The sequence below is a fragment of the Streptomyces sp. MCA2 genome (genome assembly GCF_023544705.1).
Taxonomy (GTDB): Bacteria; Actinomycetota; Actinomycetes; order Streptomycetales; family Streptomycetaceae; genus Streptomyces; species Streptomyces decoyicus.
On the sequence record NZ_JAMJFM010000003.1, the window covers coordinates 230,524 to 274,864 of the forward strand.

The 44,341-nt window shown below is 71.2% G+C and carries 39 protein-coding genes and 3 pseudogenes (1 of these 42 cut by a window edge); 14 read left to right on the top strand and 28 right to left on the bottom strand.

From position 1 onward, the window contains the following. Positions 1–700, top strand: partial view of a glycosyltransferase gene (locus M8I34_RS04200; RefSeq protein ID WP_250047935.1) — the 3' portion only. It extends 389 nt beyond the left edge of the window; the window shows 700 of its 1,089 coding nt (coding positions 390–1,089); its start codon lies off the left edge, out of view; it ends in the stop codon at positions 698–700. Between the two features lie 1,093 nt (positions 701–1,793). Here M8I34_RS04200 and M8I34_RS04205 read toward each other — a convergent pair. After that, positions 1,794–2,909: a hypothetical protein gene (locus M8I34_RS04205; protein ID WP_250047936.1), complete on the bottom strand. Its 1,116-nt coding sequence runs from the start codon at positions 2,907–2,909 to the stop codon at positions 1,794–1,796. An 853-nt stretch (positions 2,910–3,762) separates the two neighbouring features. On the opposite strand from M8I34_RS04205, the gene M8I34_RS04210 reads away from it, so the two are divergent. From M8I34_RS04210 to M8I34_RS04220, 3 genes are all read left to right on the top strand, one after another. Beyond that, positions 3,763–4,083 (top strand): hypothetical protein, encoded by a 321-nt coding sequence (locus M8I34_RS04210; protein WP_250047937.1) that lies wholly within the window; start codon positions 3,763–3,765, stop codon positions 4,081–4,083. Positions 4,084–4,658: 575 nt separating this feature from the next. After that, positions 4,659–5,354, top strand: coding sequence for a DUF4232 domain-containing protein (locus M8I34_RS04215; RefSeq protein ID WP_250047938.1), 696 nt, complete (start codon positions 4,659–4,661; stop codon positions 5,352–5,354). 14 nt (positions 5,355–5,368) lie between these two features. Then, a complete protein-coding gene (locus M8I34_RS04220; RefSeq protein ID WP_250047939.1) occupies positions 5,369–5,614 on the top strand; it encodes an SDR family oxidoreductase in 246 nt (81 codons plus the stop codon). 535 nt (positions 5,615–6,149) lie between these two features. On the opposite strand, the gene M8I34_RS04225 is transcribed toward M8I34_RS04220, so the two are convergent. Next, the gene (locus M8I34_RS04225) at positions 6,150–6,596 is read right to left on the bottom strand and encodes a cupin domain-containing protein (protein ID WP_250047940.1); all 447 of its coding nucleotides are present in this window, start codon (positions 6,594–6,596) and stop codon (positions 6,150–6,152) included. A 30-nt stretch (positions 6,597–6,626) separates the two neighbouring features. Further along, on the bottom strand, positions 6,627–7,358 hold the full coding sequence (locus M8I34_RS04230; protein ID WP_250047941.1) for an SDR family oxidoreductase: 732 nt from the start codon (positions 7,356–7,358) through the stop codon (positions 6,627–6,629). A gap of 118 nt (positions 7,359–7,476) precedes the next feature. Here M8I34_RS04230 and M8I34_RS04235 point away from each other — a divergent pair, with 118 nt between their 5' ends. Further along, complete coding sequence (locus tag M8I34_RS04235) at positions 7,477–7,650, top strand: hypothetical protein (protein ID WP_250047942.1); 174 nt, start codon at positions 7,477–7,479, stop codon at positions 7,648–7,650. 205 nt (positions 7,651–7,855) lie between these two features. Here the strand turns inward: M8I34_RS04235 and M8I34_RS04240 are convergent, their stop codons facing one another. The 7 genes and pseudogenes from M8I34_RS04240 to M8I34_RS04270 form a co-directional block, all read right to left on the bottom strand. Further along, on the bottom strand, positions 7,856–8,695 hold the full coding sequence (locus M8I34_RS04240) for an enoyl-CoA hydratase/isomerase family protein (RefSeq protein WP_250047943.1): 840 nt from the start codon (positions 8,693–8,695) through the stop codon (positions 7,856–7,858). Positions 8,696–9,016: 321 nt separating this feature from the next. Beyond that, positions 9,017–9,256: a hypothetical protein gene (locus M8I34_RS04245; RefSeq protein ID WP_250047944.1), complete on the bottom strand. Its 240-nt coding sequence runs from the start codon at positions 9,254–9,256 to the stop codon at positions 9,017–9,019. 90 nt (positions 9,257–9,346) lie between these two features. Continuing rightward, the gene (locus M8I34_RS04250; RefSeq protein ID WP_250047945.1) at positions 9,347–10,486 is read right to left on the bottom strand and encodes an inorganic phosphate transporter; all 1,140 of its coding nucleotides are present in this window, start codon (positions 10,484–10,486) and stop codon (positions 9,347–9,349) included. A 372-nt stretch (positions 10,487–10,858) separates the two neighbouring features. Further along, the gene (locus M8I34_RS04255) at positions 10,859–11,071 is read right to left on the bottom strand and encodes a hypothetical protein (RefSeq protein WP_250047946.1); all 213 of its coding nucleotides are present in this window, start codon (positions 11,069–11,071) and stop codon (positions 10,859–10,861) included. Next, a pseudogene (locus tag M8I34_RS04260) lies at positions 11,007–11,193 on the bottom strand (CGNR zinc finger domain-containing protein); the annotation flags it as partial. The gene M8I34_RS04255 and the pseudogene M8I34_RS04260, both read right to left, overlap by 65 nt. Positions 11,194–11,286: 93 nt before the next feature. Then, the gene (locus M8I34_RS04265; protein WP_250047947.1) at positions 11,287–12,546 is read right to left on the bottom strand and encodes a DegT/DnrJ/EryC1/StrS aminotransferase family protein; all 1,260 of its coding nucleotides are present in this window, start codon (positions 12,544–12,546) and stop codon (positions 11,287–11,289) included. Positions 12,547–12,647: 101 nt separating this feature from the next. Continuing rightward, complete coding sequence (locus M8I34_RS04270; protein WP_244418115.1) at positions 12,648–13,715, bottom strand: LacI family DNA-binding transcriptional regulator; 1,068 nt, start codon at positions 13,713–13,715, stop codon at positions 12,648–12,650. A 148-nt stretch (positions 13,716–13,863) separates the two neighbouring features. Here M8I34_RS04270 and M8I34_RS04275 point away from each other — a divergent pair, with 148 nt between their 5' ends. From M8I34_RS04275 to M8I34_RS04290, 4 genes are all read left to right on the top strand, one after another. Further along, positions 13,864–15,189, top strand: coding sequence for an ABC transporter substrate-binding protein (locus M8I34_RS04275; RefSeq protein WP_250047948.1), 1,326 nt, complete (start codon positions 13,864–13,866; stop codon positions 15,187–15,189). Positions 15,190–15,194: 5 nt separating this feature from the next. Further along, on the top strand, positions 15,195–16,181 hold the full coding sequence (locus tag M8I34_RS04280) for a carbohydrate ABC transporter permease (protein ID WP_250047949.1): 987 nt from the start codon (positions 15,195–15,197) through the stop codon (positions 16,179–16,181). Beyond that, the gene (locus M8I34_RS04285; RefSeq protein ID WP_250047950.1) at positions 16,178–17,026 is read left to right on the top strand and encodes a carbohydrate ABC transporter permease; all 849 of its coding nucleotides are present in this window, start codon (positions 16,178–16,180) and stop codon (positions 17,024–17,026) included. Before M8I34_RS04280 ends, M8I34_RS04285 begins: the two co-directional genes overlap by 4 nt. A 132-nt stretch (positions 17,027–17,158) precedes the next feature. After that, positions 17,159–18,829 carry a glycoside hydrolase family 13 protein gene (locus M8I34_RS04290; RefSeq protein WP_250047951.1) on the top strand — a complete coding sequence of 557 codons (1,671 nt, stop codon included), beginning with the start codon at positions 17,159–17,161 and terminating at the stop codon, positions 18,827–18,829. A gap of 22 nt (positions 18,830–18,851) precedes the next feature. Here M8I34_RS04290 and M8I34_RS04295 read toward each other — a convergent pair whose 3' ends face one another. The 16 genes from M8I34_RS04295 to M8I34_RS04365 form a co-directional block, all read right to left on the bottom strand. Beyond that, positions 18,852–19,622, bottom strand: a complete 771-nt coding sequence (locus tag M8I34_RS04295; protein ID WP_250047952.1) for a sirohydrochlorin chelatase — start codon at positions 19,620–19,622, stop codon at positions 18,852–18,854. Positions 19,623–19,625: 3 nt separating this feature from the next. After that, positions 19,626–20,561, bottom strand: coding sequence for an ABC transporter permease (locus tag M8I34_RS04300; RefSeq protein WP_250047953.1), 936 nt, complete (start codon positions 20,559–20,561; stop codon positions 19,626–19,628). Then, positions 20,548–21,354: an ABC transporter ATP-binding protein gene (locus M8I34_RS04305; RefSeq protein WP_244418108.1), complete on the bottom strand. Its 807-nt coding sequence runs from the start codon at positions 21,352–21,354 to the stop codon at positions 20,548–20,550. The genes M8I34_RS04300 and M8I34_RS04305 overlap by 14 nt, the downstream gene beginning before the upstream one ends. A 40-nt stretch (positions 21,355–21,394) precedes the next feature. Beyond that, complete coding sequence (locus tag M8I34_RS04310) at positions 21,395–22,504, bottom strand: aliphatic sulfonate ABC transporter substrate-binding protein (RefSeq protein WP_250047954.1); 1,110 nt, start codon at positions 22,502–22,504, stop codon at positions 21,395–21,397. 213 nt (positions 22,505–22,717) lie between these two features. Continuing rightward, on the bottom strand, positions 22,718–24,073 hold the full coding sequence (locus M8I34_RS04315; protein WP_250047955.1) for a sulfate adenylyltransferase subunit 1: 1,356 nt from the start codon (positions 24,071–24,073) through the stop codon (positions 22,718–22,720). Between the two features lie 2 nt (positions 24,074–24,075). Continuing rightward, positions 24,076–25,011, bottom strand: coding sequence for a sulfate adenylyltransferase subunit CysD (gene cysD / locus M8I34_RS04320; RefSeq protein WP_250047956.1), 936 nt, complete (start codon positions 25,009–25,011; stop codon positions 24,076–24,078). Continuing rightward, positions 25,008–25,541, bottom strand: coding sequence for an adenylyl-sulfate kinase (gene cysC, locus M8I34_RS04325; protein WP_250047957.1), 534 nt, complete (start codon positions 25,539–25,541; stop codon positions 25,008–25,010). The genes cysD and cysC overlap by 4 nt, the downstream gene beginning before the upstream one ends. 20 nt (positions 25,542–25,561) lie before the next feature. Further along, on the bottom strand, positions 25,562–26,263 hold the full coding sequence (locus M8I34_RS04330; protein WP_244418103.1) for a phosphoadenylyl-sulfate reductase: 702 nt from the start codon (positions 26,261–26,263) through the stop codon (positions 25,562–25,564). Then, positions 26,260–26,448 carry a hypothetical protein gene (locus tag M8I34_RS04335; RefSeq protein WP_030075988.1) on the bottom strand — a complete coding sequence of 63 codons (189 nt, stop codon included), beginning with the start codon at positions 26,446–26,448 and terminating at the stop codon, positions 26,260–26,262. Before M8I34_RS04335 ends, M8I34_RS04330 begins: the two co-directional genes overlap by 4 nt. Before the next feature lie 115 nt (positions 26,449–26,563). Further along, positions 26,564–28,261, bottom strand: coding sequence for a nitrite/sulfite reductase (locus tag M8I34_RS04340; protein ID WP_244418102.1), 1,698 nt, complete (start codon positions 28,259–28,261; stop codon positions 26,564–26,566). A 214-nt stretch (positions 28,262–28,475) separates the two neighbouring features. After that, positions 28,476–28,559, bottom strand: a complete 84-nt coding sequence (locus tag M8I34_RS41830) for a putative leader peptide (RefSeq protein WP_350257049.1) — start codon at positions 28,557–28,559, stop codon at positions 28,476–28,478. Positions 28,560–28,651: 92 nt separating this feature from the next. Further along, positions 28,652–29,251: a GNAT family N-acetyltransferase gene (locus tag M8I34_RS04345; protein WP_250047958.1), complete on the bottom strand. Its 600-nt coding sequence runs from the start codon at positions 29,249–29,251 to the stop codon at positions 28,652–28,654. A gap of 289 nt (positions 29,252–29,540) precedes the next feature. Continuing rightward, positions 29,541–30,209, bottom strand: coding sequence for a class F sortase (locus tag M8I34_RS04350; RefSeq protein WP_250047959.1), 669 nt, complete (start codon positions 30,207–30,209; stop codon positions 29,541–29,543). A 158-nt stretch (positions 30,210–30,367) separates the two neighbouring features. Beyond that, a complete protein-coding gene (locus M8I34_RS04355) occupies positions 30,368–31,228 on the bottom strand; it encodes an LLM class flavin-dependent oxidoreductase (RefSeq protein WP_250047960.1) in 861 nt (286 codons plus the stop codon). Between the two features lie 257 nt (positions 31,229–31,485). Next, on the bottom strand, positions 31,486–32,775 hold the full coding sequence (locus M8I34_RS04360; RefSeq protein WP_250047961.1) for a GAF domain-containing protein: 1,290 nt from the start codon (positions 32,773–32,775) through the stop codon (positions 31,486–31,488). A gap of 617 nt (positions 32,776–33,392) precedes the next feature. Next, on the bottom strand, positions 33,393–35,042 hold the full coding sequence (locus M8I34_RS04365) for an acyl-CoA dehydrogenase family protein (RefSeq protein ID WP_250047962.1): 1,650 nt from the start codon (positions 35,040–35,042) through the stop codon (positions 33,393–33,395). An 18-nt stretch (positions 35,043–35,060) separates the two neighbouring features. Between M8I34_RS04365 and M8I34_RS04370 the strand changes: the two genes are divergently transcribed. Together M8I34_RS04370 and M8I34_RS04375 are read left to right on the top strand one after the other, a co-directional pair. Beyond that, on the top strand, positions 35,061–36,230 hold the full coding sequence (locus M8I34_RS04370; protein ID WP_250047963.1) for a YihY/virulence factor BrkB family protein: 1,170 nt from the start codon (positions 35,061–35,063) through the stop codon (positions 36,228–36,230). Positions 36,231–36,463: 233 nt separating this feature from the next. Beyond that, positions 36,464–37,861, top strand: a complete 1,398-nt coding sequence (locus M8I34_RS04375) for an MFS transporter (RefSeq protein WP_250047964.1) — start codon at positions 36,464–36,466, stop codon at positions 37,859–37,861. A gap of 188 nt (positions 37,862–38,049) precedes the next feature. Here M8I34_RS04375 and M8I34_RS04380 read toward each other — a convergent pair whose 3' ends face one another. Both M8I34_RS04380 and M8I34_RS04385 read right to left on the bottom strand, forming a co-directional pair. After that, entirely contained in the window at positions 38,050–38,592 is a 543-nt protein-coding gene (locus M8I34_RS04380) for a phospholipase (RefSeq protein WP_250047965.1), read from the bottom strand. Between the two features lie 301 nt (positions 38,593–38,893). After that, positions 38,894–40,624 (bottom strand): IclR family transcriptional regulator C-terminal domain-containing protein, encoded by a 1,731-nt coding sequence (locus tag M8I34_RS04385; RefSeq protein ID WP_250047966.1) that lies wholly within the window; start codon positions 40,622–40,624, stop codon positions 38,894–38,896. 176 nt (positions 40,625–40,800) lie between these two features. On the opposite strand from M8I34_RS04385, the pseudogene M8I34_RS04390 reads away from it, so the two are divergent. The 3 genes and pseudogenes from M8I34_RS04390 to M8I34_RS04400 form a co-directional block, all read left to right on the top strand. Beyond that, positions 40,801–41,451, top strand: a pseudogene (locus M8I34_RS04390) (CoA transferase subunit A); the annotation flags it as partial. A 471-nt stretch (positions 41,452–41,922) separates the two neighbouring features. Continuing rightward, positions 41,923–42,660: pseudogene (locus M8I34_RS04395) on the top strand (CoA-transferase subunit beta); the annotation flags it as partial. 218 nt (positions 42,661–42,878) lie between these two features. Beyond that, positions 42,879–44,126, top strand: a complete 1,248-nt coding sequence (locus tag M8I34_RS04400) for a thiolase family protein (RefSeq protein ID WP_250047967.1) — start codon at positions 42,879–42,881, stop codon at positions 44,124–44,126. Positions 44,127–44,341: the final 215 nt, after the last annotated feature.

Below are 44,341 nucleotides of genomic sequence, written 5' to 3' on the forward strand. Positions count from 1 at the left end.
CGAGTATCTCTTCGGCTTCCACTGGCACCGCCCCATCCAGGCCCGCGCCAACAGCCCCATGGTCTGCTCGGGTTGCTGCTCCGTCTTCCGGCGCGACGACCTGATGGCCTTCGGCGGATTCCCCGAGCGGACCATCGTCGAAGACATGGATTACACCTGGTCGCAGCAGATCGCCGGCAGACGCGCCGTCTACGTCTCCGACGCGGTCGCCCTCGCCGCCGACCCGGAAGACCTCACCTACCTGCGCAAACAGGTCTGGCGCTGGATGGCCGGCTTCTGCCAGAACGTCCGGCTGCACCTCGGACGGTTGGTCGTGCACAAACCGCTGCTGGCGGTCTGGGTGCTCCTCGCCCTCCTGGAGATCCTGACCGCACCGCTGTGGTGGGCGACGCCGTTCGTCATCACCGCGACAACCGGTCAACCCCCCGCGCTCGCCTTCCTCTGGTGGGCCGGAGCCGAACTCCTGCTGACCACACCACCACTCATCTATGCCGCCCGCCGCCGCAAACTCCCACTGGCAGGTGTGCTGTTGAACATCCCTTGCGTCTACGCGACCAAGGCCGTCAACCTCGTCTACGCCTGGAAGGCCCTCATCGTCGAACTGCTACTGGTGCCGCTCCACCTGGCACGGGGCCTCACGGTCTACGAGAAGGGACGGGCCGATACCGCGTCGGTGCGGACGGCGCTCGCAGGCGGGTGAAAACACGCTACGGCGGCGCCGACGATGGCGCCCTTCCACTGACGTGATCGCCAACCGCTGCTGTCAAGACACCCAGAGGCCCCTCAGGGGCAATCCCGAGGGGCCTCTGCGGCTTTGTCGACCAGCGTTCCATGCTGCCGGCCCGACTCCAGGAAACGTGCTCGGCTATTGGCCGACTCGCGCACGACTACCGGCGAATGCTCCACATGACATCACGTTCCTCAATTCCTCCTTGAGGTCCGAATGGGTCATCTCCACCATGCAGAGCGGTGATTCTTCTGCACAACACAAACCCTGCACCGCTTCTGGAGCGAAGGGAGACGACGAGATACCGGCCCCGCCAAGCGGAGGCCACTCCCGATGTATCCAGAATCTGCTGAGCTTCCTTCTCACCTGCCGGATGAAGCTCAATCGATTCATAGCAAGTCACCAGTTGCATGGCCTTCACATCTTCGAAGAGCAGGTCCAGGCACGCGGCGTCTGTACTGTCAGGGACCGCGCGAAGGAGCAGCTGAGAGTGTCCAACACCATAGCGCCAGACCGTGAAGGTGCGTGCAGACCTGAACAGGCTCGCGGAACTGGCAGCGCTATCCGAATGGATTGTCAACCGGACGACCTCCTCGATACCGGGTAATCCTCATCCCATGCGTGCGGAACTCTGGCTGACTTGGTAGAGCTTGGTGGAGCTCCGAGTCTCCGTCAGCATTTCGAAGCCGCTCGGATCGACCGGCTTACCTGCACGCGCGGAGGCGACGGGGCCGCTGATCCCATCCAGGTTGCCAGGTTGAACGAAATATGTGCCCGGCCTGCTTGCATTGCCAGGTGCCTGAACCCTGCTCCGTCGTTGAGGAGAATTCGAAGCGTCCCGTCAGGTGCATGAAGGTGCCGCCTGGCGGGTGTCGTTCAGGGCCGCCCCGGCCACTTCCGCCTGTGCAGAGAGGACGCAACGCCGACCGACTCCCTGGATGGGGAGACCGGCTCGCCTCCGCTCGCGCGGCGAGGACGTCGTGCCGGTATCGGCATGGGTATCGCCGACCACGCTGTCCCCGTACGCGCCTGTGGGGCACGAACGGGAGCAGCACCGGTGAGTCGCTCAGGAATCCTGGAGGGCACGGAACGAGTCGAACCAGACGGTGGTCCGTCCGGCCCTTCCGTTCTCCTCCCTGACAGTGCGGTTCGCGTACAGGGGGTTGAGGATCCACGGCTTCTTGTCAGCGTCCCAGCCCGTCTGCATCGATTCGATCTGCACCACCCCGTAGGTGGCCACCGCGAGCTTCCCGGTCTCCCGGAACATCTGCACCTGCTGCGTCAGATAGTCCTTGTGGGATGCGAACCACGGACTCATCGCGAGGAAGTCGTCCCACCTCTTCTGGGGGAAGGGCTTCTCGAACGCGTTGCCGATCACCTGCCACACCCGGGTGTTCGGGGGCACCTTGTACTTCTCGGCATAGGCCGCCGGGATCTTGTCGCGCATGTGGTTCTCCCAGTGCCGCACCAGGGAGAACTCCGTGGCGAGGAACTTCTTGCTCTTTTCCAGGCGGGACGCGACGTACTGGACGTACCTGCCGGCCGCCTGCAAGGAGTCGACGTGGGGATGGATGTCGAGGCCCTCGATCTCCGGCTTCCTGTTGACGAAGCGGACCCACCGCTCGGTGGCCTTCGTGCGCCCTTCCTTCTCGTCGAGGCGGTTGAGAGCCCCCATGTACAGCCGGGTCTTGCAGCCCTGCGGGAAGTTCTTCCTGCGGTAGGCGATGACGTGTTCGGCGATGTGCTCGTAGAACACATTGAGGCGCGCATCGCGCTCGTCCTTCATGGTCTCGAGGAAGGGCTCGTTGCCGATGGTGAGGATGTCCATCTTCCCCATGACCGCGTGCAGCACCCGGTCCACGCGCTTCAGCTGCGCTCCCATCTCCTTGCTGCCCACCTTGGGAAGCGACTGCCCGAGGGTCAGGAAGGGGAACTTCAGCGAGAGGATCGTCTTGAAGTCGTTCCCGCTCGCGTCGAGCAGCCTGGCGATGGACCGCTGCTGGGCCGGGGCGTGCATGTCGAGGTAGTCCGTCATCGGGACGAAGCCGCGCACCCACTTCGCCGAAAGGGCCCTCACCTGGGCGAAGTTCATGTCGGAGGGGTCCTCGTTGAAGTTCACCCCGAGCGCGCCGTTCGGCGCCTCGCCCGTGGGTGCGCCGCCGCCCTTCGCGTCCGGCTGCACACTCCCCTCACCACCCGACGGCTTACGCTCCGTAGGACCGCACGCCGCTGTGAGGAGGGCCGCGCCGGACACTCCCAGGAGCCGGCGACGCGAGGTCGGCCTCGCGGTGGCGGGTGTCCCGGACGTGTCGGGCTGCGCGGACGACTCGTACCGCATTGCTGTTCTCCGATTCTGGTGAAGTCGTTGCCGGCCGTCGTCCCCGACTGGCGTCGTCTGTGGCGCGCCTGTCGGGCGGAGGTCGCTGAACTCCCTTTGCCGACAGGCAGCTTTGTCCTCCATGCGCGACGTCCCGGCGTCGGTCCGTGCACGATCAACGTAGTTCATCGGAACCGGAGCACGGGCTCGGCTCCCCCTGCCGGAACAGCATGCGGACCCGCTGGGGACGCCGCCATAACGGAGCCCGAGCCAGGCCATCGATGCCTTCCCGGATGCACCGGAATCCGGGCAACGCCTCACCCCTCGCGCCACTCGAGGGCTTCCATGGGCTTCCATCAGGCGCCGGGACGCACCCTGGTCGGACTCTGCACCCCGGAAGTACATCCCGTCCTCCGCCTGGGAGTAGGGCAGCCGCCTGCCCCACCGACACCGGCAGCCTTTACCTCGTGCTCTCAACGGGAGTCACCAAGGCAGGCTGGTGTCACCAGGACTTCCGGTCAGGGTGCGCGGGGCGCGGGGCCAGAAGCTGTGCCAGAACCCGTGGACTGTGACGTTCTGAGACAGTGGGCCGGTCGGTAGAGCTAGTGCGGCTCCTGGCAGTCACCTGAAACTCGTCAGATTCTCGCTTGCGCAACCCACTTCGATGCCCCGGCGTCCAACTCCATGACGTACGGCTGCCGATCACCCGGGAGGGCACGTGGCGAAGAAGGACCGGACGACGGACGCGGCGAGGGAGAAGGACCTCGAAAAGTGGATGGCGCGTTTCCAGGTACGGCTGGCCATGCAGCCGGGCGTGGACCGGGCAGTCGTGCTCCAGGCGGTCAAGGATGTCACGGCGCACTGCGCGGATACGGGAGAGCACCCGCGGACTGCCTTCGGTGACCCGGACGCCTATGCCGTGCAGGCCGCCACGCGGCTGGTGCCGGCGGACCGGGCGGCGCGCGCGAGGCGGCACGACGACGTGGTGGACGCGCTCGACTCAGTGCTGAAGAGGGCCAGGGACGTCGCCGGTCTGTGACCGGTTGAAGCGACTTCCGTCATGGCCCGGCGCACGGGTTCTGACGCAGCTTCTCTCCGTCGGGGCGCTGGGCAGCTCAGGCGCTTGGCGGAGCGCCGGAGCCGGTGACACCGATTCTGCTTTGGACGCTGCGGGTGACAGATAGACAGACAGCCTGCCGCCCCGGCGACAACCATCGTGCTTCGCCCGGTCGAAGCCGCGGGCCAGCCGACGCCGCGGGGGACACCTGCCGTGCTTCGGATCAGCTCCCAGGCTCCCAGGCCCCCTGTGTGACTGAGCGTTGCCCATGGCCGGTTGAGCGCGGGCGGTGTCGCCGGTCGGTGGTGGCCATGGGGGCAGGTGAGATTGTTCGGGGCCGTGTGCGGGTGCCAGATCCACGGTGAGGAACTCCAGGCCGCCCGAAGGCTTGACCTCACCCGTTCGCGCGCGGTTTGTTTGCGGGACGTGAGTGAGGCGTTTCCGGAACGTCAGTGGAACCGGGAAGAGTGGTGTCCACACCGCGGGAACGGCCATGGGGACCGGTCAAAGGGACCGGCCAAGGGGACTCCCGCACGAAGCACAGGGGGAACCTGATCATGCGTACTTCCCGGATTCGTACCGCCGCCCTGGCCGCCGTCACCGCCGCGCTGGCGCTGGGCCTGACCGCCTGCGGCGGCGCCGACGGCAGCTCGAAGGCGGCGGGCGGCGACAACGCCGCCGCCGGCGCACAGAGCCAGTCCGCGGCGGGTGGGGACGGCAAGGACGGTGCGGAGCAGGCCAACAGCGGCGGCGCCACCAAGGAGGGCGCGCGCTCGACGACCGCCTCGGGCGGGACGGGCGGGGCCACGGGCAAGGGCACCACGGCCGGCGCCCAGCAGTGCCGCGGCGACGAGATGCTGCTCACCGCGGTGCACCGGTTCGCCGGGCAGCAGGGCGACCACCTGCTGGTCACCGCGTCGAACAAGGGCACCAAGCCCTGCTGGGTCACCTCGTACCCGACCGTGAAGCTCGGCGACGTCGACAGCGCCGCACTGCCGCACTCGAAGAAGGACAACACCGGCGGCAGCAAGCACCTCACGCTCCAGCCCGGCGGCAAGGTATACACCGCGGTGAACCTCTTCGACTACGGCTCGAAGAACCACACGGCGCAGTCGTTCGCCCTCGCCCTGCGCGGCGCGGACGGCCACGACGGCCCCTCCTACTCGGTCGACCTCCAGGGCAACAAGCCGCAGTTCAGCTGGAACGAGGCCGACGTACTGAACTGGAACACCACGAAGCCGTACAACTTCTGACCGCCCATCGGCCAATGACGCGTCAGTGCGGGACACGCCGGATCGCGTGTCCCGCACTCCGTCGGCATGGCGTCGGTGTTCCGGCGATCGAGCGGGTGGCGGCCGGCACCGAACTGATCGCGATGCAGGAGGCGACGGCCCCGCTGGGCCGGATGGCCACGCTGGACGAGGCGGCCGCGGCCACGATCTGGCTCTGCTCGGACGCCGCCTCGTACGTCACCGGGATCGCGCTGTCGGTGGACGACGGACGACGGGCGTAAGGGGTGTAAGGGGCATCACGGTCGCGGATGGGGGACGGCGGTCGACTTCGGCGACACTCCGGAAGGCCTGCCTGCCTGCCTGTCCTGACGATGACGGTGCAGTTTCGCTTGGATCGGCCGGTCGGCAGCGCCGGATTGAGGCGGCTGCTGAAGCGGGGGGCTGGGTCGGAAAAGATCGTCCGCAAGCTTCAGGGAGGGCGGAGACCGTGGGGCAGTTCTCCGCGATGTGATCAGGAGCCCAGTGGACGACATGGACTGGGCGGTGGAGGCGCTGTGGTCCGACGGCGCATCGACGGTTTGGCCACAGTGCCCGACACACCCGGACACGCATCCGCTGACGGCGACAGTCCGCACGGACACGGCGGTGTGGGTATGCCCGAAGAAGGGAACGGCAGTGGCGCGGATCGGGGAACTGTAGACCCAAGAGGGCGGGCGGGGCCTGCGGCCGGCGACAACTGCGGCCAGCCGTGCAGCGGCTGTGGTCTCGGCTTCGGAGCGACTCAGCGAGTCGAGCGTCATGAAGACTCCATGCGGGTCAAGTGCCCGGGCGGGGAGCTCGTAGGTGTTGGCGCCGGGCCAGCTCTTCGTCGTCGACCAACGTGAGCATGGGCTGACCCGGTGCGCACATCATGGTGACGAGGAAGCGGCTCCGGGAGTCCGTCCGGTTGTTTCCGTCCTGGTAGTGGATGACATCGCCGCCCGGCTCCCAGAACGTCTCCCCGGCCTTGATCACCCGCTCCGGCTCACCTTCCAGCTCGAAGAGCATTTCCCCCTCCAGCATGTAGCCGAAGGCAGGTCCCGAGTGCCGGTGCGGAGGGGTGCCGGGATCGCCGGGAGGGAACTCGACGAGAACCGTCATCGCCTCCGCCCCCTCCGGAACGAACGGCGGTTTCGCCGATTGCAGCACGGTGAGCGCGGTCTTCCATGCTTCCGAGCGCGGTTGACCCTCGGCGCTGCCTGCCACCTGTTCGTTGTTCGACATGGCGAGGTCTCCAGTGGTGGGCCGGCCGGGTCAGGTGAGCCAGTCGGTGTAGTGGGTGGGGGCGATGCGTGCGTCACCCTTGGTGGTGAGCACATCGCCGTCGACGGCGGCGAACATGCCGGCGGTGTCGTCGGTGATGACCGTGCGGCCGTCGGGCCGGGCGGTCAGGGTGATCCGGCCGAGTTCGTCGAGGGGATGAACGTCGGGCCCGCCGACGCTGAGGGTTCCGTTCAGAGGGGGACCGGCGGCGACTTCGGCGACGGTGTCGGACACGTCCTGGGCGGCGATCGGCTGGAGTGGGGTGGTGGGCAGGCGGACAGTGTCGCCCTCGGTGGTCCAGGACATGAAGGCGTCGATGAACTCCATGAACTGGGTGGCGTGGACGATCGAATAGGGGATCGGCCCGGCTTTGAGGATGTCTTCCTGCAAGACCTTGGCGCGGTAATAGGCGAGGCCGGGCACCTGGTCCGCGCCGACGATCGAGAGGATGACGAAGTGCCCCACCCCGCCTTTGTGGCCGGCGGCCAGGAGGTTGTCCATCGAGGTCTGGAAGAAGGCGGGAGAGGCGTCGTCGAAGGTCGGGGAATTCGTCAGATTGACGATGCAGTCCGCTCCGGTCACCGCCTCCTCCACGCCCTGGCCGGTGATCACGTCGACACCTGTGGCCGGCGAGTGCGGCACGGCCTCGTGCCCGGCGGCGTTCAGCTTCTTCACGACCTGCGACCCGATCAGACCGGTACCGCCGATGACTGCGAACTTCATGGGTCACCTTTCGTCGCGCACCGATAGGTCATGCGTCCAGATTGCGGCGGTGCAGTGCACGGCGCACGCTGGGCCGTGTGCTGCCGCGGGTATGCCGTGCGTTCCCGCGGGTATGCCGGTGGCGCTGCGTGCCGGCGGCATCGCTGACGGCCAGTCGGCGTCCTTCGTCGACAGCGTGCGCCCGGCCGCCGAAGTGGTCCGAGCGATCGACGACGAGGACGAGGACGAGGACGAGGCTGAAGTAATCCTGGATTCGCGGCCCCGCTCGCTACTCGGCCGACCGACAACCTGATCGGCGTGGCACCCGGCTCCCGATGGGACGGGCTTCTTCTTCAGGGTCAGCTCGGCGGAAGGGCCACGCAACGCGAGCGCAGTGCGACGCGATCCCGGCCACGGTCGGCGCGGCCCATCAACGTCGTAGCCGCGGCCGACCAACGTCGTAGCCCTGGGGCGACGTACATGCAGGCCGTGGGCGGATGCGTGGTGGGTCATCGGTATCAGTCGACGGCCTTCAAGTCGCCCAGCGCGTCACCGAGGTTGAGTTCGGTACGGCCACGAGTCTGGAGGCCCCGCTTGAACAGCTCTGCCATGCGTTGCTGCGCGGCCTCTCCCCGCACGAGCTGCTGGAAAAGCGCGGCATCCGCGCGTACGTCGGCCGGAGTGGGCAGGGTGATGGCGTTGATGGCGGCTTTGGCTGCGATCAGTGCATCGCGGGGGAAGTCCGCAATGCGCGTGGCAAGGCCGGCCACGAACTCGTCCAGCGCGGCGTCGGGCACCGCGCGGTTGATCCATCCATAGCGTTCGGCGAGTTCGGCATCGAAGTCGGCCGACGTCAGTACGGCTTCGAGCGCGCGGCCCCGGCCCAACAGACGGGTGAGGTGCTGGATCGCTCCCGCGCCGGGCGGGGTGCCGATGCCGACTTCCGGCTGGCCTACGACGGCGTTCTCGCGGGAGGCGAAGCGCATGTCGCAGGCGAGGAGGAACTCGCTGCCGGCCCCCCGTGCACGGCCGCGCAGCTTGGCGATCGTGACGGCAGGGACCTCGCTGAGCCTGCGGAACAGCATCCCCAGGGAAGCGTCGCCCGGGCCCCCGGCTTTCGCGGCTTCAGCTGTGTATGCGGGCACTTTGGTCAGGTCGACGTGCGGGAAGAAGAAGTCGGGATCCATGCTGTCGAAGACCACCACCGGTGTGGCCGCCGGTTGGGAAAGCTCTTCGAGCAGTCCGACCAGGTCGCGCACGACCTCGGGGCCGATGAGGTTGAGCGGCGGGGCGTGGAAGGTGGCGGACAGGACGTTGCCGTCCAGCCTGGTGCTGATGGTCTCGTACGAGGCGGTCATGTCCTCCTCCTCTCGCGCTCGACACGGCCCGTTCCCATCCCGGCTGTCGGAGCTGGTGCTGCTCCAGCCACCGCACGACCGCGCGGCGCGCTCCTTCCCACCGCCGCACACGATCAGGGAGCTGCGCACGATCCGGGAGTGGCCTCGACGCGACCCGGCGCGGATACCCCTTCCAGTCTCGCCTCGATCACCCACGCGCGCCCACGCGCGCCCACGCGCGCCCACGCGCGCCCACGCGCGCCCACGCGCGCCCACGCAACCCCACAGCCCCACAGCCCCGCAGTCCCGCAGCCCCACAGCGAGTGAGGTGACGAGAGCGGGTCAGGCGGGAACGATCAGATCGATCCCGAAGGCCGCGACCGCGAGGCAGGCGGCGAAGCACAGCACGGCCGCGACAGATGCCACCTTCTGGTGCCGGCCCGGGGAGCTGTCAGGGGCGGGCTCCCCGTGTCCGGCGCGGGCCCACGCGGCCAGGCCGAGCGAGAACATCACGACGACCACCATGGTGATCCCGAGGCTGACTCCGAAGACCCCGGCCAGAGTGCCCCAGTCGATGCCCATCCCGTTCCTCCTTCCCCTCCCCTTCGCCTTCCTCTGCCTCCGCCTCTGCCTCTGCTTTTCCTCGGCGTCGGCCCGCCCGGTAGGGCCGGCTCAGGCGGCCGATTTGACAGTGGGCTTCGCCGTGCTCGGCGGCACCTCGTTGACGTTCTCCGGGCTCACCGGGCGGCGGCGCGAGAGCACGTAGAACGCCGCCGCGGCGGCCAGGGCGACACCCGCCACCAGGGCCACCCCCACATCGCCCCGACCGGCCACCCACGCCGCCACGCCTCCCACGGCGGCCGCGGCCGGCAGCGTCAGCAGCCAGGACACCGCGATCCGCCCTGCGATGCCCCAGCGCACGTGTGCCAGCTTGCGGCCCAGCCCCGCGCCGAGGATGCTGCCCGTGCACACCTGGGTGGTCGACAGCGCGAAGCCCATGTGCGACGAGGCGAGAATCACCGCGGTCGCGCTGGTCTCGGCGGCGAAGCCCTGCGGGGCCTGGATGTCGGTGAGCCCCTTGCCCATGGTCCGGATGATCCGCCAGCCGCCCGCGTAGGTGCCCAGGGCGATCGCCAGGCCCGCGCTCAGCACCACCCACCAGGGCGGCCCCGCGCCATGGCTGAGCACCCCGCTCGAGATGAGCGCCAGGGTGATGACCCCCATCGTCTTCTGGGCGTCGTTGGTGCCGTGTGCCAGCGCCACCAGGGACGCCGACCCGATCTGGCCCGCGCGGAAACCCTTCCCGACGGTGCGGCGCGAGGTCCTCCGGGTGATCATGTAAGCGAGGTAGGTCGCCAGCAGCGCTATCAGGCAGGCCACGACCGGCGAGGCCACCGCAGGGATCACGATCTTCTCGATGATCGCGCCGAAGCGCACCGCGGAACCTCCGGCCCCCACCCACACCGCGCCGATCAGCCCGCCGAACAGGGCGTGGGACGAGCTGGAGGGCAGCCCGAGCAGCCAGGTGACCAGATTCCACAGGATCGCCCCGATCAGCCCGGCGAAGATCATCACCAGGGACACTTCGCTGTCTTGGACGATGCCGCCCGAGATCGTCTTGGCCACCTCCGTGGAGAGGAAGGCTCCGCCCAGATTGAGCAGTCCCGCGACGGCGACGGCGACCCGGGGGCTCAGTGCCCCGGTGGCGATGGAGGTGGCCATCGAGTTGGCGGTGTCGTGGAACCCGTTGGTGAAGTCGAAGGCCAGGGCGGTGAGGATCACGGCCACGAGCAGGAAGGAGACAGATGCCATCCCGGTCCTCCACGTCGAGGGCGGTCCGGCCGCGCGCACCGCAACCTGTGTACGAACCGCCGTCCCTCCCACGCTAAGTGCCGTTCCGGAGCGCCGCCAACGCGACGGCGCAGGCCGGTTGCCGGCGGCCGGCCGCGGTCAGTGCCATGCCGGTGTCATGCCGGACTCAGCGACGGGCGTTGAGCGGATACGTCGACCTCCTCGGAGCCGCGAAGCATTGCTGTGGTTCCCCTGGCACCCTTGGCTCCCCTGGCTCCTCGTCCACGCCTGGAAGGCCCGCGTCGTCGAACTGCTACTGGTGCCGCTCCACCTGGCACGAGGCCTTACGGTCTACGAGAAGGGACGGGCCGATACCGGTCGGGGGGCCGGCCGTCACTGCTGCGGCCTGAAGCGGAAGGCACTCTGCCGAGACGCCGGCCGCGGCTGGCTGCGGCCGGCCGGCGGGGCCGCCCCGTGCAGCGGGAGTTCGGCCCATAGCGGGAGTTCGGCCCGCAGCGCGAGTTCGGGGACCCCCGCCCCCTCACAGGCCGTGTCCCGCGCGCCGGGTGCGGTGGCGGCGTACGGCGTCGCGGTTCGCGCAGGCATGGGAGCAAGGGCGCTGTCGGCTGGCCCGGGGTGAAGTCGCCCTGGGCGCGGCCGCATTCGGCCAGGGCGCAGCGGCCGAGCCGCTCCATGCCGCGTCCGGTGAGGTGCAGGGCGGTGCCGACGCGACCACGGCCCGCACCACACCATGGCTTCGCCCCGCCTCCGCCCCAGGGAGGCAGGTCGCCTCCCTCTCCGCTTCCCTTCCGCTCCTCTCCCTAGCCCCGTCCGCAAACCGTCGCCGGAACCGCCACCGGACCCGGTGCCCCGCCGTTCAGTTCGGCCAGCGAGGCGTCCAGTGCCTCGACCAGGTAGTCCTGCTGAGCGGGCGTCAGCAGGGGATGGCAGGGGAGGTTGAGGTGCTGGTCGAACCAGCTGCGTTCGGCGACGGGGCACTCGCCGCGCAGATGTCCCCGGTGACGCCATTGGGGGAGCAGATGCTGGGGGAAGTAGCGCAACTGGATCTCCACGCCCCGGCGGTCCAGGGCCAGTACGAGGCGGTCGCGCAGTTCCTGGTGGCCGGCGAAGCAGGTGTAGAGGTGGTAGGCGTGGTCGCTGTGCGGGGCCGCTGACTGTGGCGTGATGAACGGGTAGCGGGCGAGCACCTCGTTCAGCCGCCCGGCGAGCGCGCGACGGCGGCCGACGGCGGCCCGTAGGCCGGTGAGCTGGGCCTGGCCGAGAGCCGCGACCACTTCCGGCATCGTCGTGTCGCTGCCGGGCCGGCGCACATAGCCGCGGTGAAGGGGGGTGGGGTGGGCGGTGCGGGGCGGCGCGACCGGCTCCGTCGCACCGCCCGGCGCGGTGCGTACGCTCCGGGTGTCGTTGTCGGCGGCGCGCAGCCGGTGCAGGCGCTCGGCCCAGTCGTCCCGGTCGCAGGTGATCAGGCCGCCCTCGCCGAGCATGCTGCTGTTCCTGGTGTTGCGGAGGCTGAAGGTGGCGATATCGGCCAGCGCACCGGGGCTCCGGCCGCGGTAGCGGGCCCCCAGTGCATGCGCGCAGTCCTCCAGCACGACGAAGCCGTGGCGCCGGGCCAGCGCCATGATCGTGTCCATCTCGGCGGGGCAGCCGCCGTAATGCACCAGCAGCAGTGCCTTGGTGCGCGGGGTGATCAGCGCTTCGAGCGCGGCCGGGTCGATATTGAGGGTCGCCGGGTCGATGTCACAGAACCGGACCTGTACGTCGTAGTCGGCCAGCGGCTGGACGGTCGCCCGGTGGGTCTGCGGGGTGGCGATCACCTCGTCGCCGGGCGCCAGGTGGAGCAGGCGGACCGCCAGTTGGAGGGCGACCGTTCCGCTGGTCACCGAGATCGCATGCCTGCTGCCGACCGTCTCGGCGAAGGAGCGCTCGAACCGTTCGCGCCGCGATCCGGCCGGCTGCGGAGTGCTCTCGTGGACGAGTTCGGTCAGTACGGCCGCCTCGGCGTCGGCCGAGATGCTGCCCCGCATTCCCCAGGGCACGACGTAACTCTTGTCCAGCATCAGTTCCCCCAGGTGGTCTCCGGCCGCACCGGTGGGTGCTGTTCCTATGACAGTCGAGGGAGGGACGCTGTTGAAGAGTCAGCGGTGGTCAGCAAGGTCAGTTAGGTCAGCTTCTTCGTCCGGCACCGGGTCCGGCCCCCGGTCCCCGCGGGCGGCGGCGCCGTGCTGCCGCGCGGGACGAGTTCGGTCGGCAGCACGATGTGCCGCTCCTGCGCGCCGTCGGAGTCGTCGATCACGGACCGGGTGAGGCGGACGGCGGCGCGCCCGAGCTCCACGGCGGGCTGGGCCAGTGTGGTCAGGCCCATGACGTCGGCCATGACGTGGTCGTCGAAGCCCATGACCGAAACCCGCCCCGGTACCGGCACGTTGGCCTCCCGCAGGGCCGCCAGCAGCCGGAACGCCATGTCGTCGGTCTCGGTGAACAGCGCGGTCGGTGGTTCCTGGAGGCTCAGCAGCCGCCCCACCGCGGCGGCCATACCGGTGCCCTTCCAGCCGGGCACGCTCATCACGAGCGACTCGTCGTGCTCCAGCCCCGCTTCGGTGAGGGCCCGCAGATGCCCGGTGAGCCGGTTCTTGCTGCTCCAGGCGAAGCCCGTGGTGTCGGAGGTCTGGAGGAAGGCTATCCGCCGGTGCCCGAGGTTGATCAGATGGCGGGTGCCGCGCAGGGCGGCGTCCTCGTCGTCCACGTAGACGCTGGGGCGGCCGGGCGCGTGCTGGCTGACGAAGACGAGGGGCATGCCCAGGTCGTCCAGGCGGGCGCGTTCGGCGGGGGAGAGCGAGAAGCTCACGACGAGGAGGGCGTCGGCATTGCGGCGGGCGGGCAACCGGTCGAAGAAATCGGCGCGTTCGTGCACATCGGTCACGCTGTAGACCAGCAGATCGAGGCCGGCCTCGCGCAGTGCGGGAGCCATGCCGGACAGCGCCGAACTCAGGAACCACGATGCCAGGTTGGGCATCAGGACGGCGACTCTTCCCGTACGGCCGGTGGCCAGGCTGGAGGCGCTGCGGGTGATCGCGAACGAGAGCTCGCGGGCTGCCGCTTCCACCCGGGCGCGGGTCGTGTCCGAGACCGTCGACAGTCCGCGCAGGGTGCGCGAAACGGTGGACACCGAAACCCCCGCCCGATGGGCCACATCGGCCATCGTGGCCTCGCTCTGCGCTGAGGACATGCCGGGACGCTAGCACAAACAGGCGATGACAGCGTTGCCAGGAGATCTTCCCGGAAATCTGTTGTTCACGAGGCGTTGACCTGATGACAAGGCCACTTCTAGCCTGCAAGCGCTGTCATCGATGGCAGCCAAGACGTGAGGAGCACTCATGGCCTTGAGCCGCAGAACCCTGCTCGCGAGCGGCCTCGCCGCCGGAGCCGGGCTCACCAGCGGTTGCGCGGGCAAGCCCTTGGACACCCTGTTGACCCAAGCCGCCCAGGTCCCGCGTACCCCGGCCACGCTCACCTGGTGGGTGTCCGAAATCCCCTCCCGGAACGGCCCCGTGGTGGCGGATCTGATCATCCGCGCCTTCGAGCGCCGTCATCCGCAGATCCGTGTCCGAAAATCGAACGCCCTCAGTACCACCGACAGCAATCGCGCCGCGGTCACCACACAGCTCGCGGGCGCCTCACCCACCCCGGACGTCTATCTCGGGGACACCACCTGGCCGGCCCAGTTCGGCGCCAACTCCCTGGCGCTGCCGTTGCAGAAGCTGCTGCCCAAGGACTTCTGGACGGGGTACCCGGCGGCTCTGCGGCGGGTCAGTGAATACCGCGGCGCCGTGTACGCGCTGCCCTTCTTCACTGACAGCGCCTTCCTCTACTACCGCAAGGACCTGCTGGCCAAGCACGGACGGCCGGTGCCCCGCAGTTGGGAGGAGCTGCTGCGTACCGCGCGCACCATCCAGCGGGCGGGGGACGCGCCGTACGGATTCCTCTGGCAGGGGTCCGTGTCGGAGTCGCTGACCTGCAATGTCGCCGAGTTCCTGGCCGACGCCGAAGCCCCTGTACTGGACGGCGAGGGCCGGGTCGCGCTGAACGGGCCGGGCGCGGAACGGGCCTTCGCGATGATGCGGGAGTTCACCGAGACCGGCGTCACGCCCTCCACGGTCGCCACCTATGTGGAGGCGGACTCGCAGGACGCCTTCACCGGCGGCCGCGGCGTCTTCCTGCGCAACTGGTCCTACGCCTGGGGCAATGCGGCCGACCGTGCGGTCTCCAGGGTGGCGGGCCGGGTCGGTGTCGCGCCCCGCCCCGGCTTCGACGGCGACGGCCCGCGCGGGGTGAGCTGCGCCGGCGGCTGGAGCAACTTCGTCAACCCCAACTCCTCCCACCTCGGGGCCGCTGTCGCTTTTGCCCGGTTCTGCGCCGGTGAGGAGGCGCAGCTGATCCTGCTGAAGAACGCCGGGGTGATTCCGGCGCTCGAAGGCGTACTGACCCGGCCGGAGGCCCGCGCGGTCGGCGATCCGACGCTCACCAGGGTGCGCGAACTGCACCTGGTCGCCCGGCCGGTGCAGACCCCGTACTACCCCCAGGTCAGCAAGGCGCTCTACACCCGGGCCAACGCGGTGATCGGCGGCCGGGCCACGCCCGCCCAGGCCCTGCGTGCCGCCCGCGCCGATATCCGGACCGCCCTGGAAGGCAAGGCGCTGTGAATGCCATGACATCCTCCGCAACACCCGTGTCGCGGCGCCCGGCCCCGGAGCGGCCCGGCCCGCGGACGGCGCCGGCACCGCGCGGCGGCGGCCCGGCCCGGGTGAGCAGACGCCGCCGGGCGCGCACCGGCTGGTTCTTCGCCTCCCCGGCGCTGCTGATCATCACCGCCGTGACGGTCTTCCCGGTGCTCTTCTCGCTGCTGCTCAGCTTGGCCGATGTCCGCCTGGAGTACGGCGGATTCCGCATCCTGTCCCTGACGGGCGACCATTACGCCGCCGTGCTGAGCAGCCCGGAATGGCGCCAGGCGCTCTTCTTCACCTTCGGGTTCACCGCCGTCACCGTGCTGCTGGAGCTGGTGCTGGGCACCGTGGCCGCTCTCGTGCTGGAGCGGCTGGGGGCCGCCCGCGGCTGGGTCCTGGCCGTCCTGCTGCTGCCCTGGGCTCTGATCAATGTCGTCGCCGCCCAGCTGTGGGGCTATCTCTACAACGGCACCTACGGCGGGCTGACCTGGCTCTTCGAGCAGATCCTCGGCCGCCAGCCGGACATTCTCGGGCAACCCGCCTCCGCCATGGGTGCCATGGTGGTGGTCGATGTCTGGAAGACCACACCCTTTGTCGCGATTGTCGTCCTCGCCGGGCTGATGCTGATTCCCGGCGACGTCTACGAGGCGGCAGAGATCGACGGCGCCGGCACCTGGACGACGTTCTGGAAGGTGACCCTGCCGCAACTGCGCCCGATCATGGCCATCGCCGTCCTCTTCCGCATCCTTCAGGCCTTCGGCATCTTCGATCTGCCCTTCGTCCTGACCCAGGGCGGTCCCGGCACCGCCACCGAGTCGCTGGCGATCCTCGGATACAAAACCCTCTTCCAGAACCTCGCCATCGGCCGCGGCGCGGCGGTGGCGACCACCACCGCCGTCATCGTGATCACGTGCTGTCTGCTCTTCCTGCGGGTCTTCAAGACGCAGGCCGACGAAGGAGGGCGGGCATGAGCCGCCGTGCCCCGGCGTCCGGCATCCGCCGGTACGTCAACGCCGTCAACCTCGGCGGTCTGGCGATCGTCGTGCTGTCGGCACTGCCGCTGTACTGGATGATCGTGTCGTCCTTCAAGGGCCCTGGCGAGATCAGTGCCGCACCGCCGACCTTGGTGCCGAAGGCGGCGACGCTCGGCAACTACGCGGAGGCCTTCGTCCGCAACGGCATCGGCCGCTATCTGCTCAACAGCGTGCTGGTGGCGTCGGTTTCCACGGTCGCCGTGCTGGGACTGTCCTTCTTCGCGGGCTACGCACTCGCCCGCACCCCGCTGCGGGGCCGCGGCGCCATCATGACCGCACTGCTGATGCTGTCCGTCTTCCCGCCGATCGCGCTGGTCGTTCCGCTCTTCCTGCTGGAGCGGCAGCTGGGGCTGCTCAACAGCTACGCGGGCCTGATCGTGCCCTATGTCGCGCTGAACCTGCCGTTCGCCATCTGGATCATGCGCAACTACCTGGTCGGTGTCCCCCGTGAGCTGGAGGAGGCGGCGACCGTCGACGGCGCGGGACCGCTGCGTACGGTCCTGACCGTCATCGCACCCCTGGCCCGGCCGGGACTGTTCACCGCGGGGATCTTCACCTTCACCGCGACCTGGTCGGAGTTCCTGCTGGCGCTGACCTTCAACAGCGAGGACGGCCACCGCACCGTTCCGGTCGGCATCGCCCTGTTCACCAGCCAGTACACGGTCCCCTACGGGACGCTGTTCGCGGGAGCCGTGGCGGCGACCGTACCCATCGGCGTCCTGGTCATGATCTTCCGCCGCTCGATCGTCTCGGGCATGACCTCAGGGGCGGTGAAGGGATGAGGCCGGCGCCCCCAAGGCCCGCTCACCCCGCCGCACCCGACCGCACCCGGCGCCGCACCGCGCCGTATTCCTCCCCCAGCCACCGCTGGGAGGCGCCCCCACGCGACCGCTCACGCATCGAAAGGCCTCCACGTGACCGCACAGCACCTCGGCTCCGACCGCAACACCACCGACTGGTGGCGGCAGGCTGTCGTCTACCAGGTGTATCCGCGCAGCTTCGCCGACGCCGACGGCGACGGCATCGGTGACCTCCCCGGTGTGACCTCCCGGCTGCCCTACCTCGCCGACCTGGGCGTGGACGCCGTCTGGCTGAGCCCCTTCTACCCCTCACAGCTGGCCGACGGCGGCTATGACGTCGACGACTACCGCAATGTCGACCCGCGTCTCGGCACCCTCGACGACTTCGACGCCATGGTGGCCGAGGCGCACCGCCTGGGCCTCAAGGTGATGGTGGACATCGTGCCCAACCACTCCTCCGACCAGCACCTCTGGTTCCAGGAGGCGTTGGCCGCCGAGCCCGGATCCGCCGCGCGGGAGCGCTATGTCTTCCGTGCGGGCAAGGGCGAGCTGGGCGAGCTGCCGCCCACCGACTGGGTCTCCTGCTTCGGCGGACCCGCCTGGAGCCGGCTGCCCGACGGCTGGTGGTACCTCCACCTCTTCGCCCCCGAGCAGCCCGACTTCAACTGGGACAACCCCGAGGTCCGCGCGGACTTCCGGCACACCCTGCGCTTCTGGTCCGACCGCGGTGTCGACGGCTTCCGGGTCGATGTGGCCCACGGCCTGGCCAAGGACCTGGCCGCGCCGCTCCGTGACATCGGCACCGTCGAGGGGTACACGCCGGGAGACCTGCCCGAGGACGGCAGCCACCCCTTCTGGGACCGCGACGAGGTGCACGACATCTTCCGCGACTGGCGCAAGGTCTTCAACGAGTACGACCCGCCGCGGGTCGCCGTCGCCGAGGCCTGGGTGCGCAGCTCCCGCCGTACCGCGTACGCCACCCCGCAGGAACTCGGCCAGGCCTTCAACTTCGACTTCCTCAAGGCCCCGTTGCGCGCCGGGGAACTGCGCGCCTCCATCGACACCGCACTCGCCGACGCACGCGCGGCCGGGGCGACCGCGACCTGGGTCCTCTCCAACCACGATGTGATCCGGCACGCCTCCCGGTACGGCCTGCCGGACGGCCGGGACGAGGAGGCCTGGCTGCTCTCCGACGGCCAGGAGCCCGTCCTGGACCGGGAGTTCGGGCTGCGCCGGGCGCTGGCCGCGACCCTGCTGATGCTGGCGCTGCCGGGCTCCGGCTATGTCTACCAGGGCGAGGAACTGGGGCTTCCCGAGGTCGCGGGCCTCTCCCGGGACAGCCTCCAGGACCCGGTGTGGACCCGGAGCGGAGGCCGGCTGAAGGGCCGGGACGGCTGCCGGGTGCCGCTGCCGTGGCGGCGCGAGGGCAGCTCGTACGGGTTCGGCAGCGGGGGTTCCTGGCTGCCGCAGCCGGCGGGCTGGGGCGAGTTGTCCGTCGAGGCGCAGCAGGGTGCGGCGTCCGCACCTCTGGAGCTGTACCGCACGGCGCTGGCCACCCGCCGCCGGCTGCTGGCCGACGAGGCGCTGGAATGGGCCGACGAGGCACCGGCCGCCGGCCCGGACGTACTGCACTTCCGCCGCTCGGGCGGCTGGGAGTGCGTGGCGAACCTGTCGGACGAGCCCCGGCCGCTGCCGGCCGGCGAGGTGCTGCTGTCCTCCGCACCGGTCCACGGCGACGAACTGCCGCCGTGGACGACGGTCTGGCTGCACACCACGACGTCCTGATCCCGCGCGCCGTGGGGACCTCTCAGGCGATCAGCGCCGCCAGGTCCCCACGGGCGCGGTCCGCGACGGACCGGTCGTAGCGCCGCAGCAGCAGACGGGCCAGCTCGGGCGCGGCGCCCAGTACGGGGGCGAGGACATCGGCGCGGGCCTCGCGGGCCCCGGCGGCGATCCGGTCCGGGAGGAAACCGGGGGCGATGACGTACGGGGCGACGGCCACCCGGCCGACGCCCTCGGCACGCAGTTCCCGCACCGCGTCGGCCGTACGGGGCAGAGATGCGGAGGCGAACGCAGGTCGCACGGCACACCAACCAGCGGTGTGCCGCCACTCCCGCGCGATTTCAGCGATCACTGCGATCGCCTCCGGGTCGGAGGAGCCCGCCGAGGCCAGGACGACCCCGGTCGAGCGACGGTCGCCGGGCCGCAGCCCGGCCTGGGCCAGCCGGCGCTCCAGCGCGTCGGTCAGCAGTGACGAGGGGCCCAGCACATCGGCCTGGCGGACGGTCAGCAGGGGCAGCCGCGCCGTCGCCTCCCGCAGCACCGACGGGATGTCGGACTTCGCATGGAAGGCACGCGTCAGCAGCAGCGGCAGCGCCACCACCTCCCGGACTCCTTCTGCCGACAGACGCTCCAGCACCCGCGGCACCCGGGGCGCGTTGAAGTCGAGATAGCCGACCTCGACGCGCAGCCCGGGGCGCAGCGACCGGACCCGCGCGCAGAGCGCGGAGACGGTCGCCGCGTGCCGCGGATCGCGGCTGCCGTGGGCGATGACGAGAAGCGTGGGGCGTGCGTCCATGGTTCAGCTCTTCACGAGGAGGCCGCGGCTGCGCAGCACCCGGCGTTCGACCGGGGCGAAGATCAGCAGCTCGATGCCGATACCGACGATGAGGATGAGAAGGATCGCGGCGAGTACCCAGGACATGTCCTGGAGCTCACGGCCCTGTTCCAGCAGCTGGCCCAGACCGGTGCCCAGATCGGGCGCGTTGACGATGAGCTCGGCGGCCATCAGGGAACGCCAGGAGAACGCCCAGCCCTGCTTGAGCCCGGCGATATAGCCCGGCAGCGCGGCCGGGAGCAGCACATGCCGGACACCCGCGAGACCCGTGGCGCCGATGGTGCGGCCCGCCCGCAGGTAGAGCGGGGAGATCTGGTCGACACCGGCCACCAGCCCGTTGGCGATCGACGGGACCGCGCCGAGCAGCACCACCGCGTAGATCGTGGCGTCGCTCAGCCCGAACCAGATGATCGCGGCCGGGACCCAGGCCACCGAGGGCAGGGACTGGAGACCGCTCAGGATCGGACCGATCGCGGCCCGTACGGCCTTGACCTGGGCCACGATCAGTCCGAGGACCGTACCGATGGCCACCGAGGCCACGAATCCGAGGGCGCCGCGGGAGACGCTGGTCCACACGAAGCTCAGCAGGGTGCCTTCGAGCCACTTCTGCTGAAGCGAGCGGCCGACGTCGACGGGGCTCGGCAGCAGATAGTGCGGCTTCAGCTCGAAGTGGTAGGCCAGCTGCCACAGCCCGAGCACGATGACGATGGCGACGAGGGGAGGGAACGCCTTCGAGACGACGGTACGCAGCCACGGCTGCCGGTCGACGACCCGGGATTCGAGGGCGTCGAGCCCGGCCTCCAGGCCGGCGATGTCACCGGCCCCGGGGGCGTTGGTGCCCGCCGCGGTGTCCTTGCCCTTCGCTGCGGTGGACGGGTCCTTGGTCTCAGTGCTGGCCATGGCGGCGGATCTCCCCACGGAGCTGTTCGGTGATCTCGATGGAAAGGTCGGCGACCGCGGAGTCCTCGATGCGGCGCGGCTGCGGGATGTCCACCCGCCACTCGCGGGCGATCTTGCCGGGGCGGGAGGACAGCAGCACCACCCGCTCGGCGAGCCGCACGGCCTCACGGACGTTGTGGGTGACGAAGAGGACCGACAGGTTGGTCTCGCGCCAGATGCGGGTCAGCTCGTCGTGCAGCACATCGCGGGTGATCGCGTCGAGCGCGGCGAACGGCTCGTCCATCAGCAGCAGTTGACTGTCCTGGGCGAGCGCACGGGCCATCGCCACGCGCTGGCGCATACCGCCCGACAGCTCGTGCACCCGCTTGCCGTGGGCGCCCTTGAGCCGGACGAGCTCCAGCAGCCGCTCGGCCTCGTCGCGGCGCTCCGCACGCGGCACCCCGCGCAGCCGCAGCGCCAGTTCGATGTTGCGTCCCGCGGTCAGCCACGGGAACAGCGCATGTTCCTGGAACATCAGGGCCGGCCGGCCGCCGGGCGTCTCGATGGCGCCGGCGGACGGCGCGTCGAGACCGGCCACGAGGTTGAGGAGAGTGGACTTTCCGCAGCCCGAGGCCCCCAGGAGGCAGACGAATTCGCCGGGCGCCACGTCGATGCTGATGTCGTCCAGGACATGCTGCTGTGCGCCGGTGCGGCCGAACGACTTCGAGACATGGTCGATGCGGGCCGCGTACGGCACGGTGGTGCCCGTGTCCGCCGTGGCGGGCTGCTGCTTGGTGAGCGTGGTGGTCGTCATCGGTGTCACCTCCTGGGGAGTGCGGTGCTGCGGGCGGGGGTTACTTGCTGCCGAGTCCGGCGTCGTCGACCGGCGGCTTGCCCTGGGACTTGAGCACCTTGTTCAGCAGGGTGAGGTCGTAGATGCCCTTGAGGTCGGGCTTCTTGAGCAGGCCCGCCTTGACGGCGTGGTCGGCCTCCTGCTGGAGGGTGGCGGCCAGCGGGTCATCGGTGACGTCGACGTTCTTGACGGCCGGGTCGATGACGTTGTCCGGCAGCGCCTTGCCGGCGATGTCCGGGGAGGAGAGCTTGTCGTTGAGGGCCTTCTTCGCCTCGGCCGGGTGCGACCGGATCCAGGCGTTGGTCTTCACCGACGCACGCAGCACCGCCTCGACGGCCTTCGGGTGCTCCTTGAGGAACTTCTGCGAGACGATCATGTTCGTGATGACGAACTTCCCGTCCTTCCACAGCTTCTTCTCGTCCAGGAGCGTCTTGCCGCCCTCGGCGACGAGCTTGGAAGCGGTGGGCTCGGGCACCCAGGCGCCGTCGATGTCGCCCTGCTGGAAGGCCGTCGGCGTCACCTTGTTGTCGGTGCGCTGGACGGTGACATCACCCTTGCCGGTGGTGGCGTCGACCTTGAGGCCCTTCTCGGACAGGTAGTTCAGCAGCGCGACGTCCTGGGTGTTGCCCAGCTGCGGGGTCGCGATCGTCTTGCCCTTGAGATCGTTCAGGCTCTTGACCTTCTTGGGGTTGACCACCAGCGAGACACCGCCGGAGGCCGAACCGCCGATGATCTTCAGGCTCTTGCCGTGCGACTTGGCGTAGCCGTTGATCGCGGGGGAGGGGCCGATCCAGCCGATGTCGATGGCGCCCGAGTTGAGCGCCTCGATCTCGGCGGGGCCCGCGTTGAAGGGGGCGGCCTTCACTTCGGTGCCGCCCAGTTCCTTCTGGAACGCGCCGTTCTGGAGGCCGACCAGGGGAGTGGCGTGGGTGGTGTTGCCGAAGAACCCGATCGTGACGTGATCGAGCCCGTCGGTCTTCGCGCCCTTGGGGGCGACACCGGCCGCTGTGTCCTTCTTTGCCTCGGAGCCGTAGCCGCAGGCGCCCAGCGCCCCGGTCAGGAGCGGGACGGTGACGGCGGCCGCGAGCAGGCGGTGACGAACGGCAGACACGGGAGGTGGTCCTCTCGGAGGGCCGGGTCAGTACGCGCCTTCTATGGCGCGCCCGGCAGATCGATGGATCTTCGGAAGGGAGGTGTGGGGGATACGGAGCCGTGCATCGTCAGCACACACATCGGCCGACTCCGCCCTGCCCGCTGCCCAGGGCGCCGCTGCCGATGCGGCCGCCCTCCTTCGCGAAGGTCGAGAAAACGTCCTTGAGCATGCTCAGAAGTCCCATCCCTCGTCGTCCGCGCTCTCGGCCGGAGCGGCCTCCGCGGCCGCTTCCGCAAAGGCGGTGCCCGCCATGCCCGCGGTCAGCGTCGTGCCGTCCGCCGGGTCGATCAGCAGGAACGAGCCGGTGCGGCGGGAGTCGGCGTAGGCGTCCAGGGCCAGCGGCTCCGCCGTGCGGACGACGATCCGTCCGATGTCGTTGGCGGCCAGCTCACCGGGCGCGGGGTGCTGGGAGAGGTCGTCCAGCGTCAGCCGGGACGGGATGTCCTTGACGATCGCCTTGACCGTACGGGTGGTGTGCTTGAGCAGCACCCGGTCGCCGACCTTCAGCGGACGGTCCGCCACATGGCAGATGGTCGCCTCGATGTCCTGCGAGACGCCCGGCGCGGTGGCCGTCGGGGCGATCAGGTCACCGCGCGAGATGTCCAGGTCATCGGTGAGCCGGACGGTCACCGACTGCGGCGCCCAGGCGACGTCCACGGCCTGGCCGAGCGTGTCGATCGCCTCGATCGTGCTCGTCCGGCCCGAGGGCAGGACGGTGACGGGGTCGCCGACGCGCAGCACACCGGAGGCGATCTGGCCCGCGTAGCCGCGGTAGTCGGGGTGTTCGGCGGTCTGCGGACGGATCACGTACTGGACCGGGAAACGGCCGGGGTCGTCCGAGGGGTCGGCGACGACGGGCACGGTCTCCAGGTGCTCCAGCACGGTCGGGCCGCCGTACCAGTCCATGTTCGCCGACGGCGCCACGACGTTGTCGCCGGCCAGCGCCGAGATCGGGATCGCGGTGATCTCCGGGACGCCCAGCGAGGCCGCGTACGTCGTGAACTCCTCGGCGATGGCGGCGAAGACGGGCTCGGCGTAGTCGACCAGGTCCATCTTGTTGACGGCCAGCACGACATGCGGGACGCGCAGCAGGGCGGCGACCGCGGCGTGCCGGCGGGTCTGCTCGACCACGCCGTTGCGGGCGTCGACCAGCACCACGGCCAGCTCGGCGGTGGAGGCGCCGGTGACCATGTTGCGGGTGTACTGCACATGCCCGGGGGTGTCCGCCAGGATGAAGCGGCGCCGCGGGGTGGCGAAGTAGCGGTAGGCGACATCGATGGTGATGCCCTGCTCGCGCTCGGCGCGCAGCCCGTCGGTCAGCAGCGCCAGGTCCGGCGCCTCCTGGCCGCGGCCCAGCGAGGCCCGCTCGACGGCCTCGAGCTGGTCGGTGAGCACCGACTTGGAGTCGTGCAGCAGCCGGCCCACCAGCGTCGACTTGCCGTCGTCGACGGACCCGGCAGTGGCGAACCGCAGCAGCGAGGTGGCACCCGCGTCGACGATGTCCTCAACAGCATTGGTGGTGCTCATGGTTAGAAGTACCCCTCGCGCTTGCGGTCCTCCATGGCGGCCTCGGACATCTTGTCGTCGGCCCTCGTTGCGCCCCGCTCGGTGAGCCGGGAGGCGGCGATCTCCGCGATGACGGCCTCGATCGTGTCGGCGTCGGAGTCGACGGCGCCGGTGCAGGACATGTCGCCGACGGTGCGGTAGCGCACCTGCCGCCGCTCCAGGCTCTCGCCGTCCTTGGGGCCGCCCCACTCGCCGGGCGCCAGCCACATGCCGCTGCGGGCGAAGACCTCGCGCTCGTGGGCGTAGTAGATGGCGGGCAGTTCGATCTTCTCGCGGGCGATGTACTGCCACACGTCCAGCTCGGTCCAGTTGGACAGCGGGAAGACCCGGACATGCTCACCGGGCGAGTGCTTGCCGTTGTAGAGCTGCCACAGCTCGGGGCGCTGCCGGCGCGGGTCCCAGCCGCCGAACTCGTCGCGCAGCGAGAAGACCCGCTCCTTGGCGCGCGCCTTCTCCTCGTCCCGGCGGCCGCCGCCGAAGACCGCGTCAAAGCGGCCCTTCTCGATGGCGTCCAGCAGCGGGACGGTCTGGAGCGGGTTACGGGTGCCGTCGGGGCGCTCGCGCAGCTCACCGCGGTCGATGAAGTCCTGTACGGAGGCGACGTGCAGCCGCAGGCCGTGCCGCTCCACGGCGCGGTCGCGGTAGTCGAGGACCTCGGGGAAGTTGTGCCCGGTGTCGACGTGCAGCAGCGAGAACGGCACCGCGGCCGGCGCGAACGCCTTCAGCGCGAGGTGCAGCATGACGATGGAGTCCTTGCCGCCGGAGAACAGGATCACGGGCCGCTCGAACTCACCCGCCACCTCACGGAAGATGTGCACCGCCTCGGACTCCAGGGCGTCCAGGTGCGACAGGGCGTACGGGTTGTCGAGGTCGTCGGTCACGGCAGCGATGGTGGTCATGCCAGTCCCCTTTCGGTGAGCAGCGTGTGCAGCGCCGCCGCGGACTCCTGCACGGTCTGGGTGTGCGACTCGATGCGCAGATCGGGCGACTCGGGCGCCTCGTAGGGATCGTCCACGCCGGTCAGACCGGAGATCTCACCGGCCGCCTGCTTGGCGTACAGACCCTTCACATCCCGCTCGGAGCACACCTCGACGGGCGTGGCCACATGCACCTCCAGGTAGGCGGTGCCCTCGGTCTGGTGGCGCTTGCGGACGGCCTCCCGGCTGTCCGCGTACGGCGCGATCACCGGCACCAGCGTCTTGACGCCGTTGCTCGCCAGCAGTTCGGCCACGAAGCCGATGCGCTGGACGTTGGTGTGCCGGTCCTCGCGGGTGAAACCGAGGCCCGCGGAGAGGAACTCGCGGATCTCGTCGCCGTCGAGCACCTCGACGCGATGGCCGTCGCCGCGCAGCCGGCCGGCCAGCTCGTGCGCAAGGGTCGTCTTGCCCGCGCTCGGCAGACCGGTCAGCCAGATCGTGGCGCCCGTCATGGATATCTCCTGATGCTCGGTCATCCGTGCAGCCCGCACTCGGTCTTGTTGCTGCCGGCCCAGCGGCCGGCCCTGACGTCCTCGCCCTCCAGCACCCGGCGGGTGCAGGGCGCGCAGCCGACGGAGGCGTAGCCGTCCGTCAGCAGCGGGTTGGTGAGCACTCCGTGCTCGGCCACGTACGCGTCCACGTCGGCCTGCGTCCAGCGGGCGATCGGCGAGACCTTCACCTTCTGGCGCTTGGGGTCCCAGCCGACGACCGGGGTGTTCGCCCGGGTGGGCGACTCGTCCCGGCGCAGCCCCGTCGCCCAGGCGTCGTAGGCGGTCAGGCCCTCTTCGAGGGGCTTGACCTTGCGCAGTGCGCAGCACAGGTCCGGGTTGCGGTCGTGCAGCTTCGGGCCGTGCTCGGCGTCCTGCTCGGCCACCGTCTGACGCGGTGTCAGGGTGATGAGATTGACGTCCATCACCTCGGCCACGGCGTCCCGCGTCCCGAGGGTCTCCGGGAAGTGGTAGCCGGTGTCCAGGAAGACCACGTCCACGCCGGGGAAGGCGCGCGAGGCCAGATGCGCGACGACCGCGTCCTCCATCGAGGAGGTGACGCAGAAGCGCGGGCCGAAGGTCTCGGCGGCCCACGTGAGGATCTCCAGGGCGGGCGCGTCCTCCAGGTCGCGGCCCGCCTGCTCGGCCAGCTGCTGGAGGTCGGCTGCGGTGGTAGTGGTGGTCACGACTCGCCTCCGTCGGGTGCGGCAGGGGTCTTGCCGGTCAGCCCCTGGGCCAGCAGGCCCAGGAACTTCAGCCGGAACGCCCGGCTACAGGACCGGCATTCCCAGGCGCCATGGCCTTCCTCGGAAGGCTGTAGGTCCTCGTCCCCGCAGTACGGGCAGTAGAACGGCGCGGCACGTTCACTCACGGCGTCCCCCGCTCAGCCTCGGCGCGCTCGGATGCGCCGGCTTCCCTCGTCACTGCTCGTTCCTTCGTCACTGCGCGGCTTCTCAGTCCAGCCGGCGCCGCGCGCCGAGGCTCGCTCACTTCAGCGCACCCTCTTCCGCACGGGCCGCCCACTGGGCGAACCGCTCGTCGTCCGTGCGCTGCGACTCGAAGTTGCGCAGCACCCGCTCGACGTAGTCGGGGAGTTCGTCGGCGGTGACCTTCAGGCCGCGGACCTTGCGGCCGAAGCCGGCCTCCAGGCCCAGCGCGCCGCCCAGGTGCACCTGGTAGCCCTCGACCTGGTTGCCGTCGTCGTCCAGGACCAGCTGGCCCTTGAGGCCGATGTCCGCGACCTGGATACGGGCGCAGGCGTTCGGGCAGCCGTTGAGGTTGATGGTGACCGGCTCCTGGAAGTCCGGCATCCGGCGCTCCAGCTCGTCGATGAGCGAGGCGCCCCGGCCCTTGGTCTCGACGATGGCGAGCTTGCAGAACTCGATACCGGTGCAGGCCATCGTGCCGCGCCGGAACGGCGAGGGGTTGACCTGGAAGTCCAGCGCCTCCAGCCCGGCGACGAGCGAGTCGACCTGGTCCTGCGTCACATCGAGGATGATCATCTTCTGCTCGACGGTGGTGCGCAGCCGGTCGGAGCCGTGGTCGGCGGCCAGTTCGGCGATCTTGGTGAGGGTGGTGCCGTCGACCCGGCCGACGCGCGGGGCGAAGCCCACGTAGAAGCGGCCGTCCTGCTGCTGGTGCACACCGATGTGGTCGCGCCACTTGGAGACCGGCTCCTCGGGCGCGGGGCCGTCGGCCAGCTTGCGCTGGAGGTACTCGTCCTCCAGCACCTGGCGGAACTTCTCCGGACCCCAGTCCGCCATCAGGAACTTCAGCCGGGCGCGGGTGCGCAGCCGGCGGTAGCCGTAGTCGCGGAAGATGCCGACGACACCGGCCCAGACGTCCGCGACCTCGTCCAGCGGCACCCAGGTGCCCAGGCGCTGGGCGAGCTTGGGGTTGGTGGACAGGCCGCCGCCGACCCAGAGGTCGAAGCCGGGGCCGTGTTCGGGGTGGACGACGCCGACGAAGGCCACGTCGTTGATCTCGTGGACCACGTCCTGGACGGGGGAGCCGGAGATCGCGGTCTTGAACTTGCGCGGCAGGTTGGAGAACTCCTTGCTGCCGATGTAGCGGTCGTGGATCTCGTCGACGGCGGGGGTGCCGTCGAGGATCTCGTCCGCCGCGATGCCGGCCACCGGGGAGCCGATGATCACGCGCGGGCAGTCACCGCAGGCCTCGGTCGTGGAGAGCCCGACGGCCTCCAGCTTCTCCCAGATGGCGGGGACGTCCTCGATGCGGATCCAGTGCAGCTGGATGTTCTGCCGGTCGGTGATGTCCGCGGTGCCGCGGGCGTACTGCTCCGAGACCTCGCCGATCGCACGCAGCTGGGCCACGGACAGCCGCCCGCCGTCGACGCGGACCCGCAGCATGAAGTACTTGTCGTCCAGCTCCTCCGGCTCCAGGATCGCGGTCTTGCCGCCGTCGATCCCGGGCTTGCGCTGGGTGTACAGGCCCCACCAACGCATCCGCCCGCGCAGGTCGTTGGGGTCGATGGAGTCAAAACCGGACTTGGAGTAGATCGTCTCAATGCGTGTCCGCACATTGAGACCGTCGTCGTCCTTCTTGAACTGCTCGTTGCCGTTGAGCGGTGTGTGGTGGCCAACGGCCCACTGGCCCTCGCCGCGGTGGCGTCCGGCCTTGCGGCGGGTCGTGGCAGCTGCGGGGAGTTCGGGGGAGGCGGCCATGGGTGTACGTCCTTCTGGGCGGGCTCAAAAAAAGCGGACGGGGCGCTGGACACCCGCGGTGACCTGCGCAGACATACCGAAAGGCGGCGCGTGGCACACGCGTCGGGAAGGTCTGCGGATCGAGGGGGTCAGCGCGTCCGCAACGGTGGGGACGGCGTGAGGTTCGGTGGTGCTGGGTGCTGCCCGGGGCCGAAGACCCCTGGGGAATACAGCCTCAGCCCGCCCGACAAATGGCGCTGGACATGCGGCCGAGGTCGACGTGCCGCCGACTCACCAAGGCAATTCCAGCTCGAGACATGACGGAAGCGTGTCACGCCGCTCTCCGGCCAGTCCACCGTTATCCAGAGTTTGGACACCTCTGTCCCGCATCGCGAGACGGTGTGGTGTCGATCACTCCCCGGCGGGCGTGCCGGCGGTGGTGGGCCCCGCGCCGGGCCAGGGTCCGGGAGCCGGTACGTCGGGCTCCTCGGTCACCGTGGTGTCGTACAGCCGGAAGCCGCGCCGCTGGTAGTTGGCCATCGCATGCGGACCGTCCTTGCTGCACGTATGCACCCACACCCGCTCGGTCGGCGCCAGCCCCGGCCACCGCTCGGCCAGGTCCCAGGCCCGCTCGATCCCGTATGCGAGCAGATGCCCGCCGATCCGGCGCCCCCGGAAATCCGGGAGGAGCCCGAAGTAGGTGATCTCCACCGAGCCGTCCGCGTCCGCCGCCAGCTCGATGAACCCGGCGGGGGTGCCGCGCTCGTACGCCACCCAGGTCTCCACGCCGGGGCGCCCGAGGTGTGCCGCCCACTGGGCGTACGGCCACGTCAGCCGGTCGGTCCAGGTGACGTCCCCGCCGACCGCCGTGTAGAGGAAGCGGCTGAATTCGGGCGATGGCACCTCGGACCGGATGATACGGACGTCCTGCTCGGCCGCCGGTCCCGTGGCGGGGGACAGATCGGTGCGCGAGGTCTGTTCGAGGTACCACGTGGTGACCGAGAGGCTCATGGGGCCAGCACATCACACCGGGATCCGGGGCCCGGGCCCGGCCCTGGGGGCGGGAGGGGCGGGGGAGCGGGCGGTGCGGAGGACCGTCGTCCCGAATCGTGAGACACCGGCTCACAGTGTGGGGCGTGGTCGGTGCGGCAGGTGAGGCAGGCGCGGCCGATGTGGGCGGGCATCACCGGTGCTCGGGGAGGGAGGCGGTCCGGACGACGGGGCCGAACGGCGAGGCCGGACGACGGGCCCCGGCTACGAATCCGGATGACGTGGTCGGATGAGCGGGGGCGGGACGGCCCTAGCCGGTGCCCGTCATCCGGGCGAAGACCACCACGTTGCCCGCGTAGCCGGAGTCCGCCGAGTAGTCGCCGCCGCAGGTCAGGACGCGCAGCTCGGGGCGTCCGGTGGTGCCGTAGACCTTCCGGGCGGGGAACTTCCGCTTGTCGAAGACCTGGGTGCCGTAGACCTCGAAGACCGCCGTCCGCCCGTCCTCGCGGGTCACCCGGATCGTCCTGCCCTTCTCCAGGGCGCCCAGCCCGTAGAAGACCGCGGGCCCGCTGCCGCTGTCGACATGGCCGACGATGACGGCGGTGCCGTTCTCGCCGGGGGTCGGCGCGTCCTCGTACCAGCCCGCCAGCCGGGGGGCGTCGGCCGGCGGGGCCTTGATCAGGCCGTCCTTGTCCAGGCCCAGCGGCATCAGCGGGGCCGATACCGCGATCGACGGAATCGCCACCCGGGAGGGGGAGGAACGGGACAGCGGCGGCGGCGCGGGGCCGTCGGGCGGGAGGTCGCCGGGGAAGAGCGCGGTGTCCGCCCCCGGCTGCGGCGGCCCGTCCGCCTCACCGGACAGTCCCTGGCGCACCATGCCGATCCCGATGAGCCCGGCCAGCGCCAGCACGCCCCACCTGGGCCGGCGTGCGGCCGCGGGCTCCCCGGGCGTCGCTTCCGGCGGGCCTGTCGGGCTCATCGCTCACCTCCCGTGGCCGCGCGTCCCGGGTGCCCGTCCCCGGGGTGCACGGGTCCGCTGTCGGCACGCTAGGCGCGCCTGGGGGCGGGGGCGACAGCAGACGGCCGAACGGGTGGCGGGCGCCGCATCGCTGCGTCGCCCGCCATGGGCCGTGCCGGTTACGGCGCCGGGAACACCACATCGGCCAGCCGCTCGACCTGGTCCGGGTCCGGGGACCAGCAGTAGAGCATCACCTCGTCCGCGCCGATCGCCCGGAACGCGGCCACCGCCTCGCGGATCTGCGCCCCGGTGGTGAGCAGCCCCTTCACGACATGGTCGGTGTAGCTGCTCGGCTGGTAGTACGCGCGCAGTTCCTCGCGGGCACGGTCGAGGGTCGGCTCCGGGCCGAGCGCGACATTGACCTGGGCCAGCAGCCGCGGCCGGCCCGTACGGCCGGCCCGGGACCAGGCCGCCTCCACCTCACGGAAGAGGCCGTCCATGGCGGGGGCCGGGAGGGCGGCGCCGAGAAAGCCGTCTCCCCAGCGGGCCACGCGCTCCATCACGGCGGGCACGAACCCGCCGAACAGCACCTCGGGCCCGCCGGGCCGCGCGGGGGCGGGACCGATCGGGCCGACGTCTTCGGAGAGCGGCTCCCCGGACCAGATGCGCCGCATGGTCGCCAGCTGCCGGTCGAGCCGCCGGCCGCGGGTGCGGAGGTCGACACCGGCGGCCAGATAGTCGTCGTCGCGTCCGCCGATGCCGATGCCGAGGGTGAAGCGCGAGCCGGACAGCAGATCGAGCGTGGCGGCCTGCTTGGCGAGCAGCGTCGTACGGTGCAGCGGGGCGAGCAGCACCTCGGTCTGCAACCGGATCCGGGAGGTGGCGCCGGCCAGGGTGGCCAGCGTGATCAGCGGTTCGGGGTTGCCGAACACCAGCCGGTCGAGCAGGGCGACGGTGGTGAAGGGGGTGGCTTCGGCGCGCCGTGCCCAGCTCAGCAGCTGTGCGGGATCGCCGATGGGAAGGCCGAGGCCTACGGACATGGAAGGTCCTCCAGAAGGACGAACGGGCATGAGTGATCGCGGATTGTCATGTCGCCCACTCGTTCGGCACCGCGCGTTCGCTGCGCGCGGGCTGCTCCCGTTCTGCGACGTCCTTCTGGAGAGCTGATGTCAGAGTGCCGTCACCCTACGAGGGGGAACGCGCGTCCGCATCCGATTTTCGCCGCCGGGCCGCCGGCCCCCGGGCCCCGGACCCCCGGCCCCTGGACCCCGCTCTCCCCGGACCATCCCCCGGCCCGTCACCCCCGCCGCGCCGCCGCCACCGCGGGCGCCGACGACTGCGGCAGCAGCTGAGCCGGCCGCGGCGGCAGCCGGAGCTCCACCTCCACTCCGTCCGCGAAGCGGTACGGCCGGTGCGCCAGCACACTCGCGAGATGGCGGCGCAGCCGGGACAGTTCGGCCCGCACGGTGACCGTACGGCTGTCGTCGCCGAAGAGGTCCCGGGCGAGTTCGGCGGCACTGCGTCCCTGCGGATGCGCGGCAAGGACGAACAGCAGCTCGGCATGGCGCGGGGTCAGCTCGTGCGACCAGCTGCCGGCCGGTCCGCTGACGGTGACCGTCGAGCCGTCCCGCCCGCTGACGTCCAGCACCACCCGGCTCGGCCCGGCGTCCTGCTCCTGCCGCCCGACACGGACCAGCCAGCCGCCGGGTAACGGCTCCAGGGTGCACATGCCGTACCGCGGCAGCCACAGCGGCCCGGCCTCGGGCGACTTGGGCAGCGCCACCCGGTCCTGCGGCGTCAGTCCCGTCACCCCCGCGATCCAGCCGCTCGGGTCCACGGCCAGCGCCTGCCCGCCGATCCGCGCCAGCACCGGCGCCGCGCTCGACCGCAGCCGTTCCAGGGACAGATGATGGCGGCTGCGCAGCTCACCCTCGGCGAGCCGGGCGACCGCGGACACCAGCGAGAGCGTCGTGGGGTGGAAGGAGGGCGCCGGACCACTGATGTCCACGGTGCCCAACAGGCGCCCGTCGCGGGGGTCGTGGAGCGGCGCCGCGGCACACGTCCACTGCTGGTGGCTGCGGACGAAATGCTCCGCGGAGTGCACCAGCACCGGCCGGCGGGCCACCAGCGCGGTGCCGATGGCGTTGGTGCCGACGACGTCCTCCGTCCAGCAGGCCCCCTTGTCGAAGCCGAGCCGGTCGGCCATCCGCCGCACCGGCGCGCTGCCCTCCCGCCACAGCACCCGGCCCTCGGCGTCGGTGACGACCATGATCTGCTGTGCGGCGTCGGCGGAGGGCAGCAGCCCCTCGTTGAACACCGGCAGCACCGCCGTCAGCTGCGACACCTGCCGACGGCGTTCCAACTCCGCCACGGGCAGCAGGATTTGGGGCCGGTCCCGGTCCGGGTCGACGCCCGAGATCAGCACCCGGCGCCAGGATTCACCGATCACCGCCCGGGGCATGCCGGAGGAATCGCCGGGCGCAACCTCGCCCGCGAGCACCGCCTCGTGGACCGTGGCGAGGCGGTGGGCGGTGGCGCGGTTGTCCTGGGCCGACCAGATGGCACTGTCGATCGCTCTGTCGCTCACGCTGCTCTCCGTAGTGCCCTGTTCCTCGTCCCTCGGGGTCGTGCCCTTGGTGCCCTTCGTGCCCCTCGTGCGCTCAACGGTCCGCTCTCGAAGCGCCATTGTCCCGGTTGGTCTCCGGGCACTGCAACGCACTGCAACCGTTGTCGCCCATGACGCGTTCCCGGAAGGCTGGCCGGAGCGGCCGATGGCGTCTCGCCACCGGGGGTTCGCCGGTCACCCGTCGGGGAACCGCCGGCTGTCGCCGGGATTCCATCGGCCGCCAGGCGCGATGTCGGCACGGCCAGGAGGGGGCTCACCATGGTGGCCGCTCCCTGCGCGTCGTGGTGAGCGCGGTGGACGAGGGGGTGCGTCGCGCACCTGCCGTCCGTCCCGCCGTCCACCACGAGGTCCCCCGGCGGCCCGCGGCCGACGTCCTGACCGCATATCAGCCGCAGTCGGCCGACGGCCGTGCGGCAGCGCCCGGGACACCCTGAACCGGGAGCGGTGCCGTGTCGGCGCGGCACCGCTCCCTGAACCGACGCGGCGGCGGCGACCCCCTGTCCCCGTCGTCCTGCGAGGCGAGGGCCCGGAGGCGACGGGGAGCCGCCGCCGCGTCGGGCCGGTACCGCGCTCAGCCCTCAGTCCTCGCCCTCGGCCACCGGCCGCGCCCGCGCCACCACGGCCGCAAGATCCAGCGTGTGCGGCAGCGTCCCGAACGCCGCGCCCGCGTCACCGCCGAGCCGGCCGGCGCAGAAGGCGTCCGCGACCTCGGACGGGGCGTGGCGCACCAGCAGCGAACCCTGGAGCACCAGCGCCATCCGCTCCACCAGCCGTCGGGCCCGCGCCTCGATGCCCTCCAGATCGGCGAGCTCGGTGAGCATCCCGGTGATCGCCCGGTCCAGCCGGTGATCCGCGCCCCGCGCCGCCCCGATCTCGGTCAGGAACGCGTGCAGCGCCTCGGGTTCGCGCCGCAGGGCCCGCAGTACGTCCAGCGCCTGGACATTGCCTGACCCCTCCCAGATCGAGTTGAGCGGGGCCTCGCGCAGCAGCCGCGGCAGTCCCGACTCCTCCACGTAACCGTTGCCGCCCAGACACTCCAGCGCCTCGGTCACCATCGGCGTGCAGCGCTTGGTCACCCAGTACTTCGCCGCCGGCACCGCCAGCCGCAGAAAGTGCCGGTCCTGCTCGGTGTCGGCGTCGTACGCCGCCGCCAGGCGCAGCGCGAGGGCGGTCGCCGCCTCCGACTCCAGCGCCAGATCGGCCAGCACATTGCGCATCAGCGGCTTGTCGATCAGCCGGTCGCCGAAGGCCTCCCGGTGCGCGGTGTGGTGCAGCGCCTGCGCCACCGCCTGCCGCATCACCGCCGCCGACGCGCTGACACAGTCCAGCCGGGTCGCCGCGACCATCTCGATGATCGTCGCCACTCCGCGCCCCTCCTCGCCGACCCGGCGCGCCCAGCTCTCCCCGTCGAACTCGACCTCCGCGGAGGCGTTCGAGCGGTTGCCGAGCTTGTCCTTGAGCCGCTGGATACGGAAGGAGTTGCGGCTCCCGTCCGGCAGCACCCGCGGCAGCAGAAAGCAGGTGAGCCCGCCCGGCGCCCGGGCCAGCACCAGGAAGGCGTCCGACATCGGCGCCGAACAGAACCACTTGTGACCGGTCAGTACGTATTCGCCGGGGGCGGCCAGCGGCTCGGCGCGGGTCGTGAGGGCCCGCAGGTCGCTGCCGCCCTGCTTCTCCGTCAGGGCCATCCCGGCCAGCGCGCCGCCCTTCTCGGCGACCGGGCGCAGCTCGTGCTCGTACACCTGCGAGGTCAGCAACGGCTCCCACTCGGCCGCCAGCTCGGGCTCGGCGCGCAGCGTGGGCACCGCCGCATGGGTCATCGACAGCGGGCAGCCGTGCCCCGCCTCGGCCTGCGTCCACACGAGGAAGCCGGCGGTGCGGCGGACATGGCCGTCCGGCCGGCCCCAGGCGCCGGTCAGCCCGGCCGTGACCGCATGGCCGAGCAGCCGGTGCCAGGCCGGGTGGAACTCCACCTCGTCGATGCGGTGGCCGTAGCGGTCATGGGTGCGCAGGACCGGTGGGTTCGCGTTGGCCTGCTCGCCCCAGCGCCGGGCGTGCGCGGAGCCGGCCGCCTTCCCCAGCGTGCTCAGTTCTTCGCGTACCTCGTCGAGCCGGACGTCGGCGACATACCGGCCGACGCCCTCCGTCAGGGCCGCGTCGCCGGCGAAGACGTCGTATCCGACCAGCGGCGGAGGCTGGTTCGTGACCGTGTGAGTGGTGGCTGCCATGCCAGATACGGTAAGGAGGTGCAGCAGGCAAACGAACCAACCGAGCGGCCCGCGGGCCGTCTGACCAAGGCCCGCGCCCTCTACCGCAACGTTTCCAAGCGTCGGCTGGCCTGGCTCCTGCTCAAGGACACCGTCAACTCCTGCATGAAGTACCGCGTCACCGGCCTGGCCGCCGAGGCCGCCTTCTGGAGCCTGCTGTCGCTGCCGCCGCTGATCCTCGGGCTCCTGGGCGTGCTCGGCTATACGAACGCATGGATCGGGCACGACACCATCGACAGCGTCCGCCGGCACATCCTCGGCGCCGCCGGCACCGTCCTGTCCGCCAAGGGCGTGAACGAGATCGCCCGGCCGCTGCTCACCGACGTCTTCACCGGCCGCCGCCCGGACGTCATCTCGCTCGGCTTCGCCATCGCCCTGTGGTCCGGGTCCCGCGCGATGAACGTCTTCGTCGACACCATCACCATCATGTACGGGCTCGACGGCCGGCGCGGCATCATCAGGACCCGGCTGCTGGCGTTCGCGCTGTACCTCGCCGCGCTCGTCGTCGGCGCCGTCGCCCTGCCGCTGATGGTGGCCGGGCCCGACACCGTCGTGAGCTGGCTGCCGTCCAGTGAGCACATCATCCGGGCGCTGTACTGGCCGGTCGTCCTGCTCCTGTCGGTCGCCTTTCTGACCACGCTCTACCACGCGTCCGTTCCGGTCCGTTCGCCCTGGCCGGAGGACATTCCGGGTGCGGTGGTCGCGCTCGGTATGTGGGTGCTCGGCAGCTTCCTGCTGCGGCTCTATCTCACCTCGACGGTCGAGGGGCCCACCATCTACGGCTCGTTGGCCGCGCCGGTCGCGGTACTCCTGTGGATCGGTGTGTCAGCCTTCGCGGTGCTGGTCGGGGCCGCGACGAACGCCTCACTCGACCGGGTGTGGCCGTCGGTCGCCACGGCCGCGGCCCGCGAGGAGGCCGCACGGCGGACGGCGGCGAAGGCGTCGGCGAAGGCGGGCGCTGAGGGAGCGGGTGTCGGCGAATCGGGTGCCGAGGAGGCGGGAGCCGAGAGGACGGGCGCCGACGGGGCGGAGGGGGCCGGGGCGGACGGCGGTCAGCGTGGCGGTGAGGGCGGTGGTGACGGCGACGGGGGCCGTGGCGACGGCCGCCACGGGGAGGGCCGCGGCGACGGCGGCACGCGCGACGACTGAGCGGACGTCACCCGGCCCGCCGGCCTGGCCGCGGTCCGCTGTGCCGTATGCGCCTCCGGCCATGAAGACGTGCGCGAGGCATTGACAGCCCTGGGACTCCGGCAGATGATCCATGCCGACCACTTCGCGAACGAAAGTTCACCAGGCGAACTTCTGCCCTCCGAGCGTCACTTCGCGCGTCGCCCTTCGTGCTGCATGCGTCGCGCCTCGTGCCTCGTGAATCCGAGGTCCCCATGTCTCCCACCGGCCCTCCGCCGCCCGCCACCGACCCGTCCGCAGGAACACCCCCCGGCCCGCCCCCGGGCCCCGGCCGTCACACCTTCCGCTCCGTCGCGCCCGTCCTGGCGCTGTGCTGGCTCGCCGTCTTCTTCGACGGTATGGACGTCAACATCTACGGCGCCGTCATGCCGCACATGCTCGACGACCCCGGCCTCGGCCTCACCTCCGGCGGGGCCGGCACGATCGGCAGCTGGACCACCTTCGGCATGCTGATCGGTGCCCTCGGCACCGGCACCCTCACCGACTGGCTGGGCCGCCGCCCGGTCCTGGTCACCAGCGTGCTGCTGTTCTCCGCCGGGTCGGCGGTCTGCGCGCTGTCCGGCGCGCCCGGCCCGTTCGGCGCCGGCCGCTTCCTGGCGGGCCTGGGCCTCGGCGGTCTGATGCCCCTCTGCCTCTCCCTGGTGATGGAGTTCGCACCGCCCCGCCGGGCCGCCCTCGCCACCGGCCTGCTGATGACCTCGTACCACGCGGGCGGCATGTTCGCGACGGGCCTGGGGCTGACGCTGGCGCCCGCGCTCGGCTGGCGCTGGGTGTTCTGGGCCGGGGTGCTGCCCGCGGTCGTCGCGGCCCCGCTGCTGCTGCGCCTGCTGCCGGAATCGCCCGGTGTGCTGCTCGCCAAGGGCCGTACCGCCGAGGCCGATGCGGTCGCCGACCGCTACGGCATGGCCCGCCCCGTACCCGCCGATGCCCCCGCCCAGGGGGCCAAGGGCCGGCTGGCCGCGATCCTCGCCCTCTTCCGCCCCGGCGCACGCTGGGCGACGCCGCTGCTGTGGCTCGCCTCGTTCTGCGGTCTGCTCCTGGTCTACGGCGTGAGCACCTGGCTGCCGCAGATGATGCGGGCCGCCGGGTACGGCCTCACGTCCTCGGTCAGCTTCCTGCTCATCATCAACGCGGGCGGGATCGTCGGCATGCTGATCGCGGGCCGCACCGCCGACCGCTACGGCCCGGTCAGGGTCTCCGCCCTCTGGTTCCTGCTGACCGCCGCCGGCGCCCTGCTGCTCGGAGCGCATCTGCCGCTCGGCCTCACCTATGTGGTCGTGGCCGTCACCGGTGTCTGGCTCTTCAGCGCACAGGTGATGGTCTACGCGGCGGCCCACCGCGTCTATCCGGCCGCCGAACGGGCCACCGGCATCGGCTGGGTCACCGGTATCGGCCGTACCGGCGCGGTGGCCGGCCCCTGGCTGGGCGGCACCCTCGCCGCCACCGGCAACGACCAACTCGGCTTCACCGCCTTTGCGTTGGCCGGTCTGCTGGGCTCGCTCGCCATCGGCCTGGTGCCGCTCGCCCGGCGCATCGGCCGGCCGGCGGCGGCCCCGGCGTCCCCCTCATCGGCGCCGCTCGGCGCCGAGTAGTTCGCGGGGCCTCGCCCGCACGCCCTTGCCCAGTTGCCCCGATGCTCAGTTGCCCCGATGCCGGAATGCCCAGCCCGTGGAGTGTGTGCGGGCCGGGTTCCGGCATCGGGGCCAAGGGGCCGGTATCGGGAAGTGCAGTTCACCCCGCCAGGAACTCAGCGGGGCCCGCCCGCAGAGCGGCCGTCACCTCACAGGTGGCCGAGGGCCCGGACCGCGTCGTAGTACTTCTTCGCGACCTTCAGGCACCCCTTGCGCTGGGCCTGGCTGTACGGGCCCCACTGGCGCTTGCAGACACTCTGCATGTCGTAGTGAAAGGAATCGTCCACCCGCTTCTTGTGCGCGCGGCTGAATTCATGCATCTTCTTGTAATTGCGGTAACCGAAATCATGCCGGGCGCAGGACTCCCAGAAATGGAATCCGCCGGGGTTGTCGGTGACGCCCGAGCAGCCGTCGGTCGACCAGTCGAAGCGGTACTTGTCGTGCCCGTCCTGCCACTTGACGCGAGTGTTCTCCCAAAGCGGCATGCCGTACTTCTCGGTCAGCTGGTTGAGCCGCTTGAGCTTCTGCGCCCTGCTGACGGCCGCCGTCACCTGCGGGTTCGCCGAGACGGTCGATGCCTTGGGAGCCGTGCGGTCCGCGCCCGCGGGACCGGCGAGCGCCGGGGTGGCCGACGAGAGGGCGACGACGCCGCTGAGTGCGGCGCCGGCCAAGGAAATACCGAGCTTGTTCATGCGTGCTGTCTATGCCTTCCGGTAACCGGTATGTGTCCCCGTAAGGGGACGCGGCCGGAGCCCGGGAGAAAATGCATGCGCACAGCCGACGCCGACGCGAAAGCGAAAGCACCCCCCGTGCGGTCGTCCCCCGAACTGACCGCGCCCGCAGGCTAACACGACATCTTTTGCTCCGCGGAGCAGTCGCAATAAAAAAGTATCCACCCGGTGGGTCCCGGAATGCGGAATGCAAAACTCCTCACCCGCGCGCGCCGTGCGCGGCCGTTTGCGCGAGGAGTGTCGGGACGCGGCCGGGTACCCGTCACAGCACCGGAATGCGTGCGTACCTCCCCGCCACCCACAGGTCCGCCTCGATGGCGGCGGCGGCGCTGCGCAGGGCCGGGAGGAGGGCCTCGCGGGCCTCGTCGGCGGTGCAACGGCCCGCGTGGGTGGAGACGTTGACGGCGGAGACGACGCGGCCGGTGCGGTCGCGTACGGGGACGGCGAGGGAGCGCAGGCCCTCTTCCAGTTCCTCGTCGACCAGGGCGAAGCCGTGGGAGCGGACCTCTTCCAGGAGGGCGAGGAGCTGTCGGGGATCGGTCACGGTGTGGCGGGTGAGGGGTGCGAGGTCGGTGCGGGCCAGTCGCGCGGAGAGTTCGGCCGGGGGGAGGTCGGCAAGGAGGACGCGGCCCATGGAGGTCGGGTACGCGGGGAAGCGGGTGCCCAGGGTGATGTTGACGCTCATGATGCGCACGGTGGGGACCCGGGCGACGTACTGGATGTCGTCGCCGGAGAGGACCGCCATCGAGGCGGAGTCGTGCACCCGCTCGACCAGTGCGACAAGGTGCGGCTGGGCGAGGGCGGGCAGGGTGAGGCCCGAGAGAGGGGCGAAGCCCAGCTCCAGCACCTTCGGGGTCGGGCGGAAGAGCTTGCCGTCGGTGGCGAGGTAGCCCAGGTGTTCCAGCGTGATCAGGGCGCGGCGGGCGGTCGCGCGGGCCAGGCCGGTGGCCTCCGCGACGGCGGTGAGCGGGAGTTCGGCGCGGCCGGCGCCGAACGCGGTGAGGGTGATCAGCCCGCGGGCCATCGATTCGACGAATTCGGGGCCCAGTTCCTGCTTGGACGCGCGCATCCAGGTGGCATGGGCGGGGTGGGACGGGCCGGGCGCCGTGTCGGGGGCGGATGCCGCGTCCCGGGGGAGGCTCAGGGCGTACTCCATCGCACAGACCGTCTCGCGGAGGCGGGGGAGTACCGCGTCGGGCAGTTCGGCAGCGCTCAGCCGGCTGGTGTGGCTGACGACGCTGAGTGCGCAGACCGGGCGGCCGGCGGTGTCGCGGACCGGCATGGCCACCGCGACCAGGCCCGGTTCGATGAGCTGGTCGTCCAGGGACCAGCCGGCGTCGCGCGCGGCGGCCACCTGGGCCTCGAAACCGGCGGGCGAGCCTGCGTCCGGGCCCGGCCCGGCGTCGTCACCCGTCCCGTCCTCGGCGCGCCGCGGCGGCACCGCAGGGAAGCCCGCGTCCGTCGGGTCGGCCGCGCGGCGTGAGCGCCAGCGCCGCCAGTCCGCCGCGTCCCAGCGATCCGCGAACAGCGCGCCCGGCGCGCCCCGCTCGGCGGGCAGCAGATCGCCGATGCGGAAGGCGAGCGACATGGCGCGGCGGCGGGTCGCCTGGTGGACGAAGCGCACCCCGTCGCCGTCCGGCACCGCGAGGGAGACCGACTCGTCCAGCTCGTCGGCCAGCCGGTCGGCGAGCGGGCCGAGCCGGTCGGGGAGTTCGGAGGCGGCGAGGTAGGCGTTGCCGAGCTCCAGCAGCCGCGGCGCGAGCACCGCGTCCCGGCCCTCGGTCCGTACGTAGCCCAGGCGCGCGAGCGTGCTCAGCACCCGGTCGACGGTGGAGCGGGCGAGACCGGTTCGGCGCACCAGGTCGCCGACCGGCTGCCGGCCGCCGCCGGCCGCCAGCTCCCGCAGCACGGACAGGCTGCGCATCAGCGGCCCCACCGCTTCTGGCGGCGGCGCCGGCGGTGCGGACGGGGTGGTGGCGGCGGGCTGGGTCATGGCCTCTCCATGGTGCGGCGATCTGGTCGGAACCGTACCCGGGCGGACCGTTGACAGGGCCGGGGGCGGGGTCCAAACTCAAGGCGGCTCAATTATGAACTTAAGTTCACTGTGCGAACAAGTGGAGATGGGGCGGTCGTTGAGGCCATGCCCCGGCACGAACCGAGGGTGAGGACATGGCCGACATCCGTTCCCTGCACGATGCCGTCGCGGAGCTGATCCATGACGGAGACACCGTGGCGCTGGAGGGGTTCACCCACCTCATCCCGTTCGCCGCGGCGCACGAGATCATCCGTCAGGGCATCAAGGGCCTCACGCTGGCCCGGATGACCCCGGACGTGGTCTACGACCAGCTGATCGGCGCGGGCGTGGCCGCCAAGCTGGTCTTCTCCTGGGGTGGCAATCCGGGTGTCGGATCGCTGCACCGCTTCCGGGACGCGGTCGAGAACGGCTGGCCCGCCCCGCTGGAGATCGACGAGCACAGCCATGCCGGGATGGCCAACCGCTACGCCGCGGGCGCGGCACGACTCCCGTTCGCCGTGCTCCGCGGCTACCGCGGCAGCGACATCCCGGCCCGTACGCCCACGGTCTCCACCGTCGTTTGCCCGTTCACCGGCGAGGAGCTGGCCGCCGTCGCCGCCCTCAACCCCGACGTCACGGTCATCCATGCGCAGCAGGCCGACCGGGCGGGCAACGTCCAGCTGTGGGGCCTGACGGGGATCCAGAAGGAGGCGGCGCTGGCCGCCCGGCGCGTACTGGTCACCGTCGAGGAAGTCGTCGACACCCTGGAGCCCCGTCCCGGCGGCGTCGTCCTGCCCACATGGGTCGTCGACGCGGTCGCGCTCGTCCCCGGCGGCGCCCATCCGTCCTACGCGGCCGGCTATTCGGTCCGGGACAACGCCTTCTACCGGGAATGGGACGCCATTTCGCGGGACCGGGCGGCGTTCGGGCGATGGCTGGGGGAGTGTGTGCGCTTGGAGCCTGGGGGGCCCGGGGAGTCCGGGGAGCTGGAGGAGTCAGGGAAGCCCAAGGAGGCGGAGAGGCCCGGGGAGCAGGGGGAGGGGGCGGAAGGAGAGGAGAAGGGAGAGGCGGTGGAACCGGCCCGGGTGGCGACGGCGGTGTCGGTGGCCGGAGCCACTGCTGCCGTGGTGGCCGCGGCTCCGTCGTCGGCGCACGCCCATGAGACCGCCCCTGAGACCGCCCTTGAGGCCGCCCCTGAGACCGTCCCCGAAGCCGCCCCGGAGCCCGTCCCTGGGGCGGCCCCGGAGCCCGCCCCGGAGTGCACCCCCGACGAGCTGATGGAGGTCAATGCCGCCCGTGCCCTGGCGGGTGCGCGGACCTGCTTCGTCGGCATCGGGCTGCCCAGTACGGCCGCCAACCTCGCCCGCCGCACGGTCAATCCGGATCTGGTGCTGGTCTACGAGTCCGGCACCATCGGCTCCAAGCCGACCCGGCTGCCGCTCTCCATCGGGGACGGTGAGCTGGCCGACACCGCGGACGCGGTGGTGTCCGTGCCCGAGATGTTCAACTACTGGTTGCAGGGCGGCCGGATCGATGTCGGCTTCCTCGGCGCCGCGCAGGTCGACCGGTTCGCCAATATCAACACCACCGTCGTCCGGCGCGGCCCCGGCAGGCCCGAGGGGCGGCTGCCCGGTGCGGGCGGCGCCCCCGAAATCGCCGCCAACTGCGGGCTGGTGCTGATGGTCCTGCGGCACAGCCGCCGTAACTTCGTCGGTGCGCTGGACTTTGTGACCACCCTCGGCCACGGCAGCGGCCCCAGGGACCGGGCGGCGCTCGGACTGCCCGGCGCCGGACCGACCGCGGTCATCACCGACCTCGGTGTGCTGCGCCCCGACCCGCTCACCGCTGAACTCGTCCTCACGGATCTGCACCCGGGAGTGACGGCCGATCAGGTGCGGGAGGCGACCGGCTGGGACCTCAAGGAAGCCGACCGGATCGGCGTCACCGCCCCGCCCACCGCCGCCGAACTCGCCGCCCTGCGCGCCCTGAAGGCGCCCACATACACCCGCCCCGGGGCGCCCGCGCACACCCGCCCCGGGGCGCCCGCGCACACCGGCCCCGGGGCGCCCGCGCACCGCACTCCAGGGGTGCCCGCGCATGACTCGGCCGCTGTGCCCGCGCAGGACGCATCCGCTGTGTCCGCGCCCCACACTCCGGCCGCGACCGCGCACGACACACCCACCGCGCCCGCCGCCGCCGAACTCGCCGCCCGCCGCTCCCGGAAGGACGCCTGATGCTCATCGACCGCCCGCGGGACGTCTACGTCGTCGACGCCGTCCGCACCCCCATCGGCAGATACGGCGGCATGCTGTCCGCGGTCCGCCCCGACGACCTCGCCGCGCATGTCGTCAAGGCCCTCGTGGACCGCGCCCCGGGACTGGATCTGGCCAGGATCGACGACGTATACCTCGGCAACGCCAATGGCGCGGGGGAGGAGAACCGCGATGTGGCACGGATGGCGGCGCTGCTCGCCGGGCTGCCGGTGACCGTGCCCGGCGTCACGGTCAACCGTCTCTGCGGCTCGGGAATGGAGGCGGTCATCCAGGCCGCCAGGGCCGTCGCGCTCGGCGATGCCTCCGTGGCCGTCGCCGGCGGGGTGGAGTCGATGAGCCGGGCGCCGTGGGTGCTGCCCAAGCCCGAACGGGCCTTCCCCGCGGGGCCGCAGACGCTGCACTCCACCACCCTGGGCTGGCGGCTGACCAACCCGCGGATGCCCGACGAGTGGACCGTCGCCCTCGGCGAGGGCGCGGAACTGATCGCCGACCGCTACGGCATCACCCGTGAACAGCAGGACACTTATGCGCTGGCCAGTCATGAGAAGGCGGCGCGGGCCTGGAAGGACGGCGCGTTCGACGCGGAGGTCGTGCCGTACGGCGACGATGCCGAGGGCGCGGCCGCGGTCCGCGACGAAGGCATCCGCGAGGACACCTCGCTCCAGGCGCTCGGAAAACTGCGGCCCGCCTTCCGCAAGGCGGGCGAAGCGAGGTGCGGGACGGCCGGACCGAAGGCCGGGGGAGGCGCCGTCACCGCCGGCAACTCCTCCCCGCTGAGCGACGGGGCGGCGGCGCTGCTCCTGATGGACGAACAGGGGCTGCGCGCCTCCGGGTGCGTACCGCTCGCCCGGATCCGCAGCAGCGCCGTTACCGGCATCGCACCGCAGTACTTCGGGCTCGGTCCGGTCGAGGCGGCCGGGCGGGCCCTGGAGAAGGCCGGACGCGGCTTCGAGGCGCTGCACACCGTCGAGTTGAACGAGGCGTTCGCCGCCCAGGCGCTCGGCTGCCTGGTCGGATGGCCCGATCTCGACCCCGCCCTCGTCAACCCGCACGGCGGCGCCATCGCTCTCGGGCATCCGCTCGGCGCCTCCGGCGCCCGGATCACCGGCGCGGTCGCCCACCGACTGGCGGCCGCCGGCTCCGGTACGGGACTGGCGACGCTCTGCATCGGCGTGGGGCAGGGGCTTGCTGTGGTGCTGGAGAGGTAGCGCCCTCGCCCTAGCCCAAGCCCTCGTACTCGTCCTCGCCCGCGGACGCGGATGCGGATGTGCCTGTGCCCGTATCCCCCCGAGAGCGCGGGCCTCCCCTCCTCCGTCGGTTCCCCGCCCCGTCGGCCGACCACCACCCCACCGCACTGCAACCCACCGCCCGCCACCCCACCACCCGCCACCCCACCCACCGCCTGGAGACGGCCCCCATGGCT

Excerpts from the sequence above, each read along its gene's own strand:
- M8I34_RS04345 (WP_250047958.1), bottom strand. The coding sequence starts at position 29,251 with ATGAGCCTCTCGGTCACCACGTGGTACCTCGAACAGACCTCGCGCACC.
- M8I34_RS04250 (WP_250047945.1), bottom strand. The coding sequence starts at position 10,486 with ATGGCATCTGTCTCCTTCCTGCTCGTGGCCGTGATCCTCACCGCCCTG.
- M8I34_RS04350 (WP_250047959.1), bottom strand. The coding sequence starts at position 30,209 with ATGAGCCCGACAGGCCCGCCGGAAGCGACGCCCGGGGAGCCCGCGGCC.
- M8I34_RS04365 (WP_250047962.1), bottom strand. The coding sequence starts at position 35,042 with ATGGCAGCCACCACTCACACGGTCACGAACCAGCCTCCGCCGCTGGTC.
- M8I34_RS04230 (WP_250047941.1), bottom strand. The coding sequence starts at position 7,358 with ATGAAGTTCGCAGTCATCGGCGGTACCGGTCTGATCGGGTCGCAGGTC.
- M8I34_RS04255 (WP_250047946.1), bottom strand. The coding sequence starts at position 11,071 with ATGCCTGCGCGAACCGCGACGCCGTACGCCGCCACCGCACCCGGCGCG.
- M8I34_RS04295 (WP_250047952.1), bottom strand. The coding sequence starts at position 19,622 with ATGGACGCACGCCCCACGCTTCTCGTCATCGCCCACGGCAGCCGCGAT.
- M8I34_RS04380 (WP_250047965.1), bottom strand. The coding sequence starts at position 38,592 with ATGAACAAGCTCGGTATTTCCTTGGCCGGCGCCGCACTCAGCGGCGTC.
- M8I34_RS04280 (WP_250047949.1), top strand. The coding sequence starts at position 15,195 with ATGACATCCTCCGCAACACCCGTGTCGCGGCGCCCGGCCCCGGAGCGG.
- M8I34_RS04385 (WP_250047966.1), bottom strand. The coding sequence starts at position 40,624 with ATGACCCAGCCCGCCGCCACCACCCCGTCCGCACCGCCGGCGCCGCCG.
- M8I34_RS04315 (WP_250047955.1), bottom strand. The coding sequence starts at position 24,073 with ATGAGCACCACCAATGCTGTTGAGGACATCGTCGACGCGGGTGCCACC.
- M8I34_RS04265 (WP_250047947.1), bottom strand. The coding sequence starts at position 12,546 with ATGCTGGACAAGAGTTACGTCGTGCCCTGGGGAATGCGGGGCAGCATC.
- M8I34_RS04240 (WP_250047943.1), bottom strand. The coding sequence starts at position 8,695 with ATGACCGCCTCGTACGAGACCATCAGCACCAGGCTGGACGGCAACGTC.
- M8I34_RS04275 (WP_250047948.1), top strand. The coding sequence starts at position 13,864 with ATGGCCTTGAGCCGCAGAACCCTGCTCGCGAGCGGCCTCGCCGCCGGA.
- cysC (WP_250047957.1), bottom strand. The coding sequence starts at position 25,541 with ATGACGGGCGCCACGATCTGGCTGACCGGTCTGCCGAGCGCGGGCAAG.
- M8I34_RS04305 (WP_244418108.1), bottom strand. The coding sequence starts at position 21,354 with ATGACGACCACCACGCTCACCAAGCAGCAGCCCGCCACGGCGGACACG.
- M8I34_RS04355 (WP_250047960.1), bottom strand. The coding sequence starts at position 31,228 with ATGTCCGTAGGCCTCGGCCTTCCCATCGGCGATCCCGCACAGCTGCTG.
- M8I34_RS04245 (WP_250047944.1), bottom strand. The coding sequence starts at position 9,256 with ATGGGCATCGACTGGGGCACTCTGGCCGGGGTCTTCGGAGTCAGCCTC.
- M8I34_RS04225 (WP_250047940.1), bottom strand. The coding sequence starts at position 6,596 with ATGTCGAACAACGAACAGGTGGCAGGCAGCGCCGAGGGTCAACCGCGC.
- M8I34_RS41830 (WP_350257049.1), bottom strand. The coding sequence starts at position 28,559 with ATGTCTCGAGCTGGAATTGCCTTGGTGAGTCGGCGGCACGTCGACCTC.
- M8I34_RS04270 (WP_244418115.1), bottom strand. The coding sequence starts at position 13,715 with ATGTCCTCAGCGCAGAGCGAGGCCACGATGGCCGATGTGGCCCATCGG.
- M8I34_RS04340 (WP_244418102.1), bottom strand. The coding sequence starts at position 28,261 with ATGGCCGCCTCCCCCGAACTCCCCGCAGCTGCCACGACCCGCCGCAAG.
- M8I34_RS04285 (WP_250047950.1), top strand. The coding sequence starts at position 16,178 with ATGAGCCGCCGTGCCCCGGCGTCCGGCATCCGCCGGTACGTCAACGCC.
- M8I34_RS04300 (WP_250047953.1), bottom strand. The coding sequence starts at position 20,561 with ATGGCCAGCACTGAGACCAAGGACCCGTCCACCGCAGCGAAGGGCAAG.
- M8I34_RS04400 (WP_250047967.1), top strand. The coding sequence starts at position 42,879 with ATGCTCATCGACCGCCCGCGGGACGTCTACGTCGTCGACGCCGTCCGC.
- M8I34_RS04375 (WP_250047964.1), top strand. The coding sequence starts at position 36,464 with ATGTCTCCCACCGGCCCTCCGCCGCCCGCCACCGACCCGTCCGCAGGA.
- cysD (WP_250047956.1), bottom strand. The coding sequence starts at position 25,011 with ATGACCACCATCGCTGCCGTGACCGACGACCTCGACAACCCGTACGCC.
- M8I34_RS04215 (WP_250047938.1), top strand. The coding sequence starts at position 4,659 with ATGCGTACTTCCCGGATTCGTACCGCCGCCCTGGCCGCCGTCACCGCC.
- M8I34_RS04220 (WP_250047939.1), top strand. The coding sequence starts at position 5,369 with ATGACGCGTCAGTGCGGGACACGCCGGATCGCGTGTCCCGCACTCCGT.